The 41,529-nt window shown below is 66.9% G+C and carries 25 protein-coding genes and 1 pseudogene; 21 read left to right on the top strand and 5 right to left on the bottom strand.

What is annotated here, in order from left to right:
• From Q8O14_03885 to Q8O14_03900, 4 genes and pseudogenes are all read right to left on the bottom strand, one after another.
• A partial coding sequence (locus tag Q8O14_03885; GenBank protein ID MDP2359878.1) for a hypothetical protein occupies positions 1 to 2,286 on the bottom strand: 2,286 nt, incomplete at its 3' end.
• 2 nt (positions 2,287 to 2,288) lie between these two features.
• Positions 2,289 to 5,735 carry a T9SS type A sorting domain-containing protein gene (locus Q8O14_03890; protein MDP2359879.1) on the bottom strand — a complete coding sequence of 1,149 codons (3,447 nt, stop codon included), beginning with the start codon at positions 5,733 to 5,735 and terminating at the stop codon, positions 2,289 to 2,291.
• Between the two features lie 716 nt (positions 5,736 to 6,451).
• Positions 6,452 to 7,030, bottom strand: a complete 579-nt coding sequence (locus Q8O14_03895) for an IS630 family transposase (GenBank protein MDP2359880.1) — start codon at positions 7,028 to 7,030, stop codon at positions 6,452 to 6,454.
• Between the two features lie 167 nt (positions 7,031 to 7,197).
• Positions 7,198 to 7,359 (bottom strand): annotated as a pseudogene (locus Q8O14_03900) (helix-turn-helix domain-containing protein).
• A gap of 743 nt (positions 7,360 to 8,102) precedes the next feature.
• Between Q8O14_03900 and Q8O14_03905 the strand changes: the two are divergent.
• The 18 genes from Q8O14_03905 (at position 8,103) to Q8O14_03990 (ending at position 32,519) form a co-directional block, all read left to right on the top strand.
• Entirely contained in the window at positions 8,103 to 8,492 is a 390-nt protein-coding gene (locus Q8O14_03905) for a hypothetical protein (protein MDP2359881.1), read from the top strand.
• A 2-nt stretch (positions 8,493 to 8,494) separates the two neighbouring features.
• Entirely contained in the window at positions 8,495 to 9,532 is a 1,038-nt protein-coding gene (locus Q8O14_03910) for a formyltransferase family protein (GenBank protein ID MDP2359882.1), read from the top strand.
• Positions 9,529 to 10,218, top strand: a complete 690-nt coding sequence (locus Q8O14_03915; GenBank protein MDP2359883.1) for an acylneuraminate cytidylyltransferase family protein — start codon at positions 9,529 to 9,531, stop codon at positions 10,216 to 10,218. Before Q8O14_03910 ends, Q8O14_03915 begins: the two co-directional genes overlap by 4 nt.
• Entirely contained in the window at positions 10,215 to 11,252 is a 1,038-nt protein-coding gene (locus tag Q8O14_03920) for an N-acetylneuraminate synthase family protein (GenBank protein MDP2359884.1), read from the top strand. Before Q8O14_03915 ends, Q8O14_03920 begins: the two co-directional genes overlap by 4 nt.
• Positions 11,249 to 12,391 carry a UDP-N-acetylglucosamine 2-epimerase gene (gene neuC, locus Q8O14_03925; protein MDP2359885.1) on the top strand — a complete coding sequence of 381 codons (1,143 nt, stop codon included), beginning with the start codon at positions 11,249 to 11,251 and terminating at the stop codon, positions 12,389 to 12,391. Before Q8O14_03920 ends, neuC begins: the two co-directional genes overlap by 4 nt.
• Positions 12,388 to 13,521, top strand: coding sequence for a nucleotidyltransferase family protein (locus tag Q8O14_03930; protein MDP2359886.1), 1,134 nt, complete (start codon positions 12,388 to 12,390; stop codon positions 13,519 to 13,521). Before neuC ends, Q8O14_03930 begins: the two co-directional genes overlap by 4 nt.
• Entirely contained in the window at positions 13,518 to 14,687 is a 1,170-nt protein-coding gene (locus tag Q8O14_03935; protein MDP2359887.1) for a DegT/DnrJ/EryC1/StrS family aminotransferase, read from the top strand. The genes Q8O14_03930 and Q8O14_03935 overlap by 4 nt, the downstream gene beginning before the upstream one ends.
• Positions 14,684 to 18,322 (top strand): glycosyltransferase, encoded by a 3,639-nt coding sequence (locus Q8O14_03940; protein MDP2359888.1) that lies wholly within the window; start codon positions 14,684 to 14,686, stop codon positions 18,320 to 18,322. Before Q8O14_03935 ends, Q8O14_03940 begins: the two co-directional genes overlap by 4 nt.
• Complete coding sequence (locus Q8O14_03945; protein MDP2359889.1) at positions 18,319 to 19,653, top strand: glycosyltransferase family 9 protein; 1,335 nt, start codon at positions 18,319 to 18,321, stop codon at positions 19,651 to 19,653. Before Q8O14_03940 ends, Q8O14_03945 begins: the two co-directional genes overlap by 4 nt.
• Positions 19,641 to 20,873: a DUF115 domain-containing protein gene (locus Q8O14_03950; protein ID MDP2359890.1), complete on the top strand. Its 1,233-nt coding sequence runs from the start codon at positions 19,641 to 19,643 to the stop codon at positions 20,871 to 20,873. Before Q8O14_03945 ends, Q8O14_03950 begins: the two co-directional genes overlap by 13 nt.
• Before the next feature lie 4 nt (positions 20,874 to 20,877).
• On the top strand, positions 20,878 to 22,695 hold the full coding sequence (locus tag Q8O14_03955; protein MDP2359891.1) for a glycosyltransferase: 1,818 nt from the start codon (positions 20,878 to 20,880) through the stop codon (positions 22,693 to 22,695).
• A complete protein-coding gene (locus Q8O14_03960; GenBank protein MDP2359892.1) occupies positions 22,688 to 24,421 on the top strand; it encodes a glycosyltransferase family 9 protein in 1,734 nt (577 codons plus the stop codon). Before Q8O14_03955 ends, Q8O14_03960 begins: the two co-directional genes overlap by 8 nt.
• A gap of 85 nt (positions 24,422 to 24,506) precedes the next feature.
• Positions 24,507 to 25,124 carry a hypothetical protein gene (locus Q8O14_03965; GenBank protein MDP2359893.1) on the top strand — a complete coding sequence of 206 codons (618 nt, stop codon included), beginning with the start codon at positions 24,507 to 24,509 and terminating at the stop codon, positions 25,122 to 25,124.
• Positions 25,121 to 25,483: a hypothetical protein gene (locus tag Q8O14_03970; GenBank protein MDP2359894.1), complete on the top strand. Its 363-nt coding sequence runs from the start codon at positions 25,121 to 25,123 to the stop codon at positions 25,481 to 25,483. Before Q8O14_03965 ends, Q8O14_03970 begins: the two co-directional genes overlap by 4 nt.
• 133 nt (positions 25,484 to 25,616) lie before the next feature.
• Positions 25,617 to 28,202, top strand: coding sequence for a hypothetical protein (locus Q8O14_03975; protein ID MDP2359895.1), 2,586 nt, complete (start codon positions 25,617 to 25,619; stop codon positions 28,200 to 28,202).
• Between the two features lie 543 nt (positions 28,203 to 28,745).
• Entirely contained in the window at positions 28,746 to 31,568 is a 2,823-nt protein-coding gene (locus Q8O14_03980; GenBank protein MDP2359896.1) for a tetratricopeptide repeat protein, read from the top strand.
• Positions 31,569 to 31,640: 72 nt separating this feature from the next.
• Positions 31,641 to 31,958 carry a thioredoxin family protein gene (locus Q8O14_03985; protein ID MDP2359897.1) on the top strand — a complete coding sequence of 106 codons (318 nt, stop codon included), beginning with the start codon at positions 31,641 to 31,643 and terminating at the stop codon, positions 31,956 to 31,958.
• Between the two features lie 12 nt (positions 31,959 to 31,970).
• On the top strand, positions 31,971 to 32,519 hold the full coding sequence (locus tag Q8O14_03990; protein MDP2359898.1) for a TlpA disulfide reductase family protein: 549 nt from the start codon (positions 31,971 to 31,973) through the stop codon (positions 32,517 to 32,519).
• 64 nt (positions 32,520 to 32,583) lie between these two features.
• Here the strand turns inward: Q8O14_03990 and Q8O14_03995 are convergent, their stop codons facing one another.
• A complete protein-coding gene (locus Q8O14_03995; protein ID MDP2359899.1) occupies positions 32,584 to 33,102 on the bottom strand; it encodes a YbjN domain-containing protein in 519 nt (172 codons plus the stop codon).
• 156 nt (positions 33,103 to 33,258) lie between these two features.
• Here Q8O14_03995 and Q8O14_04000 point away from each other — a divergent pair, with 156 nt between their 5' ends.
• The 3 genes from Q8O14_04000 to Q8O14_04010 all read left to right on the top strand — a co-directional run.
• Positions 33,259 to 35,049, top strand: a complete 1,791-nt coding sequence (locus Q8O14_04000) for an OmpA family protein (GenBank protein MDP2359900.1) — start codon at positions 33,259 to 33,261, stop codon at positions 35,047 to 35,049.
• 359 nt (positions 35,050 to 35,408) lie between these two features.
• Positions 35,409 to 39,605, top strand: a complete 4,197-nt coding sequence (locus Q8O14_04005; GenBank protein MDP2359901.1) for a T9SS type A sorting domain-containing protein — start codon at positions 35,409 to 35,411, stop codon at positions 39,603 to 39,605.
• 286 nt (positions 39,606 to 39,891) lie between these two features.
• Positions 39,892 to 41,529 (top strand): [Fe-Fe] hydrogenase large subunit C-terminal domain-containing protein (locus Q8O14_04010; protein ID MDP2359902.1); only part of this gene is annotated, 1,638 nt, incomplete at its 3' end.

Genomic DNA, 41,529 nt, shown 5'->3' on the forward strand with positions numbered 1-41,529 from the left:
GGGCCAGGGCACCCCCAGGGTGAAGGGCTGGGGCTGGGTGCGTGGCTCCCAGCGCGGCAGGGCCACGCAGGCCGTGTCGAAGACGGCGGCCCGCGGCCCGCCGGTGAAGCCCATGTCGTTGCGCCGGGTGCCCTGGCTGGGCCACAAGGCGAAGCCGGGGCTCTCCGGGTCCTCGGCGTCCTGCCACAGGCTGTTCGGCGTGCCGGCGTCGATGCAGGGGGAGGCCGGCGACAACCACGGGATGCCCAGCTCGGCATCGAAGAGGGGGTCCACGTCCACCAGGTTGCCCTCCCCCAGCGGCATGGCCTGAGGCAGCAGGCAATGGCGGTAGATCCCGGGCAAGTCGTGGTTCCAACCCGGCCACTCATACTGGGGCAGCTCCGCCTCCAGGCGATCGATCTGGTTGTTCCAGAACAAGCAGTTCTCAAAGGTGACCACCGGGTCCGCCGGTGCGTCCAGGTTGCGGTAACCGGGCATGACCAGGTAGGGCGTCTGGCTGTTGGTGATGGTGGTGTTGCGGATGAAGCTGGGCTCCGTGACCTTCAGCCGAAGAGGCATCTGTTCGGAGCGAAAGGGGATGGGGGCAAAGGCCGTGCAGCTGTCGATCCAGACGTTGTCCATCGTCACCGACAAGGCCTCCAGATTGAAGCCCTGCCGCGAGGTGGCCAGCATCAGCACGTTGCGGAAGTGCAAAGGACCTTCCATCTTGGAGCGGATGCTCGCCTCATTGTTGTTCCTGAAGATCAGGTTCTGAAATGTCTTATGATAGCTGGACGTCGTACTGGAAGATACCGAAATCAACATCACACTGCCAACATCTACAGGATCCGAAAGATAACCCCCATAAGGTCTCTCAAAGGCCATATTTGGCTGACGATTTCCATCAAATGTTACACTATCAATTAAAAAGAAATCAAAACTGTTAGAATGTATCATCGCACAATATCCGTCATTTGCCCAGTACGAACTCATCTGGCTGGGGATATCGCGATCAATGACAAGGTTGTCCTTGAACAATACATTTCTCATGATCATACTATCCGCATTGTAGCCTGTGAATTTAAGAATGTTGGCCATGTGGACACCCCATGCCGGCGTGCTTGCCCCCGGGGTCAGGATCACCGTGTTGTTCACGAAGCGGGCATGTTCCAGGGACAAATTGGTTGTTGTCAGCATAGATGGGTAGTTCGAAGACGCATTCCAGGTTGTGAACGAACTGTCACCCAACACGCAGTCTTCCACGATCATGTTGGTCACCCGCCCGTGGGCCCAGGGGTCGTTGAACAGTCTTGCACGCTCCCACTCCCCTACCACGGAATGCCCTGTCACGCCACGATTGCGCAGAAAGATCAAGCTGTCCAAGTGGCAGGGATCTCCCCTGACATACAAAGCGAGCAGCTTGTTGGAGGATTGCCGATTGCCCACTTGGGTGTTGTCAATGAAACGGATGTTCTTGATGATTAAGGGAGATGTACCGCCGAAGTTCACCAATGAATTGCCACTCCAGGTACAGCCCTCAATCAGGATGTTCTTGAATTCTTGATAGCTATGCGATGTATTTGTCGATAACCCACCCCCAATCAAAATTCCCGTGCAGGTGACATTCCGCGCCACGATGTCTGAAAACAGCACGCTATCTCCACTTGCCACAAGTATCAATCTGCTATTCACCATGCCATCCACGCGCACATCATGTGCTGCCGCATATCTTCCTACTCGAATGGAAAACAAGAGCTTGTTGCGATCATTCGTGCTGTTGTCGTAGACGCGGACATGTTGCATGCTGAATCGTTTTGGCCCATGGTAGTAGGGACCCAATCCATCCATGAACAGGCAGGCTCCGGAGTAGTTCGACAAATTCCGCGTGAAATGCAGGCGGCGCAGCTCCACATCCGTGCTGTCCGTGAAGTGAATCCCGCCACCCACCCATTGCTGCCCAACACCCCCCCGGATCAGAAAGCCATCCAGGATGAACCGGTGTGGGCCCCTGGTATCCACGCGGATCACCGTGCCCAGGGAGTCCCCGTCCACGATGGTCTGCGGAATGAAGAGCGTGTCCCCCGTCAGCAGCGCGTGCGAGGCCAGGGTCAAGGTCTTGTCGGGAATCACCAGCCGCTCGTGGTAGTGGCCCGGCGCCACCAGCACCGTGTCCCCACTGGCGCAGGAATCCACCGCCTGCTGGATCAGGGGCCAGGGGTCCGGCACCATCCAGACGGTGGCGGGAAGGGGGAGGGGCGGTCCCCCAAGGAGGAGGACCGCCACAAACTTCAACAGGGCCTTGTTCATGCCTACCGAACCAGGACCACTTTGGCCACGGAAATCTGTCGACCTTGCACGGCGCGTGCCACATACACGCCCGAGGCCACCTGACCGGCGGTCCATTGGAAGGTGTGTGTTCCGGCCGGGAGGAACCCCTGGTGCAGCACGGCCACGCGCTGGCCCAGGGTGTTGTAGATCTCCAAGGTCACGGCTTCTTCTCCATCCACGCGCAGTTCAAGCAACATGGTCGGATTGAAGGGATTGGGATGGCACGACATGATGCCGAAAATAGAGGGTCGTTCCATGATCTTCTCGACGTCTGGCGCCGGATTCGGCAAAGTCCCAACCGCCAAATCTGGCACCATTGCCCGATGCAGGTTCTGCAAGGCCAGGCGGCGCTGCTCGAGGCGCTGGAATGCCGCCATGGGTCCCAAGGCGTTCATCTGACCCTGAGCCGGATAGGTGGCGATCTCGGCCAAGGCCGTGTTGATGAGCAGCTCGGCCTTGGCGTAGCCGTCCTTCTCGATCAGCAGGCTGTCCAGCAAGGCTACAGCGCTAGGCCGGTCGCCATGCATGGCCTCCACACACCACGCGCTACTGACCTGGGAAATGGACAAGAGATCATCCACGGGTTCCGATGCCTCCGCGGCGCTCTCCAGTCCGGTCCGGATCAGCGGATAGTCCTGGGCGCCGTACTCCGTGTAGAGCCCGATGGCCTTGATGATGCCGGTCACCTCCGTGCAATACTTCGACTCGGGGTAGTCCTCCAGAAGCTCGATCCAGTAGGCGACGGCCGCCTCGTGATTCTCGATCTCCGCGGCCTCCTGGCCATAAGCGTACAGGTCATTCTCCCCGCCCTGGCCCTGACAGGGCATGAAGACCAGGGGACACGCTTCCAACCAAGGCGAATAGGTTGTCACAAAGTTTGGAATGTGACCATAAGGACTCACACCATTCTCGCAGTCCTCTCCCCAATAGTTGTAGGCCCAATTGGAGGAACCGCCGGTGGAGGTAATGAACTGGTAGTTACCAGTCAATTCATCGCAAACGAACGAATTGTTTCCGCATTCAAGGTCTAGGTAGGTGTCAAAACCTATAATCATGGGGTGTGTATCAAATCCAGGCACATATTCCTTGAAGAACTGATTGCTCGCCCCATTCTTCAAATTCAAAGTCGCAAAGCCTGCACCAATCGCGCCTGCTTCAATGTCGTTAAAGGTGTTGTGGTGCAGGTTGAGGGTGGCTCCACCCAGCGCCACAGGACGCGCTGACAACGCGTTGGTTTGCGCCTCAAAATGATTACCAGCAATCACATGGTTGGGGCTGGGTACCGTCCCATAGTGCATCAACTTCCAATACCATGGATCGTCGCCGTACATCACGCGGTCGAAGGTAATCCCAATCACGTCTACGTCAGAATACTGGATGCCAACGCATCCAATCCCAACCCCACCATCTTCTATTTGTGGGTTCATGAAGTCAAGATTTTTGAATTGACCAAGGCAGACATAGTCGAACATGATTTTCGTTCTGTCATACCCATTGAATTTGACGTTGCCTCCCGCCCCGTTGAGGTCCACGTCACAGTAATTGAACCAGAGGGCACCCCCATTGAAATCAGGGGCACGATTAAACAGCACCCCATCAAAGGTTGTCGCAGCCTGGCGGGGCGCGGTGCTGGTGGACCCGAATGCAATGCTGCCTGCGGTCGGCGAGCCCACAATGGCCGTCCGAGCGCCTGCTGGATCCCCCACTTGGATGCGGTAACCATTGGTATCGTCGGTGTCACAGAACCCCATAGTGTATTCGCCGTCGCTGCGAATGGTCGTTCCCTCCGGGACCACCATGTCCACGCCAGAGAAGACCGTGTTGCCCACCAGCTTGTACCAGCCCCGCTCGGTCAAGGTCTTGGTGCCACTAACCTCAATCTCCTCATACACGGGCGTCCAGCCGATGTCGGCGCGTGTGAGATCGAAATCAGGGGGCGAGGACGCATGACCCGCATCCATGAGCGGGGAGTTCCACTTGAGGCGGAAATCCTCTTCGTCGTCCACAAACAGGTGATCCACGCTCATCAAGCTTGTCCCAGTCATGTCATCCGGATCGCAGGCTCCCCACCCTGGATTGACCACGTTCATGTTCGACCAGTTGTACATGCCTTGTTGGATGGCCGTGAAATAGATCGGCATGGCGCAGTTGTTGTTTGCCATGTTGACATTCACGCCCGTGACATGGTTGTTCTGGCTGTTGACATACACCACGCTGCCCGTGGTCGCTTCTGCCTCACCGTTGCGGGTCATCGTCACGTTGGTGAGCTCGACCGTGCTGCCGAAACGAAGGGTCAGCACGCTGCCACTCCCGGAGGGTGCCTCGTTGCCGTGGAACAGGCAGTTGCGGATGGCGACATCCGCATGATTGTCACATGCAAGGGCGCCGCCTCCCTCGCTGGTATCGCCATTCGCCATGTTGCCCACGAATTCGCAATTGGATACCAATAAGTGCAGGCTCGTCTGCTTGAACAACGCGCCGCCTGTCAGCGCCCTGTTCAGGCTGAACACGCACGCTTCGAGGGTCTGGGTCATTCCTGTGTTGCCGTTGTTGTCCTGCTCGTCCAGGTACAAGGCACCACCAACCTCGCCAGCCAAGTTCGAGTTGAACTCACAGCGAACGATGGTTGGGTTGAAGGCGAGAAGATGCATGGCGCCGCCTTGCCACGTGGCCGAATTGTCCTCGAACACGCACTCCTCGATCAGAACCTCATCGCCTCCCATGTAGATGGCGCCACCCTGTGCCCCTGCTCCATTGACGCCAGTTTGGCAGCCAATGAATCGGCTGTTCTTGATGGACTTCGACAACCCTTCGACATCCTCCTCCAGGGAGTACAATGCCCCCCCTCGCGAGCTATCTCCCATTGCCCGCTCTTCTATGAAGTCGCAGTTCTGAATATCCAACGAGGTCAGGGTGGCCGCGATGGATCCGCCATTCCCGTTAAGCACTTGATTGTTGGAGAACCTGCAGGCTTCCAGAAGGAGCATGGATTCGCTTGCCAGGATGGCGCCACCCGAGTCCGTCGCATGGTTGGAATCGAAATCCACCCCCACGCACGTGAGCGTGCCATCTTCGACCGTGATGCCGCCGGCCTTGTAGGGCGACGTCGAATTGCCCGAGCTGATGGTTAGGTACTTCAGGGTCGCTGTCGTCCCATACATCAGGAGGATTGACGAGCTACCACTACTGGAGATGATGGCATCTTCGGGGTCATTGCCTTCCCCGCGCAGGATCACTCCATCGGGCATCACAAGATCGCTTGCCGAATATGGAGTTTGGCTGTCGGCCAGTTCAACCTCATCTCCGTAGTTTGCCGCGGCAAAGGCCAGGGCGATGGTGGCATACTCCGAAGGCACCTTCAGCACGGCGGCGTAGGCTTGCCAGCACGTAAGTATCAGCAGCATGGTAACCACCCTTTTCGCTTTCATCTCAAAACTCCTGTCTTTAAACTGACTATAGCTAGAAGAATATTTGACACGAGGTGATTTTTACGTCAAAGGTATCTACTTGGTCCAACCCGCGCTTGAACTTCAACAGGTCAATCATGAACCGCTGGTGATGGGACGCCAAGCTGACTCAAGGTAACGGGATCCTGTTCTCAGAATTCGGCAAGCTCGCTCAAATCCATGCACCAAGTTTCCCACAGGAGGCCAAGTGTCCCATACCACATCCTCGCCCGTGCGACGTGAGCCTGTGCAAGAAGGAAGATCGATTGCCTTGGATTGATTTGTCAGTATGTGGTGTAGCAACATCCTACTGCAATTCCACCACCCAGTCAAGCGAAATCTGTCATTTGCTGTTTTTTTCCTGGTAGGTGTCCATTCCGACCTTGCTGATATTGGTCATCTGGCTGAACTATTTATGAACATGGTCCTAACAAATTGGAAGCGTTTGCCCGGCAAGGATATACACCTTCGCTTCGGTGGATGGGGTTGGAACCTGCGGTTTTGGCCGTGCGTGGAGGGCTCCCGCGTGGCGCTGGGAATCCCGTCACGGGGCCATGCGCTCGCTGGCTTAGGAGTGGTCCCAAGGAGCTGTCCCCTGGCACGGATCCGAATCCCACAGCGATGGGTGTGCTTTCCCGATGCCTTGCCGCAGTGTCCTTACTGCAGCGCCTATAGGGGTTCTTGAAAGTTTTTGTGGATCACGTCTGACAGACTGACTGGACGATGGCCGGCGTGTCCATCACCTCGTTCAAGGCCATCGTCAAGCGATCCTGCAAGGCGTCTCGGGTTTTCGTGTACCAGTTGGTGAAGTGGTTGTCCTTGATCCACATCCAAAGCCGTTCAATGGGATTCAGGTCGGGCGAATAGGGCGGTAGGAGTTGTTTCTGGATGTGGTGCCAGTTCAGCTTGGCTGACCGGTGCCAGGAGGCGTTGTCCAGCACAAGCTGGACCGATCGACCTGCCGTTTGCTCGGCCATGTAGTCCAAAAAGCTTTGAAACACATCCAGATCCACCCGATTGAAGACGAGACTGATGAACTCTCCGGTCAGTGGCTGGACGGCGCCAATCACGCTTTCCCGGATGTGGAGGCCGGTCATCGGACAGGTGGGTGTGGTTCCTTTCTTGGCGTACACGGCCTTGGGACGCGGATCGGCCATGAAGCCCGATTCGTCGCAGAACCAAAGCTGCTCGGGATGGTGATCCAGGTGCTGCTGAAGCCATTCCACGAACTCAGCTCGTGCCTTTGGGTCCCGATCGGGGGCTGTGGGACGAGGCACCAGCTGACGAAAGCCCTCGTCACGCAGGTAGCGGGCCAGCGTGGGTAGCCCAGTTCCACCTGCAGTTCGCGGGTGAGCACACCGTGGAACTTGCGTTTGGTCCAGAATTCTTCGTCCAGATCTTGCGGACGGGCAAAGAGTTCGGACAGCACCAAGCGCTGGCCCTTGTGCAGAATTGGGGGTCGACCACTGCGCGGATGCGTGGCCAAGCCGTCGATGCCGGACTGGTTGAACGCGACGACCCAGTTACGCAGGCTATTGGCATGACAGCCAAGGCTCTTGATCACCAGGTCGCGATCGATCCCGTTCAACAACATGATGATTGCCATGATGCGCTGGCCCATTTCAAAATCGGCCGTAGCCCTCTGGACGACTCGGAGTTCGTCCTGGGTGGCATTCTCAGGATTAGGGTAGATGGGAGCTGGCATGCCTCAAAATACTGGGGCCCGGCGAGCAAAAACAGACCCCGTCCACAAAAACTTCTGAGAACCCCTATATGTCTCGCTCTGTTTTTCTCTTGGCACCTTCTCGTTCGGGCTTTGCCTTGATTCCCAGCATGCGGATCCTTTCACGAATGGCCATCCACCTTCCGCGATTCTCCTTGCCTGCAAGCATATACACAATCGATTCAAGCGGATGTGAATGGAATGTGGGTTCTGTGGCGGTAGGCACCGAACTTCGCAGGAGCCATTGGAAGCTGAAAGGAAGTCATGCCCGGAATATGTACCTGCACCCGCCTGGCCGAGGCAAGGAAGACATCGTCTTGAGTCTGATCAGGTGTGATTGCAGACATGGGCCGGGTCCCCGCTCAACTGGCTCGGATTGTCGCAGTTGCAAGGTTCAAGATCATGCGAGCAAGCTCATCTGTGGTTGATGGTGGAGCCATGATCCTCCCCGGCACAATGTGCCTCGCCCCGGCCAAGGCTGCCCGGCGGCCAAGGCCTTGTCCCTGCTCGAGTTCTTCACTTCTGAAGTCGTAAGCTCCTGAAAGTCAGGAGTTTCCAATGGATTCCGCAGTTGGCATCGGCTTTGCCTCAGGAGCCCGCGACATCCCGCTTGTGAGGAGCTTTCCATGGCCGAACTGCAAGAACACGAACGCCTCCGCGGCAAGAAGGCCCTCTTCGTGCTGGGCGTGGGGCTGGGCTACCAAGTGACGGCGATCCGCCAGCGCAAGGATCCGCGCGCCCGCGTCTACGCCATCGAGCGCTACGAGGAGGTCTTCAACCGCGCCGCCCAGACCCAGAACTGGGACCTGAAGGCCGACAAGGACGTGGAGTTCTGGGTGGGCAAGGACATCGACAGCGTCCTGCAGCATCTGGACGAGATCACGGCGGGCATGGACGAGGCCGATTGGGACATCATCACCAACCGCCCCTCCATCCGCCTTGACCCCGAATACTACAAGCGCCTCATCCGCGAACGCCGCCCCGGCGCCCGTTCCCGGCGCACGCAGAAGATCTGAGCATGGCGGGCACGGCGGAGCTTCCGGCCCGGCGCCGCCTTATGCTGCTGGGGGACGGCCAATGGGCGGCGGTGGCGCTGCGCCATCTGGCGGACCGCCATGAGGTGGCCGCCGTGGTGGAGCGCCGCCGGCCCACCAGCGGCGACCTGCGGCAGGCCTGCCGCACGAGCGGGCTCTCCCCCCTCGGCCTGGAGGATGTCAACAGCGCGGAAGCAATGGCCTGGATCCGCTCCCTTGCCCCCGATCTCCTCCTCTCCGTCTCCTACGACCAGCTCTTCGGCTCCGCCCTGCTCGCGGCGGGGATGCCGCCCGTGCTCAACCTGCACGCCGGCCACCCCGGCCGGCACCGCGGCCGGGCCGTGCTCTGCTGGCAACTGCTGGAGGGCGCCGCGGAAGTGGACCTGGCCGTCATGCGCGTCAGCCGCCGCATCGATGCCGGGCCCCTGCTGGCGCTGCGCAGGGTGGCCCTGCCCCCGCAAGGCGACTACGGCCAGGCCCTGGCGGCGGTCTGCGGGGAGCTGCCCTCTTTGCTGGACGAAAGTCTGGTCGCGCTGGAGCAGGGTCGGCACTTGCCGGTGGACGAAACGGGGCGCCCCGTCTACTACCCCCGGCGCCGGGAGGGGGACGAGTGGATCGACTGGGCGGCGGGAACCGGGAGCATCGTCCGCCTGGTGCGCGCCCTGGCGCCGCCCAATTGCCGGGCTCGCACCCGGTGGGGGGAGCGGGTCCTGCTGGTGGGCGCCGCCGGCCCCTGCGCGGACTTTCCCCGGGACGCCGCCGGCATCCCCGGCGCGGTCATCGGCCGTGATCGCCGCCTTGGCCTGCTGGTGAAGACCGGGGATGGCGCCGTCTGGATCAGCGGCCTGGCGACGGAGGATGGTCTGCCCCAGCCTCTGGCCGGGCTGCCCCTTTCCGCCCGGCTGGGCGGCGGCGGAGTGTCCGAGCTGGAGCGCCTGCGCCGGCGCGTGGCATTGCTGGAGGAGCGGCTGGCGGCGCTGGAGGGAGCGCCGCGGACATTGGTGATGGGAGGGGCGGCATGACGATCGACGCCTTGATCCCCGCCCGGCGCGGCTCGCGGCGCCTGCCCGGCAAGCACCAGCGCATCCTGGGCGGCCGGCCGCTCATCGACTGGACCTTGCACGCCGCCCTCGAGGCGGGCATCTTCCGGCGCATCACGCTCTCCACCGACGACCCCGCCCTGCGCGAGCACGCCCAGACCCTGGGCCTCTCCCATTTCCCCCTGCGACCCGCCGCCCTGGCCCGGGACGACAGCAGCAGCCTCGCCGTGCTGCGCCACTACCTGGGCTGGCTGGCGGCCGAGGGTGTCGCCCTGCCGCGCTGGCTCATGCTCCTCCAGCCCACCTCCCCCTTCCGCGGCGCCGCCCGCATGCGGGAGGCCTGGCGCCTGGCGCGCGACAGCGGCCGGGAAGTGGTGAGCCTGGGGCCAGTGGAGAAGCCGCTCGACTGGTGCCGCCTGGTGCTGAAGGGGGAAGCGCGGCCCTGGGCCTGCGCCGAGCCGGTCCCTGTCTGGCGCCTCAACGGCGCCGTCTATCTGGTGCGCGTGGAGCGCCTGCTGGCCGAGGGCAGCCTCCTCTCCGACCGGCCGTTGGCCCTGACCATGGCGGATTGGGAGTCGGTGGACATCGACACCCCGCTGGATTGGCGCCTGGCCGAGGCGGTGGCGGCCGACCGCTTCCCCGCGCAGCCGGGGGAGCCCCGGCCATGAGCGCCACGGTGCGTGGCCTGCTGGGCAAGCGACGGCCCTGGGTGGTGGCCGAGATCGGCGTCAACCACAACGGCCGCCGCGAGGAGGCCCTGGCCCTGGTGCGGATGGCGGCCCGCGCCGACGTCCAGGCCGTCAAGTTCCAGGCTTTCCGCGCCGAGCGCCTCGCCCGGCCGGACGCGCCCCTGGCCTCCTACCAGGAGCGCAGCGGGGCGGAGGGACAGTTCGCCCTGCTGCGCGCCCTCGAGATCGATCGCGGGACCCTGGCCGCCTGCGCCGCCGAGGCGCGCCGGCTGGACCTGGCCTTCGGCGTGACGCCCTTCGACCCGGACAGCCTGCGCGAGATCCTCACACTTGAGCCAGACTTCATCAAGATCGGCTCGGGGGACGCGGACAACTTCCTTCTCATCGAGGCGGCCCGCGACTGTGGCCGGCCCGTCCTCGTTTCGACAGGCATGTGCAGCCTGGCCGAGGTGGAGCGCCTGGCGGGCTGGTTCTCCGGCGCGGATGAGCGGCTGGCCCTGCTCCACTGCGTGTCCGCCTACCCCGCCCCCGAGGAGGCCTGCAACCTGGCCGTGTTGGATGCCCTGCGCGGCCTGGGCACCGTGGTGGGCTTCAGCGACCACACGATGGGCACGCGCGCCGCCAGCCTGGCGCTGGCCCTGGGCGCCGAGATCATCGAGCGGCACATCACCCTGGACCGCGCCGCGGCGGGACCCGACCACGCCTCTTCCTCCGACGAGGCGGGCCTGCGCGCCTGGTTGGCCGAGCTGCGGGCGACCGCCCTCGTCCTGGGGGATGGCGTCAAGCGGATGATGCCCTGCGAGGAGGATGTGCGGCGGGTGGCCCGCAAGTCGATCCTGCTGCAAGAACCGCTGCGGGCGGGCGAGTCCCTCGAGCGGAGCCATGTCCGTTGCCTGCGGCCGGCCGACGGCCTCTCCTGCGCCCGCTTGCCCGGCCTGCTGGGACGGCGGGCGCGGCACGACCTCCCGGCGGGCCGCCTGCTGACAGAGCAGGATCTGGAGGAGGTGGCATGAAGGTCCTGGCCGTGACCGGCAGCCGCTCCGACTACGACCTGCTGGAGCCCGTGCTGCGCGCCGTCGAGGCGCATCCCGCCCTCGACCTGGCCCTGGTCGTGACCTGCGCCCACCTGGCCCGCGCCTGGGGCGGGACGGCGGGCCAGATCCACGGCTTCCGCCACATGCTGCTGCGGCCCACTCTCATCGACTGGGACAGCCCGGAGGCCCGCCTCAAGAGCATGGGCCTGGAGCTGATCGCCCTGGCGCAGGATCTGGCCGAGCAGCGTCCGGACCTGGTCCTGGTGCTGGGCGACCGCGAGGACGCCCTCCTGGCCGCCACCGCCGCCAGCTACAGCTGGATCCCCGTCGCCCACGTGTTCGGCGGCGATCTGGGCCACGCCACGGTGGACGACAGTGTGCGCCACGCCGTGAGCAAACTGGCCCATCTGCACTTCACGGCCTCCGCCTGGAGCCGCGACGTGCTGCTTGAGCTGGGGGAGGATCCCGCGCGCGTTTATATCTGCGGCAACCCCGCCCTCGACCGCATCCGCCGCCTGCCGGCCTGGTCCGCCGAACGCCTGCACGAGAGCTACGGCCTGGTCCCCGGTCGGCCGGTGGTGCTGGTCTGCCAGCATCCGGTCGGCCCCAGCCCGCAGTCCGCCGCCCGCGAGCTGGAGATGATCCTGCGCGCCTGCCGGGTGGCCGACGCCCAGATCGTCATCAACACGCCCAACAGCGATCCGGGCAGCTCCGGGCCGCTCCGCGTCTGGGAGGAGGCGGACGAGGTGGTGCGCGTGCGCAACCTGGACCAGGAGGCCTGGGTGGCGCTGCTCAAGCGCTGCAACCTGCTGGTGGGGAACTCCTCGGCGGGCCTGCTTGAGACCCCCTTCCTCGGCATTCCGGCAATCAACGTGGGTGCCCGCCAGCGGGGTCGGCGCCACGCCGGCAACGTCCTCTTCGTGGAGCTCGAGGAGGAGACGATCCGCCAGGCGGTGGTCCGCGCCCTGGGCGACGCCGATTTTCGCGCCATGGTGCGCGGCCTGGCCTGTCCCTTCGGGGATGGGCACGCCGCCGAGCGCATTGTCGAGGTGCTGGCGTCCGTCGAGCCGCGGGTCCTGCTCCCCAAGCACCACCATCTGCAGCGGGGCGCCGCATGATGGCGCCACCGCGGGCCTGCCATGGCGACCAGGTGGTGCGTCCGACCGACCCTCTCCAGGAGGCGGTGGCGCGCATCGACCGCAACCGCTGCGGGGCCGTCTGCGTCGTCGATGAGCAGCAGCGGCTCCAGGGCATGCTCACGGACGGCGACATCCGGCGCCAGGTGCTGCGCGGCGCCGACCTGCGCGCCACGGTGGTGGGTGACGTGATGCAGCGGCGCCCCGTGACCGCCACGCCCGATTTCAGCCGCAGCCAGTTGCGCCACCTGATGCGCGCCCGCTCCATCGCCCAGATCCCCATTGTGGACGGCGCCGACCGCCTGCTCTGGGTCGCGCTGGCGGCCGACCTGCTCGAGGCGCCCGCCCGCGGCCGTCCCGCCCTTGTCATGGCGGGTGGGCAGGGCACGCGCCTGCGGCCGCTCACCCTGAACCGGCCCAAACCCCTGCTGCCGGTGGCGGGGCGTCCCATCCTCGAGCATGTGGTGGAACGCCTGGTGGAGTGCGGCTTCGACCACGTGCTGATCGCCACCAGCCACCAGGGCCGGATGATCGAGGACCACCTGCAGGACGGCCGCCAGTTCGGCGCCGCCATCCGCTATCTGCGGGAGGAGTCGCCCCTGGGCACGGCCGGCGCGCTGTCGCGCCTGCCTGTCGAGATCGAGGGCGAGTTGCTGGTCATGAACGGCGACATCCTGACGACGGTGGACTTCGCCGCGCTGGCGGAGAGCCACGCCGCCAGCGGGGCCGACATGACGGTCTGTGTGCGCGAGATGGTGGAGCAGGTGGAGTATGGCGTGGTGCAGGTCGAGGGGGAATGGTTGCAGGCCATCGATGAGAAGCCGCGGCGCAGCCTGCTGGTCAACGCGGGCATCTACATGGTGGGTCCCCGCATGCGACAGCTGGCGCCGGACGCCCCCTTCGACATGACGGATCTCATCCGCTGGGGACTGGGCGAGCGGCGCCGGGTGCGCAGCTATCCCCTCCGCGAGTTCTGGCTGGACATCGGCCGCATGGCCGATTATGAGCGCGCCAATCGGTTGGCGCAGCGGCTGGGTGGTCCGGGGGACGGCGCCTGGCTGGGCCATCTCTCCCGCGAGGCGCGGGACACGGTCGAGGAGTGCCTGACATGATCCCGCTCAGCGAACCATCGCTTGGCGTCCGCGAGCAGGCCCTGGTGCAGCAGTGCCTGCAGGAGGGCTGGGTGTCCGCCGAGGGCCCGTGGGTGGGCCGCTTCGAGGAGGCGGTGGCCTCCCTGCACGGGCCGGGCATGCATGCGGCCGCCTGCGGCAGCGGCACTGCGGCCCTGCAACTGGCCCTCATCGCGCTGGGCCTGCGCCCCGGCGAACTGGTCATCGTGCCGGCGCTCAGCTTCGCCGCCACCCTCAATCCCATCATCCACCTGGGCGCCGAGCCGGTCATTCTCGACGTGGAGGAGGAGGCGCTGGGCCTCAGTCCGGAGGCGGTCAGGCTGTGGCTGGAACGGGAGACGGTGCGGCGCCAGGGGGCCGTCTTCGAGCGTCGCAGCGGGCGTCGCGTCTTCGGCCTGATCCCCGTCCACCTCTACGGCATGCCCTGCCGCATCCACGATCTGAGCGCCCTTGCCCTCGAGCACGGGCTGATCGTGGTCGAGGACAACGCCGAGGCGCTGGGCGCCTTTGCCCGCGGCTGCCGACCGGGCACCTTCGGCCACGCCGCCATCCTCTCCTTCAACGGGAACAAGACCATGACGGCGGGCGGCGGCGGCATGGTGCTTTCGCCGGAAGCCGAGATTGCGGAGCGGGCCGCCTACTGGGCCAACCAGGCGCGCCGGCCCGGCCAGTCCGAGCCGGAGGACTACGGCTTCAACCTGCGCCTCAGCAGCCTGCAGGCGGCGTTGGGCCTGGCCCAGCTGGAGCGGCTGGATGAGCTGGTGGCGGGCCGTCGGCGGCAGCACGAGGGTTATCGCGCGGAGCTGGCCGACAGCGGCCTGTCCCTGCTGGAGGGCCACGCCGGCGACGAGCCCAGTTGGTGGCTGAACATTGCCCGCGGCTTGGCGCCGGGCCGGCCGGAGACGCTGGTGGCGGAGCTGGCTTTCGCCGGCATCCAGGCGCGCCGCCTCTTCCGGCCCTTCGACCGGTGGCCTCTCTACGCCCCCTATGCTCGCATGGAGTGCCGGGTGGCGTTTCAGGCGCACGAGTGCGGCCTCGCCCTGCCTTCGAGTTCCCACCTGGCGGACGAGGCACGTCGGCGGGTGAGCGGCTTCCTGGCCACGGCGCGGCGCGTCGGACGCGCGGCGATGGTGGAGGCCCTGCCGTGAAGACGCTGATTCCCGGCCTCAAACGCTGGCCCTACCATCACGAGGTGGAGCACCTGCTGGCCGAGGCCCTGCGGGCGGCCGGGCATCCCGTCGTCTTCCTGGGCTGCTCGCGGGAGGGAATGAGCACCTGCGAGTGCGTCGACCGCGCCATCCACGAGCGGCATGGCGGCCACGCCGCCTTCTGCGCGGGTTGCCATCCCGCCCAGGGCGGCGTGCACGGCCGCGCCGGTTTCCGCGAAGTGCCCATGCCCTTCGACGAGGCGGTGGAGGGCGGTATCCGCCTGTTGCTGGAGGGGCTGGACGCTGCGGCCCTGCTCGCCCTGCCCAGCTCATCCGGACACAGCCTGCGCGAGGTGATGGGTCCCTCGCTGATGCGCTGGGCGCGCTCGGGCCGGCCCAGCGAGGAGCGCGTGCCCCTGGCCGTCCTGCGCGGGCACGCCGCCCAGGTCCTGCGCATCGAGGCGCTCTTGCCGGATTTGCTGCGGCGCGAGGGCATCGAGCAGGTGCTGGTGCTCAACGGCCTCTTCCTTGCGGAGCGGACGATCGCCGACTGCGCCAGGGCGGCCGGCCTCCGCGTGGTGACCTACGAGCGAGGCCATGCCCGCAACACCCTGCTCTTCTCCACCGGCGCGCCGGCCTGCTTCCTGGAGATGGGCGCCGACGGGGAGGGCGCTTGCGCCGGGCGGTCGGACCCTCTGCTGGACGCCTACCTGACCGGCCGGGCCACCAACCGGGACGCCGCCACCCGCTTCGGCACGGGACATGGCTCGGTGGCGGAGATCCTTCAGGGGGACCAGAGACCGCTGGTGGCCGTGCTCACCAACGTCTGCTGGGACAGCGCCGTCTCGGCCCGGGGCAGCGGTTTCGGTGGCTACCTGGCCTGGTTGGAGGCCGTCCTGGCGCTGGCCGCCGGCCGACCCGACCTTTGCTTCGTCCTGCGCGTCCATCCCGGCGAGACAAGGCTGGAGCGCGACCCGACGCTGGACCGGACCGAGGATTGGCTGGCCGAGCGGGCCCGGCCGGACAACCTGCTGGTGCTGGGCGCCGACCATCCGGCCAGCACGGCCGCCCTCGTCGAGCGCGCCGCCGCCACCCTTGTCTATGTCACCTCCGCGGGCCTGGAGGCCGCCTGTGCCGGCGCGGCCGTCATCACCTGCGGGGAGGTCCATTACGCCGGCAAGGGCTTCACCCTGGATTGCGCGGAACCTGCCCGCCTGGGCGACTTGCTGGAAGAGGCGCTGGCCCGTCCCCGCGACGAGGCTCGCGCCGCCCTGGCCCGGACCTACGCCGGCCGCCTCTTCCTCGACACGCCCACGCCCTTTCCCTGGGTGGACGAAGTGGAGTACGGCCGCCCCCAGCGTGTCACCGCCCCCGTCACGCCGGAGCTGCTGGCGCGGGACCAGCTCCTGAGCCGTCTGGTTGATTACCTGGCCGGCGCCGCGCTCCGGCCCCACAGCCTGCGCGACCTGTTGGAGAAGCCCACCCTCTGCCCCCTGCCCTTCCACTTTGGCAGCCGGCCGGCGCCGCCGGTGCAGGTGGGCGTGCTCATCACGGCCCATGAGCGGCCCGCCGTGCTGGGGCGCGCCCTGGCGGCCTGGGCGGAGCAGGACCTGCCCCACGACCGCTTCCGCCTGCTGGTGGTGGATGACGGGAGCGAGCCGCGCCTGGAGGAGCCGGTGCGGGAGGCGCTGGCCGCCATCCGCCGCGACGGGACGCGACTGGAGGTGGAGCTGCTGCGGCTGGACGCCAAGGGCGGCCCCGCCCGCGCCCGCAACGCCGGCATCGAGCACTTCCTGGCTCAGGAGCAGGTCCCCGGGTTGGTGCTGATCACCGGGGACGACATGCTGCCGGAGCCGGGGGTCCTGTCGCGCCTGACCGCCGAGCATGCCGCCTGGGGCGACGGACGGGTGGCGCTGCTCGGCCGCGTCGACTGGGATGATTCCCGCGGCAGCACCCGCGTCATGCGCTTGGTGGAGCGCAACGGCATGCAGTTCGGCTTCCACGGCCTGCCGGCGCGTTGCCGCCTGCCGGCCCAGTACTTCTACACCAGCTCGCTGGCCCTGCCCACGGACTTCCTGCGCCGCACGGGACTGCGCTTCGCCGAGGACTTTCCTCACGCCGCCTGGGAGGACGTGGAGTTCGGCGTACGCTGCCGTGACCAGGGCTTGGTCCTCGCCTACGACGCGGGCATGCGCTTCCGCCACGACCACCCGGTCGATTACGCCTCCTTCGCCCGCCGACAGCGGAAGGCGGGGGCCTCCTCGCGCGTCTTCCAGCGCCGTCGCCCCCGGGAGCACGAGGCCATTTGCGGCAAGCCGCCGACCGACCCGCCGGACCGCTTGCTGATGCGTGGCCTGGAAGCGGCGCTCCAGGAACTTGCCAAGCTCGAGCTGGGACCCCTGCGCATCCTGCCCGCCCCGGGCGGGGGCGACTTGGCTGGCCAGTTGGACCGGGAGCAGGACCGCCTGCTGGAGACCCTCTTCCGCCTGCATTCCGACGCCGGCTGGTTCAGCGCAGCGCCGCTGCCGGCGGGACCCGGGGAGGAGGGGCTGCTCTCCGTCCTCATCCCGGTCTTCAACCAGCTGGAGTTGACGCGGGCCTGCCTGGAGGCCCTCCGCCGCAACACGGCCGGCCCGGTGGAGATCGTGGTCGTGGACAACGGCTCGACCGACGGAAGCGGCGAGCTGCTCGCCGCGGCCGGCGTGACGGTGCTGCGTCAGGAGCGCAACCTGGGTTTCGCCCGGGCCACCAACCTGGCGGCGGCAGCCTGCCGCGGCAGCCTGCTGGTCCTGCTCAACAACGACACCGAGGTCCAGCCCGGCTGGGACCTGGCCCTGCGCGACGAGCTGGGGCGACCCGGCACCGGCGCCGTCGGACTGCGCCTGCTCTACCCGGACGGCACCATCCAGCATGCCGGGCTGGCCTTCGGCGCGGACGGCCTCCCCTGGCACATCTACCGCGGCTTTCCCGCCGACGCGCCCGAAGCGGGCCGCCGCCGCTCCTTCCAGGCGCTGACCGGCGCTTGCCTGGGCCTCAGGCGCGACACTTGGCGCGAAGTGGGCGGCCTCGACGAGAACTTCGTCAACTGCTACGAGGACATCGACCTCTGTCTCCGCTTGCGGGAACGCGGCTATGAGCTGATCTACCGGCCGGACGGGGTGGTTGTCCATCACGAGGGGCGCAGCGCCGGGCGCAACGAGCGGGTCGCCCACAGCTGGCAGGTGCTGCGCGAGCGCTGGGAAGGGCGGCTGCCCTGCGATGAGGTGAACTTGCTGGCGGAGGACGGCTGGCAGGCGGTGCGGGAGCAGGGTGGGCTGCGTCTGCGCCGGATCTCCGCCCCGGCCCCGCGTCTGGCGGCGGACCTGACGACACGGGCGGAGGCCCTGATGGCGGGGGGCGACGTCTCGGCGGCGTGCGACCTGCTCGAGGAGGCGCTGTCCCGGGGTGGGGTGGATCGAGCGGAGGATGTGCGCCAAGCCCTGCTCGAACTGGAGCTATGGGTGGGCAACCTGGCGGGGGCGCGACGCTGGGCGGAGCAATGCCAGCCGCGACCCGAGCAACAGGCGCGACTGAGCCAGCTGCGGCACGATTTGAGGCGGCGCCTGGAGGACAACGGCCTGTCGGCGGCGCCATGACAAGCAGCCTGGTCATCCAGCTGGCCCGCCTGGGCGATCTGGTGCAAAGCCTGCCCCTCTGCCAGCGTCTGCGGCAGGATGGTCCGCTCACGCTGGTGGTCGCATTCGAACCGGGCCGCCGCCTGCGCCGGGTGGCGGACCATGTGGTGGTGCTGGATCCGCGCCGTCTGGCGGATCTGACGCAGGATGCCGGCGCCTTCCATCACGCCCTGCGGGCGGCCTGGGGCGAGGCGCCCGGCTGGGATCCACCGGTCGATCGCGTCCTCTGCCTGAACGAGGACAGGGCGGCGACGGCCTTGGCTCGACTGCTTCCGGCGGCCAGCCGGGCGGGTGCAGGCTGCCACGGAGATCCCTACCACCAGTGGCTGGGCGTCCTGGGGGGGAGGCGGAGCGAGAACGAGCTGCACTTGACGGATGCGATGCTGTCGCTGCACCCTGGCCCGGCCGCTCCACCTCCGGTCGCGGGCGAGCCTGGAGCGGGGGCGGTGGTGCTGCATGCCGGCAGCGGCAGCCAGGCGCGGCAGCTGGGTGGGGACTTCTGGTCCGCCCTGGCCGCGCGGTTGCTGGCCGCGACCACCCGGCAGGTGCTTCTGACGGGAAGCGCAGCTGAGCGCCGCGCGGCGGAGGCGCTGGTCAAGGCGGTGGGTCCGGCGCCGCGCCTGACGAATCTCTGCGGGGAAACAGATCTGGACCAGTTGCAGGACGTGCTGGACGAGGCCGCCCTGGTGATCGCCCAGGACACCGGCGTGCTGCACCTGGCCGCCCACCTGCGGCGTCCACTGGTCGGCCTGTATCACGGATCAGCCTGGGCGAAAGAGACGGGACCCTGGCTGGCCGGCGCCCAGGTGCTGCAAATCCAGGAGGAATGCGCGCCCTGCCTTGAAGGGTGGCCGCCTTGCGGATCCTACCGCTGCCGGACCAACCTGAATGGAGGCGAGACGGCGGAGCTGGCCCTGGCCCTGCTGGCCGGCGCCGAACCGACCTTGGAGAAGAAAGGGGGGCGTCTTCATCTGACGGTGAGGCGGCTGGGAGAGAGCCTGTCGCTGGCCGAGGCCGGGCAGCCAGCCAGGGAGGAAGATCTGACCCGGTGGCGTCGACAACTGACCCTGTTGCGGGATTGGGACGGGCAGGACGCGGCTGTGGCCGGCCGTCCGCCCGGACGCTGTTCGCGACTGGAGCACGCCCGGCAAGCCGGCATGGAGCTGGCCGACTGGCGGCGGCGGGAGTGGCCCCGGCCCCCCGCCAACTTGTGCGAGGAGCTGTCCTGGCGGCGGGAGGCGGCCAGGTGGACGGCCGAGCGCGGACCGCAGGATTTGTCATGCCCGGGATGATGCGCGAGGGGTGGCGATTGGACCTGTCCGTCCTTCCCCATCCGTTGGAAGCGGCCGGGGTGGACTGGTGCTTTCGACTGCCGGATGGACGATTGGGCTGCAGCGGAAGGGATCCACGGCGGGAGGCGGCACGGCGCTGCGCCCACCTGCCGCCGGGATCGCGGCCCGTTCTGCTGGGCCTGGGGGCCGGGCACGATCTGGACGCGCTGCTGGAGGGAGAGGCGGGGGAGCTCCTGGTGGTCGAGGCGGACCCGCGCAGCCTGGCCACGACCCTGGAGCGCTGGCGCCTGCTGGGACGGACGCCACCCGATCCGGCGCGCTGCCGGCTGGTCCTGGCGGATGATGACGGGAGCCTTTGCCGCTTGCTGGCGGAGCTGCTGCGCGACGAGCACGGGGAACGGCCACTCATCCTCCATCCGTGGTGCGCCGAGCTGTGGCGCGCGGCGACACCGGAAGCGGCACGCTTGATGGAGGATCTGCGACGACGGCGCAGCGCCGCCCATTCGCAGGAGGAACTGCTCGCGGCCAATCGCACGGCGAACGCCGCCCGGCTGGAGGAGGCGCGGTGGGTGGCCGAGCTGGACGGCGCCTGGGGCAATGATCCGGTGCTGGTCTGCGGGGCGGGGCCTGGCTTGGGGCCGGCCCTGAAGAGGCTGGACGATGCGCCGGGCCTGCGGATCATTGCCGTCTCCACCGCGCTGCCGGCGCTGGCCCTCCGCGGCATCCGGCCGGATGTGGTGGTGGCGACGGATCCCAGTCCGCTCCTGGCGCAGGACATCGTGGCGGAGGAGCTGTCCCTGGGCGATGTGCCGCTGGCCGTCTTCCCGACAACCAGCGCGGCTCTGGTGGAGGCCTGGCCGGGGCCGCTGTGGCTGGCGACGCCGGAGGGTCCGGGGCCGAGCGTGGAGAAGCGGTTGGGGCGATGCCCCGGAAGCCTCCCCGCCGGATGCGGCACGGTGGCGGGACCGGCGCTGGGCCTGGGAGCAAGGCTGAGTGGTGGAGTGCTGCTGATGGCGGGCGTGGATCTGTGGGCCGATGGCCCGTGCTACACGGATGGGGTGAGACGGCCCAAGGGGCCGAAACCGGACTTTGCCTTCGCCCGACGCCGCATGGCTGAGCTGGTGCGGGATCTGCGCCGCCAAGGGCGGCGCGTGGGGGTCCTGGGCCATCGGCCCGACTGGCTGCCCGTGGAAGGGAGTGGAAGCCGTGGTACCACATGAAGTGATGAGGCATCGCTGGCCGGATCTGGCCAGGAAGCTGGACGACCTGGACCCGGCCTCGGGTGGCGTCTGCCTGACGCAGGGCGGTCGCCGCCGCTTGCTGGTGCACGGTCAGAGCCTTGTCTCATCGGATCCGCGCCGGGAGGCGGAGCGGTGGGTGGATGCCGCGCTGGCCGGCTTTCGCGGCATCGCCGCGAAAGCGGATCAAGTACCTCGCGTGCATCTCTTCGGGCATGGGGTGGGATGGGAGGTGGCCGCTTTGCTGGAGCGCGGCGCACCGGAAGTGGTGGTGCATCCCGCCGAACCGGCCGTTCTGCGCTTCGCCCTGGAGCATTGGGAATGCCCCCAGGCGCTGGCTGATCCGCGGGTGACCTTCGCCGCGACGCGGCGAGACTGCGCGGGCCTCGCCCGCCCGGGCGACCTGGCTCTGGAGACGCCCCTCTGGCGGCGCCTCTTCGCGGAGGAGGTGGCGGCGCGCCGGGCGACGGCCGGCCTGCTGCGCTCGGCGGAGTTGCGCCTGCGCATCCTGGTGGTGGAACCCTTCTATGGAGGCAGCCTGCCCATGGCCCGCAGCGCCGCCGCGGCCCTGCGGGCCTTGGGCCACGACGTCCGCTCCCTCTCCTTCGAGGGCATGGCCGGCGCCCGCGAGACGCTCCATGCCTTCTCTGATCGTCATCCGGGCGCCCAGGCTTTGGCGGCCGAGTTCACCCGCCTGATGGGACACATGGTGCTCGTCGAGTCCCGGGCCTTCGGCCCGGACCTCGTGCTCGGCCTCGCCCAGAGTCCCTTCACGCCGGAAGCATCCCGTGAGCTGAGGTCGGCGGGCATCCGCACCGCCTTCTGGTTCGTGGAGGATTGGGAGACGCTTGATTACTGGAGGGGCCTGCACGGCCACTTCGATTTCTTCCTGCCCATCCAACGCGGCCGATTCCAGGAAAAGCTGGCCGGCCTGGCCTCGACCCCCGTCCGCTACCTGCCCGCCTGCGCCGACCCCGACCACTATCGCCCCGAAGAATGGGGCGAGGGCGAGCCGCCGGTCCTCAGCTTCGTCGGCGCCGGCTACCACAACCGCGAGCGCCTCTTCCTGGAGTTGCTCGATCTGCCCCTGCGCATCTGGGGCTCGGACTGGCGCGCTTCCGGCCCCGTGAGCCGCCTCCTCCAGAACGGTGGCCGCCGCACCACCGCCGCCGAGAACCGCCGCATCTACGCCAACAGCCTCATCAACCTCAACCTCCACTCCTCCACCTACCACGCCGGAATCAACCCCGATGGCGATTTCGTCAACCCGCGCACCTTCGAGATCCTCGCCTGCGGCGGCTTTCAGTTGACCGACCGTCGCTCCCTCCTGCCGGAACTGCTGGAGGACGGCCGTGAGCTGGTTTGTTTCGACTCGGTGCGCCAGCTGCGCGAGCTGGTCGCCCACCATCTGGCGCACCCCGCCGAGGGACGGGCCATCGCCGCCGCCGGCCGCCGCGCCGTGCTGGAGCTGCACACCTACCGCCACCGCATGGCCGAGCTGCTCGAGTTAGTGCTGCTGGAGCAGGCCGACGTCTTCCCCCACGCCGCCCGCCGCCGCAGTCTGGACAAGGATTCCGCCGATCCGGAGCTGGCGGCCTGGCTGGCCGCGCTGCCGCCCGCCCTGCCCCGCGAGCTGGACGCCGTGGCCGACTGGCTGCGCCGGCGCCGGGAGCCGCTCGACGCCGCCGCGGCCACCATCCTCTACATGCAGGAGCTGCGGGATTGGGCGCGGGCCAAGGGCGTGGAGCAGGCCTACGAGCAGGCCCGCCTGCAGCGCGAGGGGAGGCGGGCGGAGCATGGATAGGATCCTCGTCATCAACTTGACGCGCATGGGGGACATCATCCAAACCAGTCCCCTCGTCTCCGGGCTGCGCCAGCGCCATCCGCGCGCCGAGATCGGCCTGCTGGTGCTGAAGGCCTTCGCCGGCGCGGCGCGCCTCGTGCCCGGGGTGGATCGCCTGCTCGAACTGGACCAGGACCAAGCGGTGGCCCGCCTGCTCGACCCCGACCGCTCCCTGGCCGCCCGCGCCTCCTGGTTCAGCGCACTGGCGGCCGAGCTGCGCGGCGAAGGCTGGGATCTCGTCTTCAACCTGAGCCACAGCCGCGACAGCGCCGTCCTGGCCCGCCTGCTGGCCCGGGGCGAGGTGCGCGGCATCGTGCTGCGGAATGACGGCCGCACCGTCGTCCACCACGACTGGGCGCGCTACTTCTTCTGTGTCACAGGCAACCGCGCCGTCAACTCCTTCAACCTGGTGGACATCTATCGCCTGGTGGGCGACTTGGGCGCGGGCGAGGGTCCCGCCCTTGCCCTGGAGGTCGGACCGGCCGCCGCGGCGCGCGCCGCGGAGCTGCTGGCCCACCTGCCGGCGGACGGGCGCCGGCCGCTGGTGATGATCCAGCCGGGCGCCAGCCGCGAGAACCGCCGCTGGCCGGGGGAACGCCTGGCCGCCGTCATGCGCCGCCTGCACGAGGAGCTGGAGGCGGCCTTCCTCCTGTGCGGCAGCGCGGGCGAGGCCCCCCTCTGCGCCGAGGTGGCGCGCACCGCCGCCGGACTGCCCCTGCTCGACCTGGCCGGCCGCACCAGTCTGGAGGAACTGGCCGCCCTCTCTTCCCGCGCCGATCTGCTCATCACCAACGACACCGGCACGCTCCACGTCGCCGCCGCCCGCGGCCTGCGCAGCGTCAGCCTCTTCTTCGCCACCGCCCTGCCACGCGAGACAGGGCCCTGGCTGCCCGGCTGTCTTGTCTTGCAAGCCGAGCTGGACTGCGCGCCCTGCAGCCACCAGGTGGTCTGTCCCCACGTCATGTGCCGCGAGCGGATTCCGGCGGAGGCGGTAAGCGGGGCGGCCCTGGAATTGTTGCGCCGCGCCGGCTGGCCGGCCCGGCCGCCGGCGGGCTGGGAATCGCTGCCCGGCGTGCGCGTCTTCGAGACGTGGCGCGACGAGCACGGCCTGCAGGACCTGCGCTTGCTGGGCCGCCGCCGGCCGGGCGCGGACGAATTGGCGGCCCGGGCCTACCGTGTGTTGTGGCGGAGCGGCCTGGGCCGGACCGCAGACAGCGGGGAGGCGCTCCCCGACGCGGAGACGGCGGCTTTCGACGAGTGGTTGGCCGATTGGGGCGATCCCCTGCCCGGGGCGGCGGCGGACATGGCGGAACTGGGGCGCGACCTGGCGGAACTGGGCGGAATGGCCGCCCGCGGAGCGAAGCTGGTGGAGCGGGTGGAGCGTGAGATGGTGCGGCCAGACCCTGATCCGGCGGTGCTGGCGGAGGCGGTGGCGGCCGTGCCGGAGCTGGACGACCGCATCTTCACCTTTGAGTTGAGCCGCCCGCTCCTCCGCCCGCTGGGCGTGCTCTTCCGCTTCGGCAAGGAGGAGCTGCGCGAGGAGGAGAGCCTGGCCGACTTGGGCCGCGGCACGCTGCACCTTTACAGGGTGCTCGAAGAACGAAGCGCCGCCCTGGGCCGGATCCTCGCCGCGCTGGGCGCGGCCCTGGCCGCGCGGCGGGAGGCCGGGCGGGAGGCGGCGGCCTGAGGTCCGTCCGGGTGTCGCGGGGAATGCCGATTTTGCGCGGGAGGCCGGACCGGGCCGTCCGTCCGGCACAGCAGGGGGGGGCGACATGTTGATCATCGTCAATGGCAGGCGCCGTCCGGAGCTGGAGGCCACCCTGGCCGGGCTGGACGCCGGCATGACCCTGGAGCGGGTCGGGGCCGAGCTCTTCCAGCGCGGCGAGCTGGTGGTGAGAGTGGAAGTGGACGGACAGGACCTCACGGGCCAGGACCGCGAGCTGTGGGGCGGGCGCACGGACGTGGCCGAGCTGCGCCTGGAGACGCAGTCGCCGCGTGCCCTGCTGGAGGGCAGCCTGCGCGTCAGCCGCGAATGGCTGCCGCCTTTGCGCTCCGAACTGGCCTCCTGCGCCGACCGCTTTCGCCGTGGTGAGGACGCCGCGGCCATCGACGCCCTCATCCGCGTGGTGGAGGGCCTGCGCCTGCTCTTCGTGGGCGTGGGGCAGATCCAGCGCCTGGCCGCCAACCAGGGCCTCTTCCGGGACACGGGCCTGCCCGAGGGCCTCGTCTCCGACTTCCAGAACGAGATCCCCCGCCTGCTGGACGAGATCATCCAGGCCCAGGAGCGCCACGACTGGATTCTCCTGGCCGATCTGCTCGAGTACGACGTGATGGACCGTCTGGCCCAGTGGGAGGAGACGGTGGACACCCTGCTCGGCGTGCTGGCGTGAGCCCCCCCGCCGCCCGTCAGGCCGCCCTGGAGGAGTGGATCGCCCTGGGGCGCGCCTTCCTCCTGGCCCATCGCCCCGGCGCCGAGCTGGACGCCCAGGCCCTCACCGACCTGCTCCAACGCCGCGACGAGCTGCTCCCCCGCATCGACCGCCGCGAGCCCATGGACACCGCCGAGGCGGAGGCCGCCCTGCGCCTCAAAGTGATCGAGGAGGAACTGGTGCGTCGAGTGGAGCAGGATCTGGAACGCCGCCGCCGCGAGCTGGACGAGCTGGACCAGACCCGTCGCCTCCTGCATGGCTACGCCACGGAGCGCGATGATCCGGCCCCGCCCGCCCGCTTCCTGGACATGAAGAGCTGAGCGGCGGCGCCGGCATCAGCGACTAGGACGGCGTGGAGGCCGGGCGACGCAATCCCCTGCTGGTCCCGCCTCGTGCCAGACACCATCCACCATCCAGGCTTGGCAGAGAGCGTGTGCTCCCATGGCGGCAGGCATGACCAAGCCAGGGATTCTCCTTGCTCCGCCCCGCCGCCTTTCCCTTCTTGCCGTCCGTATGACACCATGGGCCTTCATCCTGGCCACGCTGCTGCTCAGCGTATGCCACTCCACCTTGTCCACCGCCGCCATCCTGGAGGTCCCCGCCGGATTCACGACCATTCAAGAAGCCATCGATGCCAGCGCCGATGGCGACACAGTCCACGTGGCGCCCGGCCACTACCTGGAGCGGCTGGTCGTTCCCAATCGCAGCCTGACCCTGTGCTCCGACGATTTCTTCACCCAGGACAGCTCGGCCATCAACACCACCATTATCGACGGCAGTTGGCTGGGCACGGTCATCTTTGTCAACAGTCGTGGAACCCACACCTTCCGGCTGGAAGGGCTTACCCTTCAGCGTGGCATGGGCAACAACGTCTATGCGACGTGGTGTGGAGGGGCCATCACCCTGGCGGACGAGGCCAATGTGATTGTGCGCCACGTGGTGTTTCGTGAAAACCGCTCCCCTTCCGATGGAGCAGTAATGCGAGGCGCCTATGCTTGTGCACCTAATGACGTGACCCTTGAGGATATCCACATCAACGTGGACAGGGATCCCGGACTACCATATTCAAGTGATTCTCAAATCCTCCTAGGGACTATCAATTTTGTTGGAACAAAATGGCGGTTCACTCCCTGTGAATCTCCAACCGATTTAATTGAAGTAGGTGCAGTTTTCGCACAAGTCTCAGACGTACGGATTCGGGGCTTCACGCATGCAACTAAAGGAATGGGATTGGGAGGACGCCATGTATTAGCAGACAACATTAAAATTGATAGTTGCAGAGTATTGGGGAGACCAAATTACTACGGATCAATTCTTAGATTATCAGCAGGTATTGATAGTTTGATTGCAGAAAGAATTGAAATCACGAATTGTCACAATGAAGAGTCGTATGGAGATGCTGATGATACGATTCTACATTTGGGGGCAAACATAGGAATCATGAACCGGATCCTTGTTCGAAATTGCACCAGTGCCGCTGGGCCAATAGCTCGTATTACCGCCGGCTTTGGTATTGCGCGCAATGTCCTTTTCGAGGACAATGTGTGTGGATCGGACCCGGGCGATGTGGAATCCCATTGCCAAGGCGATTGCGGCGGAAGAATTCTCTATAGTAGTGGCATTTGCTTTGAGGACGGGGTGTTTCGACGCAACACATCGCATGTGTATCCCATGCACCAGGAAGGTTATGGTGTTTTGCAAGCCTACGGCCGTGGATTGGTTTTATTCGGGCAGTGCGGCATGTATCGGGATGTGGAGCACAATTTCTACCGCCGCTTGCGCTTTGAAGACAACGTGGTGGTGGACCACGACGACTACACGAATCCTGCGGTGAGGCGGGATCCCAACCTTGGGCGGGCATTCTATCTGTTCGTCCAGCCTGTGGGCTATCGGAACAACGTGCTGGTGGAGGACTGCCTGTTCCGGGGCAACAGCCAGGTGAATTCAGTTCCCGAGGCCCCCTCCGGCGATCCCATGCTGGACGGGCGGCAGGTGGGCAGCACCTTCGAGATTGATGCAGGATTGGGCATGACACCATGGCGCGGGCGGGTTTTCCTGAAGAACTTGCTGGTGGAGGACAATGACGATGGTGGCATTTATGCAGATTGCCCATCGCTGCTGGAAGTACAAAACGTGGTAGTGCGCAACAATGGTCGCATGGGATTGGGCTGCGTTGCTGACAGCATCAATTTGAACAATGCTTTTATAGCGGGGACCCAGAGATGGGAAGCACATTACACATACCCATATAGTGAGTATCATCCATCATTTCAGGCGGCCTTGATATTGCGTCATGTGTATGATGGGAATATTAGTAACTTGAGTTTGATTGACAATAACACAGAATTTATATTCTGGACCAACAGTGTTGATTTCCCGTCTTTCCCACATGTGGAGAATTCGATTGTATGGGGTAATGAGTTCGAGTATTTTACATTTCCTTGGTACAACGCAGCTGAACTTCCTCCTCCCGATTTCTCTTACTTGCTGTCGGATGTATATCAGCCTGGGGAAGGCAATTTGATCGGCGTGGATCCGGGTTTTCATCCAAACTTGGGTCCGCCCTTTTTGGCGGCCGGCTCCCCCTGTGTCGACGCCGGCGATCCGGATCCCGTCTGGAATGATGCGGAGGATCCGATGAATCCCGGCCATGCGCTGTGGCCGAGCCAAGGCGGCCTGCGCAATGACATCGGGTTCACGGGGGGTGCCCTGGCCGCGGATTCCGACACGGGCTGGGTTGCGCTGCCCCGTCCTTACGAACCTCGCACCCGGGCCAAGGACTTCACATTGGGCAGCCCCTGGCCCAATCCCTTCAACCCTGTGACGCGCATTCCCTTCACCTTGACGCGAGCGGACGTTGTCAAGCTCAGCGTCCACAATCTGCTGGGGCAGGAAGTGGCCGTGCTGACACACGGCTTGAGGTTTGCCGGTCGCCACGAGGTGCTTTGGAACGCCGGCCATGTGTCCAGCGGCGTCTTCCTGGTCACGCTGGAAGCGGCGGGGCGGGCGCAGACGAGGACGGTGACGCTGCTGCGGTAGGGCTGGGCGGACAGTCCAGGGACAGTCTGTGGACTGTCCCCTGCGTTGACACCACCCGGCGGGTTGTCCACACCGGGCGGCAAACCTTGCCGAGGTGTCCGACCATGGGTCGGACACCTGTTCCTTGGCACGGACACCATCCGGCCACCTCTCTCCCTGGAGCAACTCGTCGCCCGCCCGGCTCGACACCCATCCACAAGGAATTCCTCCAACTCCAGCGAGACGCACCCGTCGCCGGCTGTCCTGGCCAAGGGCCGTACATCCGGGCGGCACTTTCATCCAGGGTGTCCGACCCATGGTCGGACACCTGTGCGGCGGATCATCCACGGGGCGACCAGCCAGATCCCCCGCCCGCCCAATGGCCCATTCAGCCGAACGCGGCCACGTCCACGGGAAGCTCCGGCCCCTGTTCTTCTCTATATTGTGCTGCCGACCGCCGATGATGAGGCGTCAAGGTCAACGTTCATCGCCGCCGGCCCGTCGCCGCGCCCGTGCGCGGCCTTTTTATGCCACGCGAGGAATTCGGATACCAAGGAGAACGACATGAGCGGCCTCAGCAACCAGGATCGCGCCCGCAAGTGGTTCGAAGAGACGCGGCGCATCCACCTGAGTCCCAACCCCGACCTGCACAAGGTGGTGGCCGGTTACCGCAAGAGCCTGGAATTGATGCCGGGCGACCCGCAGGTGATCTACCACCTGGGCCTGGCCCTGCTGGGCAAGCGGGAGTGGAGCAACGCCGAGGAGCAGTTCCGCAAGGCCCTGCGCCTGCAGCCCCAGATGCCCGAGGCGAACTACCACCTGGGCCAGGCGCTGCTCCAGCAGCGACGCGCCGAGGAGGCCGAGCAGTGCTTCCGCAAAGCGATCGACGGCACGGCCAAGGAGAACCGCGGACCGCTCTATTTCACCCTGGCCATGGCCCTGCAGGGCCAGTACGAGCAGCTGGCCGCCCGCGACCGCAAGCAGGCCGACGCCAAGTTGAAGCAGGCCGAGGAGTGCTTCCGCCTGGGCCTGGAGCAGCAGCCGGAGGATCCGGCCGGCCTCTTCCAGTTCGCCCTCTTCCTCCAGAACATCAGCACCCTGCCCGGCCACGAGAGCGCCCTGGACGAGGCCGAGCGCCTGCTGGACGGCCTGCTGGCGCGACAGCCTGAGCAGCGCGACGCCCTCAACCTGCGCGCCCTCTTGCACAGCCGGCGCCAGCAGTACGCCGAGGCGGTGGCCCTGCTTGAGCAGGCGGTGGCGCTGGCCCCCGGCGACGCCGGCCTGCTCTTCAACCTGGCCCAGATGACGGAACAGGGGGGCGACCACGGCCGCGCCCGCGTCCTGCTGGAGAAGTGCCTGGAGATCCAGCCGCGCCAGCCCGGCGCCCTCAGCCGCCTGGCGGGCATCATCGCCCAGCACGAGCGGGACTGGGCCCGCGCCACGGCGCTGGTGGACCAGGGGCTGGAGCTGGCCCCGCGCGATCCTGTCCTGCTCTATCAGAAGGCGCTCATCATCAAGGAGCAGTCGGCGGAGCTGCCCGAGGAGGAGCGGGCGGCCGCCCTGGCCGAATCCCGCGCCCTGGCGGAGTTGGCCCTGGAGGCGCAGCCCGGCTTCCAGCCGGCCCAGGCGCTGCTGGCCGCCCTGGGTGGCGGACCCACCGGACAGGCGGCGCCCGGCGCCGCCGAGCTGGAAGAGCTGGAGCGGCAGCTGGCCGAGCGTCCCCAGGACGCCACGCTGAAGGACAAGGTGCTCCAGGGCCGTCTGGCGGCACGCCGCATGCCGGAGGCGCTCGCCCTCATCGAGGACCTGCTGCGCGAGCGGCCCGACGACCGAGCCCTGCGCATCAACCACGGCCTGGTGCTGTCCTACGTGGCGGGCCAGGACGGCGCCCGTATCGTCGAGGCGCGGGATTCCCTCCGCCGCGGCATCGAGGGGCTGGACGAGCCGGATTCCCCCGTGCTGCTGCGTCTGGCCCAGCTAGATATCATGCTGCGCGAACCCGAGGAGGCCGCCGATCAGTTGGCTGTCCTGCGCGGGCGTCACCCCGGCGACACGCGCCTGGACGAGGCACAGCTGTTGCAGCTTTCCGGCGTGGCGGCCCAGCAGAAGGGCCTGATGGCCGAGTCGGCCGACTTCTTCCGCGCCGCCGCCCACCTGCTGGACACCCGCCAGGCCCAGGGCGGCCAGGGCACCATGCTGGAGTCGGCCCTGCGCGAATCCTGGGGCAGCCTGGCCCAAGTGCTGGACCTGCTGCGCCGCGAGGACGAGGCGATCGAGGCCCATCGCCGCTGGTGCCAGGTGGCGCCGCGGGACGGCAACGCCTACTTCCGCCTCTCGGCCATCTACAACCGCAACCGTCGCTTCGAGGAAGGGCTGGAGACGCTGCGCCGGCTGGAGGAGATCGCCCCCGAGAATCCCGTCACCTACTTCTATCTGGGCCTCACCCTCACCGACCTGAGCCGTCACACGGAGGCCGAGAGCTGCCTGATGAAGGCCCTTGAGCTGAAGCCGGACTTCCCGGAAGCGCAGCAGCGCCTGCAGTATCTCCAGCAGAACCGCCCGCTGGTGGCGGCCTCCATCGAGGAGCTGGAGCAGAGCGTCAAGGACGATCCGGAGGACCTGGACGACCGCCTGCTGCTGGGCCAGGCCTACCTGGCGGCGCGGGAGTGGGAGAAGGCCGCCCAGCAGCTGGAAGTGGTGGCGGCCGGCGACGCCAAGAACCACAAGGCCCTCTTCGACCTCTCCAACGCCTGGCTGGCGGCGGGGGAGCGCGACAAGGCGATCGACTGCCTGATCCGCCTGGAGGAGCGCCTCCCCACCGACCCCGGCATCCGCTTCCGCTTGGCCGAGCTGCTCCTCGACAACGAGGAGGAGGAGTTGGCCGTGAAGGAATACAAGAACGCGGTGGACATGCAGCCCAACAACCCGGTCTTCCAGTTCCGCTACGGCGTGGCGCTCAAGGCGGCCGACCGCGAGGACAAGGCCGAACAGGCCATCCGCCGCGCCCTGGAGCTGCAGCAGAGCTTCCCCGCCGCGCACCACGAGCTGGGCTTGCTGGAATACACCAGCGAGCGCCACGAGGCCGCCCTCAAGAGCTTCGTCACCGCCTTCCAGCAGGACCAGCGCAACTTCCAGGCGCTCTACTACTGCGGCCTCATCCAGGTGGCCAAGCACAACGAGCGCGAGGCGCGCAAGTTCTTCCAGTCCGCCCTGGGCATCAATCCGGAGCACGGCGAGAGCCACTTCCAGCTGGGGCGCCTCTTCCTACTGGCCGGGCGGCCGGCGGACGCCCGCCGCCACTTGTCGCGCGCCTTGGAGATCTGGCCGGAGGACGCCTTCAACCGGCCCCAGGCGGAGCATCTGCTCGAAGAGGCAGGAAAGGCTTGATCTTTCATAGTGGGAACAATTCCTTGGGGGGCGCCGTTGGAGCGCCTTCAATCACCAGTGAGGACCGAGACGATGGCCGGATTGCCCAAGGTGACGGACGCGACCTTCCAGGAGACGGTGGCCGGCGGCGGCCTGGTGCTGATCGATTTCAGCGCGACCTGGTGCGGTCCCTGCAAGAAGCTGCATCCTTTGCTCGAGGACGTGCAGGCCGAGCGCCCCGATGTGCGCATCGCCCTGGTGGACATCCAGGAGGCGCCCGAGGCGGCCCGGACCTGCGGCGTCATGTCCGTGCCCCAGGTGCACTTCTTCAAGGAAGGGCGCGCCGTGGACAAGTTCATCGGCCTGCAGTCCAAGGCGAGGATCCTCGAACTCATCAACAAGAACTTGTAGAAGGAATTCCCCATGCTGAAGAAAGCCGTGATCCTGCCGGCCTTGGCCCTGCTCGTGCTGGCGGCCGTGACCTGCGGTGGCGCCGCCGACACCGCCAAGACCACGCCGACCGCCCCGGCCGCCGTGGCGCCCGTCGCCACCGCCCCGGCCGCTGGCGCCGCCATCACCCTGTTGAAGGGTTACGACATGGCCCAGACCAAGGGCAAGGTGACCTTCGTCGAGCTGTGGGGCGTCTGGTGCCCCCCCTGCATCCGCTCCATGCCCCACGTGCAGGAGATGTATGACAAGTACAAGACCAACAAGGATTTCAACCTGATGGTGGTGAACACCGGCTGGCGCGGCGACACGGTGGAGAAGGTGAAGGGCTGGCTGGCCAAGAACCCCAAGTACACCTTTCCCGTCTACTTCGACGACCGTCCCCAGGAGCAGCAGTTCGCCATGCTGCACCAGGTGAACAGCATCCCGCGCAGCATCATCCTGGACAAGAAGGGCCAGGTCAAGTACAACGGCCACCCCATGGAGATCCCGGCCGGCCTCATCGACCGGCTGCTGGCCGAGTAGTCGAACAGAACGGAAAAGGGCCGGCGATCGCCGGCCCTTTTCATGATGGGCGGTGGGCAGGGGATCAGCGCTCCTCGTCCTCGTCCTCCGCGTCGTCCTCCCCGTCGGGGCCGAAGCGGGCGTTCTCCTCCTGGACAGCCTCTTCCCAGGCCTCCATGGGGGAGATGTCGGAGTAGATCAGCTTCATCAGGATGTGCAGATGGTCGTCCATCAAGGCCAGATTGCCGCTGACGGCGTCATTGATGGCCTGGGAGTCCAGCCCGTGTTCCCGGCAGAGCAGGTAGGTGCGCAGGGCGAGGCTGCCCGTGGCCAGGTCCAACTCGAAATCCCCGTAACGCTGCCCCAGGTTGAGCCGTGTGATCAACTCCATCATGCCCCAGCGCCGCTCGGCGGGCACGCTGGTGGGCAGGAAGGAATAGAAGCAGAAGATCTCGGCCTGCTGGTCCCACACGGCGCGGCATTGCCAGGAGCCGTTCTCCCCCGTGTAGGAGGCGTCCACCGAGCTGTCCTCGGGGTAGAAACGATGGTCCCAATCGAGTTCGGAGAAGTACTCGAGGATGGTGTTGATCGGATTGGGACGCATGCCGGGCTCCTTCTTCCAGCTCCTGTGGGGCGTGTCCGTCTTATCGGCCCTTCGCTGGAATTGTCCAGTGGCAAAGCTAAGGTTTTTCAGCCTGCCCTCCTCCTCGCTCTTCTCTTCCTCTTGATGATGACAGGCGTCGTCCTGGGCGCGATCCTGGTGGCCGACTCTGGCGACGAGGCGCGCCGGGCCGGGCTGGAGGCCCTCCATGCCGGACGGCCGGCGACGGCCCTGGCCCATTTTCGCCGCCACGAGGAGGCCTGCCGCTGCGCTGAGGGGGCTTTCCTGGTGGGACGCGCCCTGCTGGAGCTGGCGGAGCCGGATTCCGCCCGCGCCGCCTTCCGTCGCGCCCTGGAGCGGGAGGCCGGCCACCAGGCGGCCCGCCTGCATCTGGCCCACGTCCTGGAGCGCCTGGGGCAGGGCGAAGCGGCGGCCGGTGAGAGGCGGCGCCTGGAGGAGGAGGGCCGCCGACGCGTAGCGCCGCGCCGCATGACCGATCGCGTCAACAGCGCCGCGGACGACTACCTGCCCCACCTGGGCGTGGACGGCCGCCGCCTCGTCTTCACCAGCAACCGGCCCGGCGGCATGGACGGGCAGGGGCGGGGCGGCGTCCATCGCGAGGATCTGTGGACCAGCGAACTGGGCGCCGATGGCCGCTGGCAGGTGGCCCGCCTGCTGGAGGGGATCAACACGGCGGATCCCGAGGGGGCGGCCAGCCTCAGCGCCGACGGCCGTCTGCTCGTCTTCAGCGCCTGCGATCGGCCGGGCGGATCGGGGGACTGCGACCTGCTGGCCGTGGGGCACGACGGGCGGGGCTGGGGAGCGCCGACGCCCCTGGCGGAGCTGAACAGCCCCGATTGGGACAGCCACCCCGCCCTGGCGGCGGACGGCTCCTGGCTGATCTTCGCCTCCAGCCGGCCGGGCGGCGTGGGCGGACGGGACCTGTGGATCAGCCGGCGCGACTCCCTGGGCCGCTTCGGACCGGCCTTCAATCCAGGTCCGCCCCTCAACAGCCCCGGCGACGAGGCCGGACCCTTCCTCCACGCTGATGGGCGCAGCCTCTACTTCAGTTCGGACGGACATCCCGGCCTGGGCGGCCTCGACCTCTTCCTCAGCCGGCGGGACGACCAGGGCCGCTGGGGCCTGCCCGTCAACCTGGGGCCGCCCCTCAGCACCGAACACCCGGACCTGGGCCTCTCCCTGGCGGGGGACGGCCGCCGGGCCGTCCTCGCCTCCCGCCGGGAAGGCCGCCCCGATTTGGACCTCTACGAGACGACCATGCCTGCCTGCTGCCCGGCGGAGCCCCGCTGGCTGGTGGCGGGCCGAGTGCGGGAAGAGGGCAGCGGGCGGCCACTGGCCGCGCGTGTCCGGGTTGAAGCGGTCGCAGCCCAGGGGGCCGGTCCCATTGAGCTGCTGGCGGATGCCGACGGGCGCTTCATGCTCATCCTCCCGCCGGGCGAGCACCTGCTCTTCGCCGACCATCCCGGCCACCTCTTCGCCTGCCGCCTGCTCCCGGTGGGCTGGCGCGATGACAGGCGGGGCGGGGCGGAGCCGACCCTGGCCGGTCCCGACAGCCTGTTGCTCGATCTGCCCCTCCTGCGGCCGGGCGCCGGCGTGGTGCTGGAGGCTTTGCGCTTCGAATTCGACTGCGCCGAGATCCGGCCCGAGGGTTGGCCCGTCCTGGCCAGGCTGCGGGACCTGCTGCGCGACCAGCCGACGCTGGGGCTCGATCTGCACGGCCACACCGACGAGGTGGGCAGTGCGGCCTACAACCTGGACCTCTCCTGGCGCCGAGCCGAGGCGGTCAAAACCTGGCTGGTGGCGGCGGGCATCGCGGCGGAGCGGGTGGCGACCCTGGGGCTGGGCGAGTCCCAGCCCCGGGAGATGGGCCGGGACGAGGCGGCCCGGGCCGCCAATCGTCGAACAGAGCTTTGGCTGAGACAATACTGAACTTCGGAAGTTCTCAAGCGAAGTTTGTTCCGCAACCCCGGGGAAACCCGGGCGAGCCACCCGGCTGCAATTGATCCAACCTAAAACCGGCTTCACCCATTTTAATCTTTCCGGACGGTTTATTGAGTGGCCCGATCCTTGCCCCCCAGACCTCGGCCGAATGTGCCGCGCCCGGCTCGATTGTTTGCCGGAAATGCCGATAGGGAGGGACGCCGGACGAGAGCCGCCCTGTCAGGGGCGCCCGGACGGCCGGAAACGACTCTTTTGCTTTCTGTAATACGTATGGATGTTGCGGCGTCCTTGCATGCTCCCTGCAAGGTCAACGGACATGTCGATGAGAATTCACCTGCGGAGGAAACATGGGAACGTCAGCTAGGAATCCCAGAACGCTGGCCGCTGTGTCCCTCCTGGTCTTTCTGGCCTTGTTCATGGCGCAGAAGGCCGGGGCGCAGGCCACCATCACCCAGGCGGTGGGAGTCAGCTCCACCGTCTACCTGGACATTGGTGGCCCGTACGGGTACACAGACCTGACAGCGGTGACGGGTGCCAATGATCTTGTCATCACCGACTCGGGAGCCGGTGGTGAATTGACAGTGGGCGGAACGGTCCGCCTCAGTCTGCCCAGCGCGCAGTGGGAATGGATCCCCACCGCCTGCGTGGCCACGGTCTCCGGTGGTGGCGGCAACGTCACCTTTGCCACTCCGGTCAACGCCCAGACCCTGGTGGCCACGCTCAACGTGGGCGCCATCCCGGCGGCAGGCAACATCACCTTCACGGTGCTGGCGGCACGCTGCGTGAGCACGGTCACGGCGGCGATTGATCCGACCGCCATCGCGGCCACGACCAATACCTTTGCCAGCATGACCAACGCGGTGTGGGGCACGACCATCGCGGCGGTGGCCGGACCCAGCCTCACCTTCACGACCCCCGCCAATGCCGGCGCCGACTCCACCGACCTGGCGGACGGCGATGGAGGCTGGGACTTCGACGCGGTCTACACCCTCGCCCTCCACAACACGGACGCCCTGGCGGACATCCAGCTGTGGTGGAGCGTGGATCCCCTCCTGACCAGCGTCAACGACGAGGAAGGTGCCTTCCGGGCCTTCCAGGACTCCTCCAATGTGGAGGTGCCGCTCTGGATCGACGTTTCCGGCGCTCCCACCACGGCCACGCCCCTCACGGCGGGTCTGGCGGACTGGGACGTCTACGGCGTGGAGTACTACCTCTATGCCACCAGTCTGGAGACGGGCTCGCGGAAGATCGGCCGCGCCGGCCCCATCCGCGTCTTCCACTATCCGACCAACAACCTGAACCAGGACGATCCCAACGCGGCGGATCCGACTTTCGTCTTCGCGTCGAACAACGCGGACTACCTGGATTCGGGCGGCCTGCTGGCCTTTGACGATGGCACCCAGGACGGTTCGGGTGTGGACAACGTCACCTGGAACCTCAACACCATCGACTTCGACCACAACGCCGACGTGCGCTTCTTCTACAGCACGGTGGCCTCCCTGACCGAAGCCAACCTGTTGCTGACGGGAAGCTACGGCAGCTACCAGGTCACCGGCCTGAACGGCGCCACGCTGATCCCCGCCTCCGCCACGCTGCAGGAGGACGTCGACTTCACCTTCAACTGGGACATCTACATCAGCGACACGGAGTGGATCCCGGCCGGCACCTACTTCCTCTACGTGGTGTCCAACGACGGCTACCGGCAGGACGTGGACGTGGCCTCGCTGCCCTACGTCGTCAGCCACAGCCCGCTGCTGGTCATCCAGGACCCCTACCCGGACGGCACCACGCCTGAGTTCGACCTGCGGCCAGACGTCAACCGCTTCTTCAACATCAACTGGGGCCTGACTGTGGCCGGCGACACCGACCCGGACAACAGCGCCACCATCTCCTTCTACCTGGATGCGGATGCCAACGGGGTAGCCGACTTCAACCAGTCCAACATCGCCACCCTCACCAACGCCACCACCAGGGTGGACGGCAACGTGGCCAACGGCGAGCTGATCTACACGGTCGCCCTGCCCGAGGACCCGGACGGCCGCCTGGACAACCTGGTGGACGTGGACATGTGGGCTTGGACGGAAGCCTTGCGCGCCTCCATCAATACCCGCGTGGCCGCCGGCGACAACCTCTTCCTTTACGGCATCATCAGCAGCGGTGGTGTCTCCCGCATCTGTACCTACGCCAGCGAAGACGTGGACTACGTGGTGACGGTTGGGGAGGATCTCACGGACGGCACCAACGCCTCCCTGGGCTGCACCAACGCTCCCAACGCCTTCATCACGGATCCCCCGCGCCTGGGCGCCAGCGTGGGCTGGGGCGAGGCCTACCGCATCGCCTGGGACTTCGCTTGGGATTTCGGCGAGACGAACCAGAACGTCCTGCTATACGTGAGCACCACCAACATGAACGCGGCGCCCACCTTCGACGGCACGTGGGGCACGGGCGTCGTCGGCTTGGTCGACCTGGGCGCGCACCTCTGGGTGGCCAACTCCACGGACGGCACGGTGGCCAACAACACGGGCACGGATTATGTGATCAGCGGCTTGAGCTACCATGAAAGCTATGACTGGCGGCCCCACACCATGACGGGCGCCTCGGTCGGCTCCGTGGGTGGCCTCAGCCTGGCCGCCGCAGTGACCAACAGCGCCAACCTGTACGTCTACCTCGTGTTGAGCAGCACGGCAGCGGGCAGCGCCCCGGCCAACGGCGACCTGGTGTTCCAGGCCCCCGGCCCGCTCTTCCTCACCAGCGACGCCGGCAACACCGAATTCGGCTACCAGATGCTGCCCAACCGCATGACCGTGACCCAGGGCCAGGAAGTTCCCTTCCGCATCTACGCCGACTCCGGCGTGCCCACGGCGGAAATCGCCACCGTCTACATGAGCTGCGACACCACCTATTGGGACATCGTCACACCGACCGCCCCCTTCACCTTGAACACGGTGATCCACACGGCGGCCCGCGTGGTGGAGAACAGCAACGACAACGGCAACGTCTCCGGCGGGCGCCACCACCTGAACTTCGTCTACGGAGCCATGGGCGCTCCCGACGCCAACCTGGACGGTGGCAGCCTGCTGGCCACCCTCACCCTGCGCGCCAAGCACAGCGGCATCGTCAACCCCATCGACACGGAGCTCTATTTCGACCAGAATCCGCCCGCGGGACGCTGGACGACCTTCATCGACGGGAACGGCAACTACATGCCGGTGCTGGTGCAACTGCCTGCCGCCCGCGCCACCAACTACCCCTTGGGCGAGCTGCAGGGCAACGTGGAACTGCAGGGCATCAACGACTTCTCCAGCATGGTGGCCACCATCAGCGTCTCCCCCAGCGGCGCCATCCAGGGCGTCGAGGCATGGGACACACTCTTCGGCAGCACCAACGACACCAACCTGGCCCTGCCCGGCGTCCAGGTCGTGCTGGACCAGGCGGGCCACTACCACCTGCGCAACGTGCCCAACGGCCAGTATGATTTGACCGTCCACGTGGACGGCTGGCTGGACGGCACCATCGACGTGCAGGTGCAGCATGGCGACCACCTCGGCGACATCGATCCCATCTATTCGCAGCGGATCACTCAGGGACTGGGTCAGCAGCGCCTGGAGCTGTTGGCTGGAGATTGCGCGGGATACACCAACGAGCTGGGCCAGACCGAACCCGACAACCAGGTGGACGCCACGGACCTCACGGCCGTGAAGAACGCCTACAACACCCGCCCGGACAGCACGGCCTGGAACGGCCTTTGCGACTTCGAGCGGGTCTTTTCCGCGAACTGGATCCACATTCCCGACCTGGCACTGGTGAACGCCAACCAGGGCACGGCGGGCGTCCCGCTGGTCTACCGTCCGGTGGGCCGCGCCAACGTGGGCACCGGTTTCCGCATCGTAAGCGCCCCGGACTTCGTGACGGCCGGCCAGGAATTCGGCATCGAGATCGAGCTGACCGACGCCGCCGATGTGCGGGCCCTGGACGTGCGGCTTCGTCATCCGGAGCTGGCGCTGGTGGGCGTGGAGATGGATCAGGTCCTGGGTTCCTACGCCCAGGCGGACTACCTCGTCAAGCAGGATGAGCGGGTCGTGATCCTGGCGGCGGCCAAGAAGGGCCAGCTGGTGGACGGCTTCATGGGCAGCGAGCGGGTGGCCACCGTGCGCCTCCGCGCCCTGAGCGACGGTCGTCCCCAGATGAGCCTGGTCGAGGGCACGCTGGTCAACAGCGGCTTCGAGACGAGCGACGCCCGCCTGGACAACTCGGCGGTCCTGCCGGCCGAGTATAGCCTGGGCGAGGCCTACCCGAACCCCTTCAATCCGGTCACGCACATCGAGTTCGCCATTCCCGAGAGCGGACTGGTGAAGCTGGCGGTCTACAACGTGCTGGGACAGCAGGTGCGCGAACTGGTCAACAACCCGCTGAACGCCGGCCGTCACCTGGTGCGTTGGGACGCCACCAACGACGCGGGCCTCAAGGTGGCCTCGGGCATGTATGTCTACCAGATCGAAGTGAACGGCTTCAGCCAGGCCCACAAGATGATCTTGGTCAAGTAAGCGCGCTTCGCATCCGATTTCAACGGACAGCCCCCGCCTCGGCGGGGGCTGTCCCTTTCAGGGCCATCCTCCTGCAACCGTTTGGCACCAGCACCGCAATCCCGTCACAGCTTGGACTCGCAGAGTGAATTCGCTTTTCACAGCAGCCGATAGACGCAATGTCAATCGCTTAACACACGAACCGTCCGACAGCGGCGGACGGAGTTTGCCGCCGAGAACGCGGAGGATCCCCCAGCGGGGCATCGCGAGGCCCGTTCTGGATCATCGCCAATACTCTGGAGGAGTCATGGAGGTGGAGTCCCACTTGTCTCGTCACGCGCTGCCGGCCGTCATAGAAGTGGACGCGGCAGCCTGCGTCAATTGTCACGCCTGCATCCAGGCCTGTCCAGCCAAACACTGCAACGACGTTTCGGGCGAGAAAGTGAGGATCCATGCCGACCGCTGCCTGGGCTGCGGGGCCTGCGTCAAGGCCTGCCAGCACAAGGCCCGCAAGCTGGTCGACGACACGCCGGCCTTTTTCCGGGATCTGGCCGCCTGCGTGCCCATGGTGGCGGTGGTGGCGCCCGCCGTGGCCGCCGTCTTCCCGCAGCGCTGGCTGAACTTCAACGGCTGGATGAAGCATCTGGGCGTGGACGCCGTGTTCGACGTCTCCTTCGGTGCCGAGTTGACCGTCAAGACCTACCTGGACCACGTGGAGAGGAACAATCCGAAGGCCGTGATCGCCCAGCCTTGCCCCGCCATCGTCAGCTACATCGAGATCTACCGGCCGGAACTGCTGCCCTATCTGGCCCCGGCGGACAGCCCCATGCTGCACACGGCCCGCATGATCCGCCAGTTCTACCAGCAGTACCGCAGCCATCGCATCGCCGTGATCAGTCCCTGCGCCGCCAAGAAGCGGGAGTTCATGGACACGGGGGTGGTGGACTACAACGTCACCTTCAACCAGCTCATCGAGGAGCTGGAATCACGCCGGCAGCGCATGGACAGTTTCCCCGAGGTGGACTACGACAATCCCCCCGCCGAGCGTGCCGTGCTCTTCTCCACACCGGGCGGCCTGCTCAAGACGGCGGAGCGTTGGAACCCGCGCATCGGCGATCTGACGCGCAAGATCGAAGGCCCGCATTGCGTCTACCATTACCTGGACAACCTTCCGCGCGCCATCGCCCAGGGCCACGCGCCACTGCTGGTGGACTGCCTCAACTGCGAACTGGGCTGCAACGGCGGCGCCGGCACGCCCAACCAGGGCGCCAGCCAGGACGAGATCGAGCACATGGTGGCCCAACGCTCCGAGTTGATGCGTCGCCGGCACGCGACGGAGATCGAAGGGCAGGAATTGACGGTCCACGAGCGGGTGGTGGGCCTGGTGGACCAGTACTGGCAGCCCGGGCTCTACAAGCGCAGCTACCGGGACCGTAGCTCCAACAACACCGTGCGGCGACCCGGCCCGGCACAGGTCAAGGTCATCTACGAGGAAATGGAGAAGCACGGCAAGGAAGACATCATGGACTGCGGCGCCTGCGGCTACGGGCGCTGCGAGGAGATGGCGGTGGCCATCCACAACGGGCTGAACCGCCCGGACAACTGCCATCTCTTCAAACAGCGGCGCATCGAGCAGCTTCTGCAGAACGCCAAGGAGATGGAGCGCATCACCGCAGCGGCCACCCAGCTCAGCGTCGCGGTGGAGCAGATGCACAGCTCCATCGACGAGATTGCCCGCAACGCCACGGAAGCCACCGGCCAATCCCAGCAGAGCATCGTGCAGGCGCGGCTGGCCGGGGAGGCGATGGCCACGCTCAAGCAGTCGGGCAACGCCATCGGCGGCCTGGCTAGCACCATTTCCGGCATCGCTGCCCAGACGAGATTGCTCGCGCTCAACGCCACCATCGAGGCGGCCCGGGCGGGCGACCTGGGGCGCGGCTTTTCT

It is taken from the genome of bacterium (assembly GCA_030685015.1).
GTDB lineage: Bacteria > CAIWAD01 > CAIWAD01 > CAIWAD01 > CAIWAD01 > CAIWAD01.

Bases quoted from the DNA above. Each gene is read 5' to 3' on its own strand.
- Q8O14_03890 (MDP2359879.1), bottom strand. From the start codon at position 5,735: ATGAAAGCGAAAAGGGTGGTTACCATGCTGCTGATACTTACGTGCTGG.
- Q8O14_03905 (MDP2359881.1), top strand. From the start codon at position 8,103: ATGGCCGAACTGCAAGAACACGAACGCCTCCGCGGCAAGAAGGCCCTC.
- Q8O14_03910 (MDP2359882.1), top strand. From the start codon at position 8,495: ATGGCGGGCACGGCGGAGCTTCCGGCCCGGCGCCGCCTTATGCTGCTG.
- Q8O14_03915 (MDP2359883.1), top strand. From the start codon at position 9,529: ATGACGATCGACGCCTTGATCCCCGCCCGGCGCGGCTCGCGGCGCCTG.
- Q8O14_03920 (MDP2359884.1), top strand. From the start codon at position 10,215: ATGAGCGCCACGGTGCGTGGCCTGCTGGGCAAGCGACGGCCCTGGGTG.
- neuC (MDP2359885.1), top strand. From the start codon at position 11,249: ATGAAGGTCCTGGCCGTGACCGGCAGCCGCTCCGACTACGACCTGCTG.
- Q8O14_03930 (MDP2359886.1), top strand. From the start codon at position 12,388: ATGATGGCGCCACCGCGGGCCTGCCATGGCGACCAGGTGGTGCGTCCG.
- Q8O14_03935 (MDP2359887.1), top strand. From the start codon at position 13,518: ATGATCCCGCTCAGCGAACCATCGCTTGGCGTCCGCGAGCAGGCCCTG.
- Q8O14_03945 (MDP2359889.1), top strand. From the start codon at position 18,319: ATGACAAGCAGCCTGGTCATCCAGCTGGCCCGCCTGGGCGATCTGGTG.
- Q8O14_03950 (MDP2359890.1), top strand. From the start codon at position 19,641: ATGCCCGGGATGATGCGCGAGGGGTGGCGATTGGACCTGTCCGTCCTT.
- Q8O14_03955 (MDP2359891.1), top strand. From the start codon at position 20,878: ATGAGGCATCGCTGGCCGGATCTGGCCAGGAAGCTGGACGACCTGGAC.
- Q8O14_03960 (MDP2359892.1), top strand. From the start codon at position 22,688: ATGGATAGGATCCTCGTCATCAACTTGACGCGCATGGGGGACATCATC.
- Q8O14_03965 (MDP2359893.1), top strand. From the start codon at position 24,507: ATGTTGATCATCGTCAATGGCAGGCGCCGTCCGGAGCTGGAGGCCACC.
- Q8O14_03975 (MDP2359895.1), top strand. From the start codon at position 25,617: ATGACCAAGCCAGGGATTCTCCTTGCTCCGCCCCGCCGCCTTTCCCTT.
- Q8O14_03980 (MDP2359896.1), top strand. From the start codon at position 28,746: ATGAGCGGCCTCAGCAACCAGGATCGCGCCCGCAAGTGGTTCGAAGAG.
- Q8O14_03985 (MDP2359897.1), top strand. From the start codon at position 31,641: ATGGCCGGATTGCCCAAGGTGACGGACGCGACCTTCCAGGAGACGGTG.
- Q8O14_03990 (MDP2359898.1), top strand. From the start codon at position 31,971: ATGCTGAAGAAAGCCGTGATCCTGCCGGCCTTGGCCCTGCTCGTGCTG.
- Q8O14_03995 (MDP2359899.1), bottom strand. From the start codon at position 33,102: ATGCGTCCCAATCCGATCAACACCATCCTCGAGTACTTCTCCGAACTC.
- Q8O14_04005 (MDP2359901.1), top strand. From the start codon at position 35,409: ATGGGAACGTCAGCTAGGAATCCCAGAACGCTGGCCGCTGTGTCCCTC.